The organism is Pseudoxanthomonas daejeonensis (genome assembly GCF_010093205.1).
GTDB classification, from domain to species: domain Bacteria; phylum Pseudomonadota; class Gammaproteobacteria; order Xanthomonadales; family Xanthomonadaceae; genus Pseudoxanthomonas; species Pseudoxanthomonas daejeonensis.
Genome location: NZ_PDWN01000001.1, coordinates 1 through 56,935 on the forward strand (window position 1 = coordinate 1; position 56,935 = coordinate 56,935).

A 56,935-nucleotide genomic window follows, 5' to 3' on the forward strand; every position below is an offset into this window, starting at 1 on the left:
TTGAGGTAGTCGGTAGGCGGGTCGACCGAAGCGGTGTAGGCGTTGAGGAACAGCGCGAACACGTCCTCGCCCTTGAGCTCGGACCCCGAGCGGGCGACCTGCTCGTAGCGCTTGTCCAGCGTCTTGCGGATCTCGGCAGGTTCCTTGCCGGCGATCTTCAGCCGCAGCCAGTCGTTCATGACCGACTTGCGCCACAGCGCATCGAGCGCGCCGCCCGCGACCTGGATCGCATCGACCGGCACATCCTGCGCATCCTCCAGCAGGAAGGGCGCATTTCCTTCACCGAACTGGGCGAGCGCGTGGGCCTGTCGACCACGCCGTGCACCGAGCGCGTGCGCCGGCTCGAACGCGACGGAGTGATCGAGGGCTACTACGCAAAGCTCAATCCGCAGGCGCTCAAGGCCGGCCTGCTGGTGTTCGTGGAGATCAGCCTGGCGTACAAGTCCGGCGATATCTTCGAGGAGTTCCGCCGCGCGGCGTTGAAGCTGCCCAACGTGCTGGAGTGCCACCTGATGTCCGGCGACTTCGACTACCTGATCAAGGCGCGCATCTCGGAAATGGCCTCCTACCGCAAGCTGCTGGGCAGCAGCCTGCTGACCCTGCCGCACGTGCGCGAGTCCAAGAGCTACATCGTGATGGAAGAGGTCAAGGAGACGCTGACGCTGGCGATCCCGGACTGAGGCTCTCGGGAACGGAACGACGTCTTCCCTGCCCGCGGCGTCGGTGTCGCGGCCTGAAGTCCGCTCCTACAGATGCCGACGCACCGCGCCTCCGTAGGAGCGGGCATGACCGCGACACCGAGGACAGCGGAATCACGAAGCAGTCCCCTGTGCTCAAGGCTTCAGGCCGGTCGGAGTCCGGACGGCGTCGTCCCTGCCAATCGCATCGGTGTCGCGGCCTGAAGTCCGCTCCTGCAACGGCCAGCGCCTTCGCGCTTCTGTAGGAGCGGGCATGACCGCGACACCGAGGACAGCGGAATCACGAAGCAGTCCCCTGTGCTCAAGGCTTCAGGCCGGTCGGAGTCCGGACGGCGTCGTCCCTGCCAATCGCATCGGTGTCGCGGCCTGAAGTCCGCTCCTGCAACGGCCAGCGCCTTCGCGCTTCTGTAGGAGCGGGCATGACCGCGACACCGAGGACAGCGGAATCACGAAGCAGTCCCCTGTGCTCAAGGCTTCAGGCCGGTCGGAGTCCGGACGGCGTCGTCCCTGCCAATCGCATCGGTGTCGCGGCCTGAAGTCCGCTCCTACAAATCCGGGTGCGCGCGTGGTCTGCGCACGGGTGAAAAGGAATCGGCGGCCGAGGCCGCCGATTCGCATGGCACCTGCGGGCGACTAACGCGTCACTCGGTCCAGCGCACCGCCGAGGCGGTCTTCGGCAGGATCTGTGCCGACAGCGTGCGGTCCTGCTCGAGCAGGTCGATGGCGTTGGCCAGGATCGCCGCGGCCTCGCGCTGCAGCGGATCCGGACGCTTTTCGGCGGCCTTCTCGCGGGCGGCGTCGCGGACCACGTCGCGCTCGTTGGCGGTCAGGCCGTCGTCGGTTTCCTCGGCCAGCGGATCCAGGTCCAGGCCCTTCTCCTTGCGGATCACCTGACGCTCCTTGCGCTGGGCTTCCTGACGATCGCGCTCGGCGCGTCGCTCGGCCTCGTTGAGCGACAGGTACTTCTTCGCCGCCTCGGCCCGGTAGTGGCTCACGTCCTCGCTCCACCACTGGAACTCGAGGTCGTCGGCGATGCGCGCAGCATGCATCTGCTGCAGCTGCGGCAGCAACGGCGCGAAGTTGCCGTAGCGTGCGTGCGGCACGGCGGCAATGCGCGTCCACGGCAGCGCGTTGTCGTAGGTGCTCTCGCCGAACTCGTTGGCGTCCACGCTCAGCGGATAGGTGATGTCCGGCACCACGCCCTTGTTCTGCGTGCTGCCGCCATCGGCGCGGAAGAACTGGGCGATGGTCAGCTTGACCTGGCCGTAGCGCGGGCCTTCGCCGGCTGCCGGCCAGCGGTCCAGGTCGAGCAGGTTCTGCACCGTGCCCTTGCCGAAGGTGGTCTCGCCGATGATCAGCGCGCGGCCGTAATCCTGCATCGCACCGGCGAAGATCTCCGACGCCGACGCCGAGCCGCGGTTCACCACCACCGCCAGCGGGCCTTCCCAGGCCACGCCGGGCGTGCGATCGCTGTAGACCTGCACGCGGCCGCCGGATTCGCGCTGCTGCACGACCGGACCCTGGTCGATGAACAGCCCGGTCAGCTGCACCGCCTCGTCGAGCGAGCCGCCACCGTTGTTGCGCAGGTCCAGGACCACGCCGTCCACGCCCTTGGCCTTGAACTCGGCCAGCAGGCGGGCGACGTCGCGGGTCGCGGAGGTGTAGTCGCTGCCGTTGCGGCGGCGGCCTTCGAAGTCCTGGTAGAAGGTCGGCAGCTCGATCACGCCGATCAGGCGTTCCGGTGCGCCGGCATGCGCCGGGATCGTGTAGGTCTTGCTCTTGGCCGCCTGTTCGGCCAGCTGCACGCGCTGGCGGGTCAGGGTGACGGTGCGGTGGCCGCCGTCGATGCCGCTTTCGGCCGGGATGTACTCGAGCTTGACCTGCGTACCCTTGGTGCCGCGGATCTTGGCGACCACGTCGTCGATGCGCCAGCCGATCACGTCCTCGATCGCGCCGGTCTTGCCCTGGCCCACGCCGACGATGCGGTCGCCAGCCTTCAGCGTGCCGTCCATCGAGGCCGGGCCACCGGGGATGATCTCGCGGATCACGACCACGTCATCCTGGCGCTGCAGCTGCGCACCGATGCCTTCCAGCGACAGCGACATCTGCTGGTTGAAGTTCTCGGCGCTGCGCGGATTGAGGTAGTCGGTATGCGGGTCGACCGAAGCGGTGTAGGCGTTGAGGAACAGCGCGAACACGTCCTCGCCCTTGAGCTCGGACACCGAGCGGGCGACCTGCTCGTAGCGCTTGTCCAGCGTCTTGCGGATCTCGGCAGGTTCCTTGCCGGCGATCTTCAGCCGCAGCCAGTCGTTCATGACCGACTTGCGCCACAGCGCATCGAGCGCGGCGCTGTCGGCGGCCCACGGGGCCTTCTCGCGGTCGTATTCCCAGCGCTCGTTGCCGGTGAAGTCGAAATCCTTCTTCAACAGCTTGCGCGCGTAGTCCACGCGCTGCTCGACGCGTTCGCGGTAGATGCCGAACATGGCGAACGCCGCGGACGGATCTCCCTCGCGCACGGCGTCTCCCATCGAGGCGCGGTACGGCTCGAAGCGGGCGATGTCGGCGGCGGTGAAAAACTGCCGGTTGCCGTCCAGCGCTTCCAGGTAGCGGCGGAAGATGTCTTCCGACAGGGCCTGGTCGGCCGGCCGCGGACGGTAGGCCAGGCGGCTGTCGGACAGCGCGCCATAGACCATCTTGGAGATGGTGGCCTGGTCGGCGGTGGGCGCGATCGCCAGCCGGTTGCCCGCCGGGTTGCCCACCTGGGTACCGTCCGCGCGCGCCAAGAGGGCGAGCGGCGTGGCCAGCAGCAGGGCGGTGAACAGGGAAAGCGGGACGGAGAATCTGCGGTTCATGTAGGGGCTCATCGCCGGCGAAGCGCCGGTAGGGTCAGGCTGGACCAGGGCTGTGACCGGCGAACAGTGCCGGAAGTTGCACGCGCCGGCACCGGGCCATGCGGGCACGGTTCACCGCAGGCTAGCCGCCCGGGCGTACGGAAAAGTGAATGATCCGCCATCGATGGCGGCGTGGCGCAGCGGACGCCCGTGGCGCTCAGGCCGTGACCCCGGCACCGGCCGCCTGGCGGTCGGCGTGGTAGGACGAACGGACCATCGGGCCGGAGGCGACGTGGCTGAATCCCAGCTCGTAGCCGTACAGCTCCAGTTCCTTGTACTCGTCCGGGGTCCAGTAACGCATCACCGGATGGTGGTGCGCGGTGGGCTGCAGGTACTGGCCGATGGTCACCATGTCCACGTCGTGGGCGCGCAGGTCGCGCAGGGTGGCCCGCACCTGCTCCATGGTCTCGCCCAGGCCGAGCATGATCCCGGACTTGGTCGGCAATGTCGGGTGCTGGGCCTTGAACTTCCGCAGCAGGGTCAGCGACCACTGGTAGTCGGCGCCGGGACGCACGTTGGGATACAGGTCCGGCACCGTCTCGATGTTGTGGTTGAACACGTCCGGCGGGTTCTGCGCGAGGATTTCCAGTGCGCGGTCCATGCGGCCCTTGCCGCGGAAATCGGGAGTCAGGATCTCGATCCGGGTGCCCGGCGCGCGCTCGCGGATCGCGGCGATGCAGTCGACGAAATGCTGGGCGCCGCCGTCGCGCAGGTCATCGCGGTCGACGCTGGTGACGACGACGTACTTCAGGCCCATGTCGGCCACGGTATTGCCCAGGCTTACCGGCTCGCTGGCATCGGGCGGTTTCGGCCGACCGTGGGCGACGTCGCAGAACGAGCAGCGCCGCGTGCAGACCTCGCCCAGGATCATGAAAGTCGCGGTGCCATGGCCGAAGCATTCGTGGATGTTCGGGCAGCTGGCTTCCTCGCACACGGTGACCAGGCGGTTCTCGCGCAGCTTGGCCTTGAGGTTGGCCACCGCGTTGCCGGACGGGATCCGCACCCGGATCCAGGACGGCTTGCGCAGCACCGGCGCATCGGCGAACTGCACCGGCGAACGGCCGATCTTGTCGCCACCGAGCTGCTTGGTGCCGACCTGGAGCGTGCCGCCCTCCTGCGGCGCGGCCGGATCGGACAGGACCTGGAGCGGGATGGCACGGGAGGCTGGGGAAGTCATGGTGCCTATTGTAGGCCGGAGGCGACGAGGCTGCCCGGCGCAGGCGTGCCGGCGATGCAACGCTTGGGGCGATGGATGGAACGGCGGGCGGCGCCGCATTCGGAAAGTGGTGGGCCGACGCGCTAGATGGCACTGGAGCCGGCGGGAGCCAGAGAAAGCGTCGGCTTCGGACGGGGCCGCCGTGCCATGGGGAGGGCCCGCCCCTCGGGACGACATCGTGTCTTTACTCGGGCCGTGGCACGACGTCCTTCGCGAACGTCCGGCCCAGCGCTTCGGTCAGCAACGGCGATGCGCGTCATCGCTTCGGGATGGGGCCCTCCACGACCGCAGCGGGCTGGTGCGATGCCTGCCGAGGGGAAGTAAAGGAGGAGGTCCTGGCCACAGGCCAGGGCCGGGGGACATGGACGTCGGCAGGCATCGTGCCGGCCCGCCGCAGCCCACCGCACCCCCCATGCAAAACACGCGTCCCCGGGATGCGTACGGAAGGACGCCTCGGAATCAGCCCTGCAACAGATCCGGCAGGCCGGCCCGGGACTGCAGGTCCAGGCCGAACTGGCGGGCGACATGCCCCAGCAGCACCGGCTTGACTGCGTCCATGCCCGAGGGGCCACCCAGGTCCCGCAGCGAGGTCACCTGCAAGCCCTGGTAGCCGCAGGGGTTGATCCGGTGGAACGGCTCCAGGTCCATGCCGATGTTGAAGGCCAGGCCATGGAAGCTGCAGCCGCGGCGCACGCGGATGCCGAGCGCGGCGACCTTGGCATCGGCCACGTACACGCCCGGGGCGCCCTCGCGGCGCGTCGCGCCGATGTTCCATTCGTCCAGCGTGTCGATGATCGCCTGCTCGATCCTGCAGACGTAGTCGCGCACGCCGACCTTCAGCCGGCGCAGGTCCAGCAGCGGGTACAGCACGATCTGGCCGGGGCCGTGGTAGGTGACCTGGCCGCCGCGGTCCACGTGCAGCACCGGGATATCGCCGGCCGCCAGCACGTGCTCGGGCTTGCCGGCCTGGCCCAGGGTGAACACCGGGTCGTGTTCGACCAGCCACAGCTCGTCGACGGTCTCCTCGTCGCGCGCATCGGTGAAGCGCTGCATCGCGCGCCATGCCGGCTCGTAGGCCTGGCGGCCGAGGTCGTAAACGAGCGCCGGCAACGGGGCGGCCGCCCGCGACGCCTCCGGGGAGACGGCGCAGGCCGGTGCGACGCCTACAGCGTCCACTTCACTTCCGGATGGTCGCGCAGGGCCTGGTGCGCCGCGTCGTACTGCGCGCGATCCTCGGCGCGGAACGCGATCCGCACGGACACGTACTTGCCGTTGCTGGAATGCTTCCACTGGATGCGCTCTTCCAGCACTTCCACGCCGAAATCGCCCAGCAGCCTGGGAAGTTCGGACTCGAGGCCGGTGCCTGCGTTGCCCATGGCACTGAGCTCGAAGGTGCCGGGGAACTGGAAGCCGTGTTCGGGATTGTCGGATTTGATTTCCATGCCCGCATTATCGGGGCGGGACGGCGGTATCCCAAGTGAAAGGCAGGACGGGTCGCACGGGCGCCGGAGACGGTTGCCCAGGCGTGGAACGGGCCTGGCCGCGCTGGTTCGACACGCGGTCAGCAGGACAGGCCCCGCCCTACGGGGTCGAGCCGGCCCTGCCCCGGTAATAGTCGCGCAGGACGAAGAACGCCTTCTTCGGCACGCCCTTCTCCGACAGCACGCCCTTGCGGTTGTAGCCGTCCTGGATGCCGGCCAGCGGCCGGCGCGGGGAACGGAAGTCGGTGAGGATCCACGGCGAGGTGCCGGCGAAGCCCTCGATTCCGTCGAGCATGCGCAGCGTCCTGCGGTACAGCTCCTCCTGGTATTCCTCGGTCCAGATCGCGCCGGCATCGCCATGCAGGCCGGACTTGGCATCGGCGCCGAATTCGCTGACGAACACCGGCTTGTCGTAGGGAATCTGCCAGCGCACCCGGTCGAGCTTGTCCAGCGAGCCGTCGTACCAGCCGATGTACTGGTTGAAGCTGACCAGGTCGACCAGCTCGGCCAGCGGATCCTCGACCACCGCCACGTCCGGGTCGTCGGTGCGGTAGTGCTTTTCCATCGCCGCGCTGAGCAGGCGACTGTCGTCCAGCGTGCGGGCGCGCGCGGCCAGGCGCGACAGGAAGCGGTTGCGCGCGTCGGACACCGGCGTCTCGTTGGCCAGCGACCATACGATCACCGACGCGCGGTTGCGGTCGCGGCCGATCATCGCCTCCAGCTGGGCCTCGGCGTTGCGGTAGGTCGCCTCGTTGGCCCAGTCGATGGTCCAGTAGACCGGGATCTCCGACCACACCAGCAGGCCCATCTCGTCGGCCAGCCGCGCCATGTGCTCGCTGTGCGGGTAGTGGGCCAGGCGGACGAAGTTGGCGTCCAGCGATTTCGCCCAGTCGAGCAACTGCCGCGCCTGCTTCGCATCGCGCACCCGCCCGCCGCCGTCGGCCGAGTATTCCTCGTGCACCGAGATGCCGCGCAGGAACAGCGGTTCGCCGTTGAGCAGGAGCTGCCTGCCGCGCGTGGAGATCGTGCGCAGGCCGACGCGATCGAGCAGCGTGTCGGCCCCGCTGGCGATCTCCAGCCGGTAGAGCTGCGGATGCTCCGGCGACCACAGCTGCGCATCGGGCACCCGGAAGCGGAACGTGGCCTGGCCGTCGGCGTCGGCACGTACGACCTGGTGCACGCCCAGGTCCGGCAGCGATACGCCGACCTTCTCGCCGCCACGCGCGCCGTCGAGTTGCACGCGTCCCTTTATCTCGCGGTCTTCAAGGGACGCCAACGCGAGGCGGTAGTCGCGCACGAACACCGCCGGCACCACCACCAGCTCGACCGGGCGCGTGATGCCGCCGTAGTTCCACCAGTCGGTATTGAGCGTGGGCACGCCGTCGGCGCGGCGCTTGTTGTCGACCTTCAGCACCAGCGAGTTGCCGCGCGCCTGCAACCGGTCGGTCACTTCGAAACGGAACGGGGTGAAGCCACCCTCGTGCACGCCGAGCTTCCTGCCGTTGAGGTAGACGTCGGCGCGGTAGTTCACCGCACCGAACTCGATGAATACCCGGTCGGTGGCCTTGCGCGCGGGCGCATCGAAGGTCTTGCGGTACCAGACGCTGCCCTCGTAGTAGTAGAGCTTCGGATCCTGGGTATTCCAGTCGCCGGGCACCTGCAGCGTCGCGGCGCGATCGAAGTCGTACTCGACCAGGTCGGTCGGCGAATCGGGCCTGGCATCGCGGAAATACGCGCCCTTGGGCGGATCGGCCTGCTGGTCGAACGGCTGGTAGCGGTAGTTGTAGTAGCCGTTTTCGTAGGGATCGACGATGACCTTCCACTCGCCGTCCAGCGAGTGCTTGGCGCGCGTGTAGACCTGCATCGGCGCTTCGGCGGCCGCGGCTGCGAGGGTGCCGATCGTTGTGCCCAGGAACAGCAGTAGTTGGCACGTGGCGGACAGCAACGCTCTCACGGCATCTTTCCCCGGCGCATCGGCGATGAGTGGCGGCCGGAGCATAACCCACACCCCCATCGCATCCGCCGCGTAGGGTCGGGCAAGCCTGTTCCCTTTAATGGCAGCAGCGGGAGAGCCCCGCTTGGGTACCGATCGTGTCGATGGGCCCGCAAACGCTGCGCGGCCCCGAAGGGCCGCGCAGTTCATGACATGGATGTCGAACCGGACCTCAGTCCGAATCCCACCACATCCAGAACGCATCCCACAGGCGCTTGAAGAAACCGCCCTCTTCCACCGCGGTGGTCGCCACCAGCGGCGCCTGGGCGATGACCTTGCCGTCCAGCGACACCTTCACCGTGCCGATCTCCTGGCCGGCGGCGACCGGCGCGACCAGCGACTTGGGCACTTCCATCGCCGGCTTCAGTTCCGGATAGCGGCCGCGCGGCACGCTGACCAGCAGCGGCTCGGCCACGCCCAGCTGCACCTGGTCGGCCTTGCCCTTCCACACCTTCAGCTGCGCCACCGGCTTGCCGGGCTCGTACAGCTTGTGGGTCTCGAAGAAGCGGAAGCCCCAGTTGAGCAGGGCCAGGCTGTCGTCGGCGCGCTGGCGCTCCGAGCTCGAACCCATCACCACCGCGACCAGGCGCTGGTCGTCGCGCTTGGCCGAGCTCATCAGGCAGTATCCGGCGCCGGAATGGTGGCCGGTCTTGATCCCATCCACGCTCGGGTCGCGCCATAACAGCAGGTTGCGGTTGGGCTGGGTGATGCCGTTGACCGTGAATTCCTTGACGCTGTTGAACGCGTAGGTTTCCGGGTAGTCGCGGATGAAGGCACGGCCCAGCAAGGCCAGGTCGTGCGCGGTGCTGTAGTGCTCCGGCGCGGACAGGCCGTGCGCGTTGACGAAGTGGCTGCTCTTCATGCCGATCTTCGCCGCGTAGCTGTTCATCAGGTGGGCGAAGGCCTCCTGGGTTCCGGCGACGTGCTCGGCCAGCGCGATCGCCGCGTCGTTGCCGGACTGCACCGCCATGCCCTTTTCCATGTCGCGCAGCGGCGCGCGCTGGTTGACCGGGAAGCCGCTGAAACTGCCATCGGTGCGGGCGCCGCCCTCGCGCCAGGCGCGCTCGCTCATCAGCACCTGGTCGTCGGGCTTGACCTTGCCGGCGGCGGTTTCGGCGGCGATCACGTAGGCGGTCATCACCTTGGTGATGCTGGCCGGTTCCACGCGCGCGTCGGCGTTCTCGCCGGCCAGGACCTGGCCGGTGGCGTAGTCCATCAACAGCCAGGCGGTGGACTGGGCCGGCTTGGGCGCGCCGGGGATGGCGACCGCAGACGGCGTGGCCGCGGCGGGGGCAGGCTGGGGCGCAGGCGCCTGGGCCAGGGCCAGGCCGATCGAGAACGTCGTGGCCAGGGCGGCGGCGAACATACCCTTGGAGGGCAGGCCTCGAGCGGGCGCGCCGGCGGCAAAACGGAACTTCATGCGGATGGGGACTCCTGCATTGGCCGGCACGGTGGCCGGCGGGGCTGACAGCGATGGCGTCCGGAAGCGACGCCCGCGTGGAAGAGGGGAATTGTAAGCATGGTGCGCCGCGGGCGCCGGTTCATTCACGGACCAGCTGCGGCGTCCCGAATCCGAGACCGGCGATGCGGCCCGCAAGTTCCGTCGCATCGGTGGCGCCGGGCGCCACGCGCAGGCGCCAGAAGGTGCGGCCGCCGGCGACCACGTCATCCAGCCGTGCGCCGGGAATGCCTGCGGCCAGTAGGCGCTCCAGCGCGCGCCTGGCGTTGTCCAGGCTGGAGAAGCTGGCGACCTGCAGTTCCGGGCCGGTCGCGGCCGGGCTCGCCGCCGCGGCACCTGCCAGGGGCGCCGACCCGGCGGGCGCATACGATCCGGATTGCGATACCGGCAGCATCGCCATCGCCTGGCCTGGGCCGGCGGGCGTCGCAGGCACCACCGGCGCAGTTGCCGCCGCCACATTGGATACCGGTGCGCTCGTAGCCACGCCGGCCGTCGAAGGCAACGCTTGCACGAGCTGGTCCATGCCGGTCGCCGGCGTGGCCGGCGCGGTCGTGGCCACGTTCCGGGACGGTGCCGGATCGGCCCTGCGGGCAGGGGCTGCGGCGCGACGCGGCGCGTCGTCGTCGCCAGGCTGCAAAGCGCGGACCTCCACCCGACCGGTGCCGCGCGCCACGATTCCCAGCTTCACCGCCGCCGCGTAGCTCAGGTCGACCACGCGACCTTCGTGGAAGGGGCCGCGGTCGTTGACCCGCACCACCACCGACTCGCCGTTGTCCAGGTTGGTGACCCGGGCGAAGCTGGGAAGCGGCAAGGTCTTGTGCGCGGCGGTGAACGCGTACATGTCGTACACCTCCTGGTTGGAGGTGCGGCGCCCGTGGAACTTGGCGCCGTAGTACGACGCGGTGCCTTTTTCGACGTAGCCCTTCGGGTGGTCCAGCACGTAGTACTTCTTGCCCAGCACCGAGTACGGCGAACGGTTGCCGACCGCCGAGGGCGGTTCACTGGTCACCTGCGGCTCGGGAATGCAGGCCACGTTGGGTATGTAGGTCGGCGTGGTGTCGCTGACGCCCGGCTTGTACAGGCCGCCGGCGGTGTAATCGCCGCGGGTGGTCGGATCCTCCTGCGCCGCCGCATACGGCGAAGCGCCGGAGCAGCCGGCTGGAACGCCGGACGTGGGCTCCTTGGACACGGCCTTCGCGCCGGCGACCGGCTTTCCATGCGCGGTAGCGGGCTTCTTCGGTGCACTGCTGCAGGCGGCGAGCGCCAGTACCGCCAGGATCAGCATGCCCTGCGGCAGCCCGGCTTTCATGCCGGCGGGATCTCGCGGCCGGCAATCGCCTGCGACAGCTGGTACACGGCCATCGCGTACATCTTGGAGATGTTGTAGCGGGTGATGGCGTAATAGTTCTGGAAGCCGAGCCAGTACTGCGGGCCGGCGCTGCCTTCCAGCGACACCGGGGTGGCGGTCGCGCCGGCCGGCACCGGCTGCTGCGGCGTGTAGCCGCGCGCGGCCAGGTCGGCGAGCGTGTGGCTGGGGATCCAGTCTTCCGGATTGAACGGCTCGCGCCCGGGCGCCAGCGTCGCCGGTACCGCCACCGGGCCACCACGGACCCAGCCGCCCTTCTTCACGAAATAGTTGGCGACCGAAGCGAAGACGTCGTCGAGGCTGCCGAACAGGTCGCGGCGACCGTCGCCGTCGCCGTCCACCGCGAACTCGCGATAGCTCGAAGGCATGAACTGGCCCAAGCCCATCGCCCCGGCGTAGCTGCCCTTGAGCGCGGCGATGTCCAGCTTCTCTTCCCTGCCCAGCGCGAACAGCTGCGCCAGTTCGTCGCGGAAGAACAGCTCGCGCCGCACTTCGCGTTCGAGCTTGGCCGGATCGCCGCTACGGGGGTAGCGGAACGCCAGCGTGTACAGCGCATCGAGCACCGAGTAGCGGCCCGTGTTGCCGCCATAGCTGGTTTCCACGCCGATGATCGCCACGATCAGCTCGGCCGGAACGCCGGTCTGCGCCTGCACCTTGTCGAGCGCCTCGCGGTGTTCGGCCAGGAATGCGCGGCCGCCATCGATGCGCGCCTGGCTGATGAACATCGGCCGGTACTCGTGCCACGGCTTGACCCGTTCGGCGGGGCGCGACATCGCCGTGACCACGCTGTCCAGGAACGTGGCCCCGGCCAGGGTCGCTTCGATTTCCGCCGCTGGAACACCGAAACGCGCGGACGTATCGCGCACGAAGTTGGCGCGCGCGGTCTCGAACGGGACCGGGGTGAGGTCGACCGGCGACGCCTTGGGTTTCTCGGGGGCGGCCTCGGCAGGCGTGGCAGCCTTCGCGACGGGCGTGGAGGCCGGCGGCGAAACGAACGCCTCCTTCGGGATGCAGCCGAGGAGGGTGAGGGCCAACAGGCTGGCGAGTGCGTGTTTCGTCATCGTCGGGAGCCTAGCATGTGCCTGCAAAGGCACGGAACCTTCGCATTTTCGCAATCGCATCCAGCGCATGCGTTCAGCGGATTCCATGCACCGGCCGGTGCGTGCGCACCGCCATCACCAGGCCCAGTCCGGCCAGCAGCGATACCGCCGACGTGCCGCCGTAGCTGAGCAAAGGCATCGGCACGCCCACCACCGGCAGCAGGCCCGAAACCATGCCGCCGTTGACCAGCACGTAGACGAAGAACGCCAGGCCCAGCGCGCCCGCGAGCAGGCGCGAATAGGTGTCGCGCGCTTCGACCGCGATCCACAGGCAGCGCCCGACCACGAACAGGTACAGCGCCAGCACCGCGGCCACGCCGATCCAGCCGAACTCCTCGCTCAGCACCGCGAAGATGAAGTCGGTGGTCTGCTCGGGGATGAAATTCAGGTGCGCCTGGCTGCCCTCGCCCCAGCCCTTGCCGGTGAGGCCGCCCGAACCGATCGCGATCTTGGACTGGATGATGTTCCAGCCGGTGCCCAGCGGATCGCGCTCGGGCTCCATGAACGTGAGGATGCGGTCCTTCTGGTACGGGCGCAGGAGCCAGATCCATGCCACCGGCGCGACTGCCGCCACGCCACCGATGGCCACGCCCACCCACCACCACGGCAGGCCCGCCAGCAACAACGCGAACACGCCGCTGGCGGCGATCAGCATCGCGGTACCGAAATCCGGCTGCAGCAGGATCAGTCCGGTCGGTACCGCGACCAGCAAAGCGGCCACGAGCACGGTGTCGACGCGTGGAGGCAGCGGCCGCTTGTGCAGGTACCAGGCGACCATCATCGGCAGGGTGATCTTCAGCAGTTCCGACGGCTGCAGGTAGAACACGCCCAGGTCGAGCCAGTGCCGGCCATGCTTGCCGGTGCCCACCAGCAATACCGCGATCAGCGGCAGCAGCGACAACGCGTACACCGAGGGCGACCAGGCGCGCAGGCGGATCACCGATACCCGCGACAGGGCCCACATCGCCAGCAGGCCGACCGCGAACCGCGCGCCCTGCGCCTTGATCAGCGCCGGGCCGCTGCTGGCGCCGCCGGCGCTGTACAGCACCGCCAGGCCCATCGCCATCAGCGCCGCCAGCGCGAGCAGCAACGGCCAGTCCAGCGTGCGCGACACGCGCGCGCCCATGTCGAGCAGCCAGCGCAGGAAATCCCTCACCGGTCGTCCTCCGCATCCGGAGGCGGCGGTACCCGTGGTCCGGATGCGGGATCGGCGACCCGGGGCGAGGCCGCGGGCGCTTCCGCCGCGGAAACGCCACTTGCAGCCCTCACCGGGTCCGCGTTGTGCAGGCGCGCCCAGTTGCCCAGGCTGTTGGCGGATGGATTGCGGTCGCTCGCCAACGCCGGGGAGCGCTGCGCGCTGGCGGCGGGTGGCGTCACCACGTCCGCCACGCTCGACGGCGGGGTGGAGGATGCGCCCGCGCTGGCGGTCGCCGCAGGTGCCGGTACGGTGGACGGCGCCGTTGCCGGCGGACAATCCGCCGCTTCCCCGGCACACCCCGGCGCGTCCACGCCGTCGATCGGCTCCATCCCCGCAGGCAGCTTGCCCAGCAGCCAGGCATCGAAGATCGCCCGCGCGATCGGCGCGGCGGTGCTGCCACCGTAGCCGCCGCCTTCCACCGCCACGGCCACGGCGATCTGCGGATCGTCGGCCGGGGCGTAGCCGATGAACAGCGCGCGATGGCGCAGGTGCATCGGCAGGCTGCGCGGATCGACCGCGGCGGTGCCGCGGCGACTGACAACCTGCGCAGTGCCGGTCTTGCCGGCGATCCGGTACGGGATGCCCGTGCCGATCGCGCGCGCCGTGCCGCCGGGGCCATGCACGGTCATGACCATGCCCTCGCCCACCACCTGCAGGTCCGCCGGGCTGTCGCTGATCTGGCCCGGTGCCGGCTGCGGCAGCGGCGCCCAAGGCGCGTCGAAGCGGTCGCGGCGCGCGTCCACCAGGTGCGGCCGGCGCAGGCGGCCGCCGTCGGCCAGCGCGCCGGTGCCGCGCACCATCTGCAGCGGCGTCACCTTCCAGTCGCCCTGGCCGATGCTGATGTTGACCGTGTCGCCCGGATACCAGCGCTCCTTGCGGTTCTTCAGCTTCCACGCCGGGCTGGGCAGGATGCCGGTGTTCTCGCCGGCAAGGTCGATGCCGCTGGGCTGGCCGAAGCCGTAGCGGGACAGGTACTCCTGGACGCGGCCGATGCCCATGTCCAGCGCCAGCTGGTAGTAGTAGGTGTTGACCGAATCGGCGATCGACTTGCGCGCGTCGGTCCAGCCGTGGCCGCCGCGATGCGAGTCGCCCCAGCCGCGGCTGGTGCCGGGCAGGTGGAACATGCCGGTGGACAGGGTCCGGTCCTCCGGCTTGCGGATGCCGCTGTCCAGGCCGGCCAGCGCCAGGAACGGCTTGAGCGTGGAACCCGGGGCCACGCCGCCGAGCACGGCGCGGTTGAACTGCGGGCGCGAGGGGTTGTCCATCAGCGCGCGGTAATCGTCGTGCGAGATGCCGTTGACGAACAGGTTCGGATCGAAGCCCGGGAGGCTGACCAGCGCCAGGATCTCGCCGGTGCGCGGATCCATCGCCACCGCCGTGCCTTCCAGTTCGCCGAACGCGGCCACGGCGGCGCGCTGCAGCTCGGCGTCGATTGACAGGCGCAGGTCGGCGCCCGGCCGCGCCGGCACGCGGCCGACGGTCCGCAGCGCGCGGCCCTGCACGTTGGTCTCGATCTGCTCGTAGCCGACCTGGCCGCGCAGCATCTCCTCGTAGGAGCGCTCGATGCCGGTCTTGCCGATGTGGCTCAACGCCGCACCGCCGTCGCCGAGCTTGGCCAGGTCGTCTTCATCGACCCGGCCGACGTAGCCGATCACGTGCGAAAACAGGTCGCCGTAGGGATAGTGCCGGGTCAGGTAGGGCTGCAGCTCGACGCCCGGGAAGCGCCAGCGGTTGACCGCGAAGGCGGCCATCTCCTCATCGCTCAGGCGCAGCTTCAGGGTGACCGGCAGGAAACCGCGGCCGGACTTGCGCTCCTTTCGGAAGTGCGCGATCTCGTCCTCGCTGAGCGCAATCACCTGCCCCAGTTCGGACAGCAGCGCATCGAGGTCGCCGGCCTTGTCGGGGGTGACGTCGAGGCGGAACGCGGGCAGGTTCTCGGCCAGCAGCCGGCCCTGGCGGTCGTAGATCATGCCGCGCGCCGGCACCACCGGGCGCGGGCGGATCCGGTTGGCTTCCGAGCGCGTGGAATAGTCGGCGTGCTGCAGCACCTGCAGGCGGAAGTACCACGCGCCCAGGCCGACCAGCGCCAGCGCCACGGCAAGGAAGCCGAGCGCGGCGCGGCGGCGGAACTGCTCGGCTTCGGCGTGCGGGTTCTTGAACGGTCGACGGCTGCTCATGCTCGCGCCGGCTCAGTTGCCGCGCCGGCCCAGACGCAGCGCGTCCAGCAGCAGGAACAGCGGCGGCCACAGCACCACGCCCAGCAGCGGCGCCCACCAGTAGTTCCAGGGCAGGGCCGCCTGGCCCAGCGCCAGGTGGATGGCCGCGACCACGATGCGATCGTTGAGCAGCAACGCCCCGATCGCCAGAGCCTGCTGCGAAAGCGGGAAGAAGCGCAGTCGCGCGCGGAAACGCTGCAGGATGAAGGCCATGATCACCAGGCGCAGGGCCTGTTCGCCGAGCAGTCCGCCGTAGGCGATGTCGGCGGCCAGGCCGACCCCGAACGCCAGGCCCAGCCCGGCGCGCGAGGGCGCCTCGATCACCCAGTAGGCCAGGACCAGCGCCAGCCAGTACGGACGCAGCGGCTGCAGCATTTCAGGCAGTGGCAGCAGGCCGAGCAGCAGGGCCACGAACAGGCTCGCCGGCAGGATCCAACCCCCGTCGCGCAGGCGGCTCATCGTCGCGGCTCCGGTGGTGGGGGCCCGGCGGGCACGGCTTCGGCGGACGCCGGAGCGACCCGCGGCGTCCGTGTCGCGCCTGCACCGGTGGGCGATGCGGCCCCGCCTGGCGCCGCCGCGGGCGCGTTGGGCGTGGCGACCACGCCAGCCGCGGAAGACCGCATCGCAGCGGCTCCATCCAGCGCCGTCGGCGCCGCAGCCGGTCCCCCGGCGGCCGGCAGGTCCGGATCGGCCGGGGTCGCGGGCGGCAACGTGCCGACCCGCAGCAGCAGCACGTCGCGGCCCCGGTCCAGCTGTGCCGCCGGCGAGAGCTCGCCGACCAGGAAGGCCTGGCTTTCGTCCGGGCGCAGCGCGGTGATCGTGGCGACCGGGAAACCCGCCGGGAACCGCCCGCCCAGTCCCGACGTCACCAGCACATCGCCGACCTGCACGTCGCGGTTCAACGGCACGTCGCGCAGCTCGAGCCGGTCGCCGCCGCCATAGGCGATCAGGCGGACCCCGTTGCGCGCGATCATCACCGGCACCGCATGGTCGGGGTCGGTCAGCAGCAGCACGGTCGACTGCATCGGAGTGACTCCGACCACCTGCCCGAGCAGGCCGCCGGCATCGATCACCGCCTGGCCGATGCTCACGCCCTGGCGGCTGCCTGCGGCCAGCACGAGCCGCTGCCGCGACGGCTCCAGGTCGATGTTCAGGATCGGCACCAGCTGTACGTCCAGGCCGCCGCGTTCGGCGACGCCGAGCAGGCCGCGCAGCTGCGCATTGTCCAGGGCGGCGTTGCGCAGCCGGGTCAGGCGTGCGTTGGCCAGCAGCAGGTCGTTGCGCAGCTGCCGGTTCTCCTCGAGCAGGGCACCGCGCGAGGCCAGGCCTTCCTTCAGGCCGCCACCGACGCGCCCCGGCAGGCCGGCCAGCGCCCAGACCGGCTGGGCGACCAGGTCGGCCTGCGCGCGCAGCTGGCGCAGCCAGCCGCCACGGTGGTCGAGCACCAGCAACGTGGTGGCCAGGGCGAGGTAGGCCAACAGCCGCAGCGTTCCGGCGGTGTCACCAGGGCGGGCAGCAGCGGCAGGTCCGGAATAGGACGACACGGAAGGCGTTCGGCGGTCGCGGCGGCAATGGGCAAGTATGGCGGCGGACGCGTGCACTGTGACAGGCCGCGCCGCCGCGGCCCGTCCACGCGTGCCCGGATCAGTCCGGCGCGAAGAACTCGTTGCCGTGCATGTCGACCAGCTCCAGCGCGCGGCCACCGCCACGCGCCACGCAGGTCAGCGGATCGTCGGCCACCTGCACGTGCAGGCCGGTCTCCTCGCCGATCAGCTTGTCCAGGTCGCGCAGCAGGGCGCCGCCGCCGGTCAGCACGATGCCGCGCTCGGCCACGTCGGCGCACAGCTCCGGCGGGGTCTGCTCCAGCGCCAGCCGCACCGCGGAAACAATCCCCGACAGCGGCTCGTGCAGCGCTTCAAGCACTTCGTTGGAGTTGATCTTGATCATCTTCGGCACGCCCTCGGCGAGGTTGCGCCCGGAGATCTCCATCTCGTGGACCACCGCCTGCGGGTAGGCACAGCCCAGCTCGACCTTGATCCGCTCGGCGGTGGCCTCGCCGATCAGCATGCCGTGGTTGCGGCGCACGTAGTTGGTGATCGCCTCGTCGAAGCGGTCGCCGCCGATGCGGACCGAAGCCGAATAGACGATGCCGTTCAGCGAGATGACCGCCACCTCGGTGGTGCCGCCGCCGATGTCGATGACCATCGAGCCACGGGCCTCCGACACCGGCATGCCCGCGCCGATCGCGGCGGCCATCGGCTCCTCGATCAGGTACACGTCGCGGGCGCCCGCCTCTTCGGCCGACTCCTTGATCGCGCGGCGCTCGACCTGGGTCGAACCGGCCGGCACGCAGACCAGAACGCGCGGGCTCGGGCGCAGGAAGCGCGACTTGTGCACCTTCTTGATGAAGTGCTTGAGCATCGCCTCGGTGTAGGTGAAGTCGGCGATCACGCCGTCCTTCATCGGGCGGATGGTGGTGATGTTGCCGGGGGTGCGGCCGAGCATCTGCTTGGCTTCCGCGCCGACCGCCGCGACCGAGCGGGTACCGCCGATGGCGCGGTCCTGGCGCACGGCGACCACCGAGGGCTCGTTCAGCACGATGCCCTGGCCACGCACGTAGATCAGGGTGTTGGCCGTGCCCAGATCGATGGACAGGTCATTGGAGAACATGCCACGGAGCTTCTTGAACATCGGGAGGGGCGGTCCTGGGGCTGGCGGAGAGGGCCCGGCACCCGTCGCGCGGGGGATGGCGACGGCGGCGAAATTTTGGGCAGGCGTTCTGGCAAAACGCGGTCGGTTAGCCTAGCAACGGGACCGGGCGCGGGCAAGGAACTCCACGACGGAAAAGGCGGTTTTCGCTACGCTCTTCAGGCGGCGGTCGGGCCCCGTCGCGCGATTCCGGGCTGGCCGTGCCGGGACGCAGCCGGTAACCTTTGCGCCGCGGCGCGTCCGGCCCCGGACGCACCCGCCGCACCCGCCTCGCCCGCCACCGGGCCTCCCGAGCAGCCAGCCGATGTCCACCCTGATCTGTGGTTCCCTTGCCTACGACACCATCATGGTGTTCCCGGACCAGTTCAAGAACCACATCCTGCCGGACAAGGTCCACATCCTGAACGTGTCGTTCCTGGTGCCGCGGATGCGCCGCGAATTCGGCGGCTGCGCCGGCAACATCGCCTACAACCTGCACCTGCTGGGCGGCAACCCCGTCCCGATGGGCACGGTGGGTTCGGACTTCGGGCCGTACCGCGAGCATTTCCAGGCGCTGGGCATCGACCTGTCGCAGGTCAAGGTGATCGAGGAGCTGTTCACCCCGCAGGCGTTCATCACCACCGACCACGACAACAACCAGATCACCGCCTTCCACCCCGGCGCGATGATGCGTTCCTACGAGAACCACGTGCGCGACGTGCCCGGCATCACCCTGGGCCTGGTCGGGCCGGACGGACGCGAGGGCATGCTGCAGAACGCGGTCGAGTTCAAGGAAATGGGCGTGCCGTTCATCTTCGACCCGGGCCAGGCGATGCCGCTGTTCAACGGCCAGGAGCTGCGCGATTTCATCGAGCAGGCCGACTACGTCGTGGTCAATGACTACGAATCCAACCTGCTGCAGGAACGCACCGGCTGGACCGACCGCGAGATCGTCGCGCGCGTCCAGGCCTACATCACCACCCAGGGCCCCAAGGGCGCGCTGGTGCACACGCCCGAGAAGACCTACGACATCCCGCCGGCGCACGAGCGCCGCGTGGTCGACCCGACCGGCTGCGGCGATGCGTTCCGTGCCGGCCTGATCCTGGGCATCGAGAAGGGCTACGACTGGCTGACCATCGGCCGCATGGGCAACCTGATGGGCGCCCTCAAGGTCGAGCACCCCGGCACGCAGAACCAGCGCTTCGATTTCGACGGGTTCAACGACGAGTTCAAGCAGCAGTTCGGCTACGCGCTGTAACCGGGGAACCCGTCCGCGCCATCGCGGGCACGGGCCATGACACCGGCGCGCCGGCCAATGCCGCGACCAGTGGCTGCGACGCCCCGCTCCACCTGGACCCGCCCTACCCGGCGGCTTCGGCATGCTCCGCTTCGGCTCCGGTGTCGTACCCGGCCGACGCACGCTCCAGCCATGCCGGCAGGTCCCTGCGGCGCACGCCTTGGCAACGCGCGCATGCGAGCTGCCCGAGCATCCAGTCTCGCTTCAGCGGGTCATCCCCACCGAACGACAACGCCAGGTCGCGATCCATCCAGCGCCGGATCAGCACGAACAGCACCACGTGCAACGCAATGGCCAGCGTACTGACCACCGCCACGACCACGTAATCGGCGTTCACCACGGGCGCGCCGTGAGCCCTGGCTCAGTCCCAGCCCGGCATCTGGCTGCCGTCCAGGCCGCCGACGTCGAACACCGCGGTGCGGGTGCCGCCGGCCTTGACAGGAAATTCGATCGACACGCGCTGCGCCTTGCGCATCTGCTTCCACAGGCCGCGGTAGTCCTCGATGAACATGGCAATGGCCTCGTCGGTCTTCGGGCGCCAGGCGGACATGGCTTTCGCCGCGCCGTCGTCGAACGCCACCTTGACCTTGCAGCCGCCGTAGCAGTCGAAATCGCCGCCTTCCAGGACCAGGTAGGCGCTGCGCTTCCATTCCGGATGGTCGCGGATGACCAGCTGCACCGTCGCCGGCGCGCTGCCGCCGGTATCGAGCGCCTCGGTGCTGAAGATCGCCGCCGAACGCTGCTCGCCCTTGCCTGCGGCGACGCGTGCATAGTTCCAGAGCGCGGCCATGCGGCGCTGCTCGCGCGCGGCCTCGGCCTTGGCGGTGACGTCGGCCAGGCCGGGCTCGACCGCCGAAGCGACCTCGGTTGCGGGGTACTGCGCAAGCAGCGCGGCGCCATGCACGCGTGCCAGTTCCCAGTTGCCGGCCGTGACCGCAGCGTCGTACTCGCGCTGCAGCTGCGCGGCGGCCTGTTCCTTGGCCTGCGCCTCGGCGGCGGCCTGGGCCTGGCGCTGGGCTTCGCGGTCGGTGCAGGCCGTGCCGACGAGGACGCATGCCCCCAGCAGCACGGCGATCGCCAGGCGGGATGGAATCGGGTTCATGGCCGGGCTCCTTGCGTGCGCGGTGTTCGGATACGGAAGTAAAAACGCGCCGGCAAAGCCGGCGCGTCGGGTGTTACTGCTGCGGCGGCTGTTCGGCCTGCGGCTGCACCGGTACTTCTGCCGGTGCTGGTGCTGGCGGCGCTTCCGGTACGGCGGCGGCACTGGCCTTGGCCAGCACCGCTTCCACCGAGGCGGTGGTGATCGGGTGGTAGCCCGGGCGGGCGCGCTCGAACACTTCGCGGGCGAAGGCCAGGCCGTCGGGCGTTTTCACCAGCTCCTCGTAGATCGGCATGATCAGCTTGCGCCGGCCGACGCGCTCGATGAACTCGCCCGCGGCCGGGCGCGCTTCCAGGTAGCCGCTGCGCAGCGCCAGCGGATACCAGCGCATCGCGATCTCGCCGTTGCCGGTGCCGCTGAACTTGTAGGCGGCATCGAGCTGGGCCAGCTGCTCGGGCTTGAGCGTGGCGCCCATGCCTTCCAGGAAATGCACCCAGGCCTGCGTGCCCCACTCGCTGCTGATCTGCGGGTTGGGCAGCTGCGCGCTGCCGCGCCAGGCGATCCGCGCGGTGTCGACGTTGGAGAACGTGCGCGACTGCGCGGTCGGCGCGAACGCCGGGATGCCGGGCTGGTTGAGCCACGCATCCAGTTCGTCCTCGCGCACCGCGTTGGGGTTCTTCGGCAGCAGGTTCTTCTTCAGGTAGGCGATGAACTGGTCGCTGTCCGCGCTCTGGAAGGCGTGGTCGTCGAACCAGCCGCGCAGGAACGGATCGAATACCTCGCGGCCGAAGCGCTGCTCCAGGAACTGCAGGAACCAGGCGCCCTTGACGTAGGCCACCTCGCTCAGCGCCTCGTCCGGGTCGCGCTCGCCCAGCGGCGGCAGCACCAGCGCCTGGTTGGCCGGGCTCATGCCGACCAGGTCGGCCTTCAGCCCGGCCTGGTCGATCTGGCGCTCCATGTTCGCCATCTCCTCGCCGTACAGCGACTCGGTGATCCGGCCCTGCACGTAGGTGGTGAAGCCCTCGTTGAGCCAGATGTCCTTCCAGCTGGCGTTGGTCACCAGGTTGCCGGACCAGCTGTGCGCCAGCTCATGGGCGATCAGCGAGACCAGCGACTTGTCGCCGACGATCACGGTCGGGGTGATGAAGCTCAGGCGCGGATTCTCCATGCCGCCGAACGGGAACGACGGCGGCAGCACCAGCATGTCGTAGCGCTCCCAGCGGTAGGGGCCGTAGAGCTGCTCGGTGGCGACGATCATCTGCTCGGTGTCGGCGAACTCGGCGGTGGCGCGATCGACCATCGCCGGCTCGGCCCACACGCCGCTGCGCGCCGAGATCGGCTTGAACACCAGGTCGCCGGCGGCGATGGCAAGCAGGTACGAGGGGATCGGTTGCGGCATCTTGAACGTGTACTGGCCGTCGCGCACCGCCGCCGGATCGTTGTCGGCGCTCATCAGCACCATCACGTCGGGCCGGGTGTTGACCGTCGCGCTGTAGGTGAAGCGCACGCTCGGCGTGTCCTGCAGCGGCACCCAGCTGCGCGCGTGGATCGCCTGCGACTGGCTGAACATGAAGGGCAGCTGCTTGCCCTCGGTCATCGACGGCTCCAGCCACTGCAGGCCCGAGGCGGTCGGCGCGGTGTGGTAGGTGACGCGGACCTGCGGGTTGCGCTGCGGCGACTCGATGGTCAGCTTGCTGCCGAACACCGGATCGGCATCGGCCAGGGCGAACTGCAGCGGCGCCCAGGTGCCGTCGGCCTGGCCTTCGACTTTCTGGATGGTCAGCTCGCGGGTGTCGAGCACCAGCTGCGTGGCCTTGGGGTCGGTCCAGTCCAGGGTATAGGTGGCGGTGCCGGCCAGCTGCTTCTGGTCGAAGTCCAGCTTCAGGTCCAGGGCCAGGTCGGTGATCCGGACCCGGTCCGGCTCGGCGAAGGAATTCTCATCGTGGCGGCGCGAGGAGGCCGCGGCTTCCTTGGCGGGGCTGGCAGCGGGCTGGGCATCGGCCGGGCCGGCCTTGTCGCCGGAGCAGCCACTGGCGACCGCGACCATGGCGAGGGAAAACAGGAGGGAAAGGCGCATGCGGGCACGGAGCCTGGATCGGGGGAAGTGCGCAGTTTAACCGCGCCATGCGCTGGCCGGCCGCGGCGGGCCACGAATCGGGCTTGGCCAACACGAAAATGAACAGTCGCAGCACGCCCCGCTGTTGTAGGAGCGGGCATGACCGCGACCCGACGCCGCCAGGCAGGCCTGCGCCCTCGCTACCCCGAAGTCCCGGTCGCGGTCATGCCCGCTCCTGCGAACCCCCGCCGTACCACCGCCGCACGCGGTCTCAGACCTTGTAGCCGGTATGCACGGCCACTATCCCGCCACTCAGGTTGAGGTGGCTGCAACGCGACAGGCCAGCCTCTTCCATCATCGCCTGCAGCTGCGCCTGCGGCGGGTGCTTGCGGATGCTCTCGGCCAGATACTGGTAGCTGTCGGGATCGCCGGCGAACAGGCTGCCCAGCTTGGGCAGCACCTTGAACGAGTGGAAGTCGTACAGCGGCTTGAACCACTCGGCTTTCACCTCGGAGAACTCCAACACCCGCGCCTGGCCGCCCACGCGCAGCACGCGCGCGATCTCACGCAGCGCGGCGTCCTTGTCGGTGACGTTGCGCAGGCCGAAGGCCATGGTCACCAGGTCGAAGCTGGCGTCCGGGAACGGCAGCTTCTCGGCGTTGCACTGCACGTATTCCAGACCGGCGACCAGGCCGCGGTCGGTCAGCCGGTCGCGGCCGACCGAAAGCATGCCGGCGTTGATGTCGCCCAGCACAATGCTGCCGGCGTCGCCCACGCGCGGCTTGAGCAGCGCGGCGATATCGCCGGTGCCGCCCGCCAGGTCCAGCACGCGGTCGCCCGGCTTCACTTGGCAGGTCGCGGTGAAATAGCGCTTCCAGACCCGGTGGACGCCCAGGCTCATCAGGTCGTTCATCAGGTCGTACTTGCCGGCGACCGAGGTGAACACCTCGCCGACCAGCTTCTGCTTGTCGCCGGCGGGAACGTCGCGGAAACCGAAATGGGTGGTGCCGGCTTCGTACGGGGAGGGCTTGTCGTGTGCGTGGCTCATGCCGCGATTATGGCACCGCGGGCCGGGGCCACGATCACGCCGGCGCGGCACCGGCCGTTCGCAGCCGCCACGCAGGCCTCCTTGGTGTGGCCTGGCCGGCCATCGCGGACGACCGCACCCCGCGGGAACATGCGGTCCGCCCGCTCCTGCCCTGACGGCGACACCGGTCCGTCGACAGACAGGAGGCGACGGCTGCCGATGCACGCCGAGCTGGCGTACGCTGGCCAACCCAGTGGATCGCACACCCGATGACCGCCCTGCCCGACTACCGCGCCATGCTCGCCGTCGCCGTCGAAGAAGCCCGCCAGGGCCTGGCCGAGGGCGGCATCCCCATCGGCGCGGCGCTGTTCGCCCGCGACGGCACCCTGCTCGGCCGCGGCCACAACCGCCGCGTGCAGGAAGGGGATCCGTCGGTGCACGGCGAGACCGACGCCTTCCGCAAGGCCGGCCGCCAGCGCTCCTACCGCGACACGATCATGGTCACCACGCTGTCGCCGTGCTGGTACTGCAGCGGGCTGGTGCGCCAGTTCGGCATCGGCACGGTGGTGATGGGCGAATCGGCCAACTTCTGCGGCGGCCACGAGTGGCTGCGCGAGCATGGCGTGGAAATCGTCGACCTGGCCGATCCGGAGTGCATCGCCATGCTGGGCGACTGGATCGCGGCCAACCCGGGCGTGTGGCACGAGGACATCGGCGAGGACTGACACCCCGTTCCGGCCGGGCCCGGCTGGAGGAGCACGCACGACGCCGTCAGTCGTCGGCGCGCGCCTGCAGCCAGTGGACGAAACGGTCCACCGCGGCCGGGACCGGGCCGTTGCCTGGCAACACGATCCAGTACGCCTGCGGCAGCGGGATCTCGTAGGGGCCGAACGGCTGCACCAGCACGCCGCTGTCCAGTTCGCGCCGGGCCAGGCGCCGGCGCGCCAGGGCCACGCCCAGGCCTTGCGCCGCCGCCTCGATCACCAGGTGCGAGGAGGGGAACGACTGCCCCTGTGACACGTCCAGCGCCGCCGGGCCGGGGCCGTCGCGCCAGCGCGACCACGCCGCGTTCGGATCGTGGTCGTGCAACAGGGGCAACTCCAGCAAGCTCTTCAGCGGCCATGGCGTGCGCCGCCGCAGCAGGCCCGGACTGGCGACCGGCACCAGCGCATCGTCCATCCACGGCCGCGCATTCGGCCATGGGCCGGCGCCCATGCGCAACGCGACATCGACCTGGTCGCGCGACAGGTCGACCAGGTCCGAGCGTACCGAGACCGATATCCGCGTCCGCGGATGCGCCAGGCGGAACGCCGGCAGGCGCGGCAGCAACCAGCGGGTGGCGAAGGATTCGGTGGTGGAGACCACCAGTTCGCGCGCATGCGCCGGCCGCCGGTCCCCGTGCAGCACCGACTGCAGGCGCGCGAATGCGGCCTGCGCGGCGTCAGCGATCTCCTGCCCGCGGCGGGTCAGGGCGATGGCATCGCCCGGATGCCGGCGCGGCTGCAGCAGTGGCGCCCCCGCCGCACGTTCGAGTTCGCCAAGCCGGCGGCTGACCGCCGAATGGGCGATGCCCAGGTGGCGCGCGGCGGCACGCACGCCACCGTGGCGGACCACCTCGTGGAATGCGGCTAGGGCCTGGAGCGGGAGCCTGTCCATGGTCTCCAGATTAGACCATGGCGATGCCGGCGCACGACCGTGTCCGCCGCGACACTGGCTGTCCTCCGTTACCGGGTCTCACCCCATGACCGCACTGGCCCTCCTGATCTTCGTTTCCGCGATCACGCCAGGGCCGAACAACCTGGTGCTGCTGCATCGCGGAGCGACCCGCGGATTCCGCGCCGGACTTCCTGCCAGCCTGGGCATCGCCGCCGGTGGCAGCGCGATGCTTGCGATCGCGCTGGTCGTGCTGGGCGCCGGTCCGCTGCCGCAGGCGGCCATGCCCTGGCTGGGAAGCGCCGGCGCGACGATGCTGCTGGTCATGGCCATGGCGCTGTGGGGCGCGCCGGCCGGCGACGCACCGCTGCGCGCGTCCCCGGCCGGCTTCTGGGCGATGGCCGCGTTCCAGCTGGCCAACCCGAAGGCCTGGGCGTTCCTCGCATCGCTGGCCGCGCTTCGTGCCACCAGCGGCGGCCCGTCCGCCGCCGCCACGGTCGCGATCTTCGCCGCGGCCAGTCTCCTGTGTTCGGCGATCTGGCTCGGCGGCGGCCGGCTGATGACCCGCTTGCTCGCCACGCCGCGCCGGTCGCGCCTGTTCAACCGCGCCATGGCGGTGGCGATGGCCGCCATGGCCGCACACCTGCTGATCCGCACCTGGAATCCATGACCATGAAGCTACTCGCACTTTCCGGCAGCACACGCCGCGACTCCTGGAACACCCGGCTGCTGCACGCGGCGGCCGCCGCGGCGCCGGCCGGCGCCGAGGTGGCGCGGGCACCCGACCTGGCGGCATTGCCGCACTTCAGCGAAGACATCGAAGCGGAAGCGTTCGCGCGCGGCCCGGTCGCCACCTTCGTCGCCGCCGTGCATGCCGCCGATGTCCTGCTGGTCGCCACGCCGGAATACAACCAGTCGATTCCCGGCACGCTCAAGAACGCGCTGGACTGGCTGTCGCGCGGCGCCGATGCGGACCGGCTCGCGGGCAAGCCGGTGGCCGTGGCCGGCGCCACCGTCGGCCCGTGGGGAACGCGGCTGGCACAGGCCCACCTGCGCCATGTCCTCGGCGTCATCGGCCTGCGCGTGGTGGGCCCTGGATTGTTCGTCGCCGGGGCGGCCAGCCGCTGGGAGGCGGAGACAGGCCGCTGGGATGACGCGCTGCAGGTGCGGCTGCAGGCATGGTTGCACGAGGTGGCCGCCGCGGCCGGCGCCGTCTGAACGGCCGCCGCGCGACGCGACTCAGAGGATGTAGCGGCTCAGGTCCGGATCCTGCACCAGTTCGCCCAGGTGCGCATCGACGTAGGCGCGGTCGACCGTGACCGACTGGCCGTCGCGGTCGGGGGCCTCGTAGCTGAGCGTGTCGAGCAGGCGTTCGAGCACGGTGTGCAGGCGGCGGGCGCCGATGTTCTCCTGGCGTTCGTTGACCTGCGCGGCGATCTCGGCGAGGCGGTCGACGGCTTCGGGCGCGAAGGCCAGCGTCACGCCCTCGGTCGCCAGCAGTTCCACGTACTGCCGGGTCAGGGCGGCCTTCGGCTCGGTCAGGATGCGCACGAAGTCGTCCTTGCTCAGCGCCGACAGTTCGACCCGGATCGGGAAGCGGCCCTGCAGCTCCGGGATCAGGTCGCTCGGTTTCGCCAGGTGGAACGCGCCGGAGGCGATGAACAGGATGTGGTCGGTCTTCACCGTGCCGTAGCGGGTGGAGACGCTGGAGCCTTCGACCAGCGGCAGCAGGTCGCGCTGCACGCCCTCGCGGCTGACGTCGCCGCCGGTCATGCCGTTGCCGCTGCGCTTGGCGACCTTGTCGATCTCGTCGATGAAGACGATGCCGTGCTGCTCGCAGGCCTCGATCGCCTGGGCGCGGATCTCGTCCTCGTTGACCAGCCGGCCCGCTTCCTCCTCGACGAGCAGCGGGCGCGCGGCCTTGATCGCGATGGTGCGCTTCTGGGTCTTGTCGCCGCCCAGGTTGGCGAACATCTGCCGCAGCTGCTGGCCCATCTCCTCCATGCCCGGCGGGGTCATGATGTCTACGCCGGCATTGGCGGCCAGTTCCAGTTCGATCTCGCGCTCGTCCAGCTCGCCTGCGCGCAGCATCCTGCGGAACTTGGCCCGGGTCGAATCCTCGGGGCCGGACACCTGCACCTCCGCGCGCGCGGCCGGATCGAAGCCCATGGCCGCGGCGCGGCGCGGCAGCAGCGCATCGAGGATGCGCTCCTCGGCCCGCTCCTCGGCCTGCAGCCGCACCTTCACCTTGGCCTGCTCGCGGTACATCTTCACCGCGGTGTCGGCCAGGTCGCGCACGATCTGCTCCACGTCCTTGCCGACATAGCCGACCTCGGTGAAGCGGGTGGCCTCGACCTTGACGAACGGCGCGTTGGCCAGCGTCGCCAGGCGGCGCGCGATCTCGGTCTTGCCCACGCCGGTGGGGCCGATCATGAGGATGTTCTTGGGCATGACCTCGTTGCGCAGCTCGGGCTCCAGCTGCATGCGCCGCCAGCGGTTGCGCAGGGCGATGGCCACGGCGCGCTTGGCCGGGTGCTGGCCGACGATGTGCCGGTCCAGCTCCTGCACGATCTCGCGCGGGGTCATGGTGGCGGAGGTGGCATCGATCTTGTGCGACATGGACTTCTCACGAATAGGTGGAAAGTGCAGCGAGGTGAATGCCCGTCATCGGCATGCCCCGGGAATCGGGGCTTCGCGCGATGCGGCGGGGGTGTTGCGGGTCGAGGGAACGGCGTCCGCGTTGCGCGTGGGCGACAGCGCCGATGCGCCGGCCGCGGTCAGAGTTCTTCGACCACGACATTGCGGTTGGTGTAGATGCAGATGTCGCCGGCGATGTTCAGCGCTTCCACGGCGATGGATTTCGCATCCAGCGCGGTGTGCGCCATCAGCGCGCGCGCGGCCGACAACGCGTAGGAGCCGCCCGAGCCGATCGCGATGATCCCGTCTTCGGGCTCGATCACGTCGCCGGTGCCGCTGATGATCAGCGAGGTGTCCTGGTCGGCCACCGCCAGCAGCGCTTCGAGCTTCCCGTAGCGCCGGTCGGTGCGCCAGTCCTTGGCCAGCTCGACCGCGGCGCGCTGCAGCTGGCCGTGCTTCTCGAGCTTGGCTTCGAACAGTTCGAACAGGGTGAAGGCATCGGCGGCGGCGCCGGCGAAACCGGCCAGCACCTGGCCGTCGCGGCCGAGGCGACGCACCTTGCGCGCGTTGCCCTTCATCACCGTGTGGCCGAGGGTGACCTGGCCATCACCGGCGACGGCGACCTTGCCGTCGCGGCGCACGGAAATGATGGTGGTGGCGTGGAATACGTTGGGGTTCTGGCTGGGGTCCATGCGGCCTCCGGGAGCTGTCCAACGAAGGTGGGGACGCCCGGGCCACGATCAAGCCTCGTCGCGTGCATCCGCGTTCAGGCACGTACCGCGGTGCAGGAGAAGCAGCCGCGCCGGGCGTTGTGCAGCTGCACGTAGGCCACCCGTTCGTGCTGGAACGCGGTGTCCAGCCAGGCCGAGACTTCGCCACCTTCGCGGACCTCCGCGTCGACCATCATGTGCGCCGCATCGTACGCCCGCAGCGAGATCAGCCGGGTCGATACATAGGCGGGCACCAGGCCCGCGGCCAGGGTTGGGCGGCATGCGCCGCGACGGACGAAGATCGGCCCGGACGCGCGGTAGGGCGTGGCCTCCGGCTGGTGGACGTACGGCAACAACAGCAGCTCCTCGCCCACCCGCGCGTCTTCCAGGCTGACGCGGCACGGGTAGCCGCTGTCGGCATCGGCGAAGACGCGCATCGCGCCATGGCCGGCCAGTTCGCGGTCGTCCAGCGCGAACAGGGACTGGAAGGGTCGGGGGTCGATACCGAGCAGGCGGAACGGCGACATGGGGTGGTTCCCGGAGGATGTTCCGGGCGATCCTGCGGAAAGGCCGGCGCATCCGCTCGCCGGATCCGGACATCACATTGCGATGGCTACTGGCCGCCGCCGCCGCGACGCTTGGCGCGCGGATGCGCCGCGTCGTAGACCTTGGCCAGGTGCTGGAAGTCCAGGTGGGTGTAGATCTGCGTGGTGGCGATGTCGGCATGGCCCAGCAGCTCCTGCACGCCGCGCAGGTCGCCGGAGGATTCGAGCACGTGGCTGGCGAAACTGTGCCGCAGCATGTGCGGGTGCACGTTCTTGAACAGCCCCTGGCGCGCGGCCAGCTGGCGGATCCGGATCTGCACCGCGCGCTGGCTGATCGGACCGCCGCCGCGGCCAGGGAAGACGAATGCGTCGCTGCCCGCGCCTGTTTCGGCACGCCATGCATCGAGCGCGCGTCGCGCGTGCGAGCCCACCGGCACGCTGCGCTGCTTGCCGCCCTTGCCAAGCACGGTGACCAGTCCCGAATCGGCCTGCAGGTCGCGCCAGCGCAACCCGCACAGTTCGCTCAGGCGCAGGCCCGAGGAATAGAACAGTTCCAGCAGCGCCCGGTCTCTCAGGCCCAGCGGCACGTCGGTCGGCACTTCGACCAGGCGCACCGCTTCGTCCACGTCCAGCACCTGCGGCAGGCGGCGCGGGGCCTTCGGTGCGCGCAGGCCGGCGGCCGGACTGGCCGGGATCGCGCCGTTGCGCAACAGCCAGGCGAAGTAGCTGCGGCACGCCGACAGCCGTCGCTGCAGGCTCTTGGGCGACAGTCCGCGCCGGTGCTCGGCGGCGACGAATTCGCGCAGGTGCGTGCTGTCCAGTCGTGCGGGGGCATCGATGCCCTGTGCCTGCGACCAGGCCTGCAGCGCCTCCAGGTCGCGCCGGTAGGCATCGAGCGTGTGCACGGACATCGCCCGCTCCACCCGCAGGTGGTCGAGGAAGTTCTCGATGCCGCTCATCGGCAGACGGATCCGTCATGCATGTGCACATGATGCGCGCAAACCGCATCGGCGGCGATGGCCGCCGTGGCGCGCGTGCAACCAGCCCGCGATCAATGGGCGCGCGCTATCGGCCGGGGTAGGCACCGCTTCCGAACGGGCCTTCGGCCATGCCGCGAACGCGGCAGCCGGGCAGGCCCGGCTCTACGGGAAGCGGGTGTCGGGAACCCTCAGTCGCCGAAGCGCTGCAGCGCGACCACCAGCGATTCGCCCATCATCCGCAGGAACAGCGTGCCCATGCCCGGATAGAAGCGGTTGCCATCGTGGCTGCCGACCGCGACCAGGCCCACGCCGGTCAGCGGCAGAAGTGCACTGGACTGCACTTCCTCCTCGCGCACGCCGTACAGCACCGCGTTCTTCTCGGCCTGGAGTCGGCCACATAGCGGCTCGCCGTCACGGAGCGCGTCGCGGAACGGGGCAAGCTCCGGCTCGCCCTCGCCGCGCACCTGCAGCCATTCGGCGTCTTCCATGCCGGCGACGGGTCGGAACGAGACGATCCGCACCAGGTCGCCGCTGAAGTCCTCGGCCAGCGAAGCGGCCATCGCCCGCAATGTGTCGGCGTAGTTTTCCTGTCGCATCAGCGACAGGGTCAGCTGGTGGGTACGCACCGCCAGCCGTTCGTTGACCTGGGCATTGGACGACAGCTCGGCCAGGCGCCGCGACAGTTCGCGGTTCTTGTCGCGCAGCACTTCCAGCTGGTAACTGGCCAGCGAGGCGGTGCGGCCGTCGTCACGCGGTACCACCAGGCTCAGCGCCAGGTCGGGGAACTGCTTGAGGAAGCCCGGATGCCGGCGCAGCCAGGCCGCGACCTCGTGCGCGCCCAGCTTGTCCTGGCCGTGCTTGTCCTGAACCTGGTCGCTCATGCCTGCCATTCCCCTTCGAATACGAATGCCGCCGGTCCGGCCATGATGACCTGCGCGTCGTCGGCCGGCCAGCGTATGCGCAGGTCGCCGCCGGGCAACGAGACCGTCGCTTCGCGCGCCAGGCGCCCGCGGCGCACCAGCGAGGCCACGGCCGCGCACGCACCGCTGCCGCAGGCCAGGGTCTCGCCGACACCGCGCTCGTAGACCCGCAGGCGGACGTGGTCCGGCGCCAGCACCTGGGCGAAACCCACGTTGCACGACTGCGGGAATGCCGGCGAGCGCTGCAGCGCGGCGCCGATGCCGGCCACGGCCGCGGTGGCTACGTCGTCGACTTCGATGACCGCATGCGGATTGCCCATCGACACCGCACCGAAGGCCACGCGCGCGCCATCGAGTTCGAGCACGTATTCCGGCTGCCCGCCATCGAAACCGGCCAGGGGCACGTCGGCCGGCGCGAAGCGCGGCACGCCCATGGCGATGGCGTAGCGATCCTGGCCGAGGTTCTCGACGTCGTGCGTGCCCACGGGGCTGTCCACGGTGAAGCGCGTGCCGGATGCGGTGCCGTCGCGCACCAGCCAGGCGGCGATGCAGCGCGCGCCGTTGCCGCACTGCCCGGAGGGAGTGCCGTCGGCGTTCCAGATGCCATAGGCCGCCACCGCGCCGGGACTGCGCGGCGGTTCCACGGTCAGGATCTGGTCGCAGCCCACGCCCATGTGGCGGTCCGCCAGCCGGGCCGCGAGCGCGGCGTCCGGCGGCGCCATGCCGTTGCGCAGGTCGAGGACGACGAAATCATTGCCAGCGCCGTGCATCTTGCTGAAGCGCACGCGCTCAGCCATCCCCGTCGTCCGACTTTGACGCAGGATCGGCCGGGTCGTCGGCAGGGTCCGTCGCCGGATCACCTGCCGGCGGTGGCGCGGGTAGCGCATCGGCAGGCGCAGGTGCGGGCGCAGCCGGTTCGGTGGGCGCAGTTTCCTCCACCGGTACCGGCTTCTGCGGCAATACCAGCGGACCCTTGTTGCCGCACGCGGCGAGCAGCAATGCAGTGGCGACGGCGAGGACAAGCAGCTTGGCGTTCATGCGTCCGGAGTATAGCGAGGCTCCGGCAACGCGCCGTGTGTGGACCCTGGGCGCGGACCGGGCCCTGGCGGTCGCGATCCTGCGCGAGGCCAATCGCCCCGCCTATGACGGCGGGTCGGTCGCGTCCGGCGGCGGCTCGGGACGCAGCCACAGCCAGGTGCCGACCACCGCCATGCAGCCGATCGGCAGGACCACCATCCAGGCGCGATGCGACGGGACCGCGACCATCACCAGCAGCAGCATCGCCGCGCAGAGCAGCATGGTCCAGGTCGCCGCCCACTTCGCCCGGCGCGGCACCGCGCGATGCTGGCGCCAGGCCCGGATCATCGGACCGAAATGCGCATGCGCCAGCAACCGCTGCTCCAGCCGTTCGGAACCGCGCGTGGCGGCCCATGCCGCAATGAGCACGAATACGGTGGTCGGCAGCCCCGGCACGAAGATGCCGACGATGCCCACGCCCAGGCTCAGGTAGGCCAGCAGCCACCAGGCCCAGCGGAACCGCTTGCGGTCGCGATCACCCATGGGCGCCCATCATAGGTACCTGCGTCAGGGCTTATCGGCCACGCCCAGCTGCCCGAGCACGAAGGCGTAGTACTCGGCCTGCTCGCGGAAGCGCTGGAAGCGGCCGGACTTGCCGCCATGCCCGGCTTCCATGTTGGTGCGGAACACCACCGGCAGCGAACCGGTGTTGACGTCGCGCAGCCTGGCCACCCACTTGGCCGGCTCCCAGTACTGCACCTGCGAATCCCACAGGCCGGTGCCGACGAACAGCGCCGGATAGTCCTGCGCCTTGACGTTGTCGTAGGGCGAATAGGTGAGCATGTAGTCGTAGAACGGCTTCTGCTCCGGGTTGCCCCATTCGTCGTACTCGTTGGTGGTCAGCGGGATGCTGGCGTCGAGCATGGTGGTGACCACGTCCACGAACGGCACCTGCGCCACCATCACCCGGTAATCCTGCGGCGACTGGTTGGCGACCGCCCCCATCAGCAGCCCTCCAGCGCTGCCGCCCGAGGCGGCCACCCGGCCCGGTGCGGCGTAACCCTGCTGCACCAGGCCACGGGTCACGTCGATGAAATCATTGAACGTGTTCTGCTTGTTGAGCAGCTTGCCGTCCTCGTACCACTGCCGGCCCATTTCCTGGCCGCCGCGGATGTGCGCGATCGCATAGACCACGCCGCGGTCGAGCAGGCTCACCACCGGCCCGTTGAAACCCGGATCCATCGAGATGCCGTAGCTGCCGTACGCGTACTGGAACAGCGGCGCGGTGCCATCCTTGACGAAGCCCTTCCTGTAGACCAGCGACACCGGCACCTTCACCCCGTCGCGCGCGGTGATCCACACGCGTTCGGTCACGTACTGCGCCGGGTCGTAGCCGGGGACCGGCTGCTGCTTGAGCAGCCGCCGCTCGCCCGTGGCCACGTTGAGCTCATAGGTCGTCGCCGGCGTGGCCAGCGAGGTGTAGCTGTAGCGCAGCCACGGCGACTCCGGTTCGGCATTGACCGACAGGCCCATCGAATAGGCCGGCTCGTCGGCATCCACGTACTGCTGGCTGCCATCGGGTTTGAGCAGGCGCAGGCGCTCCAGGCCGCCGGAGCGCTCGGCCACCGCGGTGAAGCCATCGAACAGCTCCACGTCCTCGAGGAACACGGCCGGGTCGTGGGCAAGCCAGTCGGTCCACTGCGCGCGCGAGGTCGCATCGCTGGGTGCGGTGACCAGCTTGAAGTTGGTCGCCGCCTTGCCGTCGGCGCCCGGCGCATTGGTCCGGATCACCCAGCGCCCGTCGAGGTGGTCGGCGTCGTACTCGACGTCGCGCTGGCGCGGGGCCAGCACGGTGAACGCGCGCGGATCGGCGGCCGGCGCATAGCGCAACTCCGACGACACCGTGCTTTCCACGCCGATGGTGATGAACCGGTCGTCGCGACTGCGGCCGATGCCCATGTAGAAGCTGTCGTCGTCTTCCTCGTAGACCAGGGCGTCCTGCGCCACCGGCGTGCCGAGCACGTGCTTCTTCACCCGCACGGTCAGCAGCGTCTCCGGATCGTTCTCGACGTAGAACAGCGTGCGGTTGTCGTCGGCCCAGACGATGTTGGGCGATACGCCTTCGATGGTCTCGGCGAACGCCTGGCCGGTCTCCAGGTCGCGGAAGCGGATCGTGTACTGGCGGCGGCCGATGTCGTCGTCCGCCCAGGCCAGGATCCGGTTGTCCTGGCTGACCGCGTAGTCGCCGACGCTGAAATAGCCCTTGTCCGCGGCCAGCGCGTTGACGTCCAGCAGTACCTGCTCGCCGGCGAAGTCGCCGCGCGCGTTGGCCGCCTGGATCGACAGCGCGTCGATGCCGGCACCGTCACGGCGGCGCGCGTGCACCGGATAGTCCTTGCCGGTCTCGAAGCGCGAGTAGTACCACCAGCCGCGCTCGCGGTACGGCACCGAGCTGTCGTCCTGCTTGATGCGGCCGACGATCTCGCCGTAGAGCTTTTCCTGCAACGGCTTGAGCGGCGCCATCACCGTGTCGGTGTACGCGTTCTCCGCTTCCAGGTAGGCCAGCACGGCCGGGTCCTTGCGGTCGTCGTCGCGCAGCCAGAAGTAATCGTCCTCGCGCGTGGCGCCGAACGGTGCCTTGACCGTATGCGGCTTGCGCGCCGCATCGGGCGGGGTCGGGGCGGAAGCGGGCGCGTTGGGCATGGTCATCAGGGCTGCGAGGAGGAACGGGAGGACAGGTCTCATCGATGGGGTTCGGCAAGGTGGAATCCAAGCCGTGCCCGGCCAGGCGGTCCGCTGCGGGACCCTCCCGGCGCCGGCACATGGAGAGCGCAAGGCTGAAACAGCGCCCCCGGCCGGAGCCGGGGGCGGGAACATCACTTCCTGCTGTCCTTGGCCGCGGCTGGCGCGGCGCCGCCCGACAGCCGTTCCCACAGGAAGCTGTACGCCAGTGCCGACATGTGCGCGGCCTGGGCGTTGTTGGCCGCGCCGCCGTGGCCACCTTCGATGTTCTCGTAGTAGGTCACGTCCTTGCCGGCCTCGATCATCTTCGCCGCCATCTTGCGCGCGTGGCCGGGGTGGACGCGGTCATCGCGGGTGGAGGTGAGGAAGATCACCGGCGGATACTGCTTGCCGGCATCGAACAGGTGGTACGGCGAGAAGGTCTTGATGAACTCCCAGTCGGCGGTGTCCGGATTGCCGTACTCGGCCATCCACGACGCGCCGGCAAGCAGCTTGTTGTAGCGCTTCATGTCCAGCAGGGGCACCTGCACCACGACCGCGCCGAACAGCTCCGGGTACTGGGTCAGCATGTTGCCGGTGAGCAGGCCGCCATTGCTGCCGCCCTGCACGCCCAGGTGCGCAGGCGAGGTGATCCGGCGCTTGACCAGGTCCTGGGCCACCGCGGCGAAGTCCTCGTAGGCCTTGTGCCGGTTGGCCTTGAGCGCCGCCTGGTGCCAGCGCGGGCCGTACTCGCCGCCACCGCGGATGTTGGCCACCACGTACACGCCGCCCTTGTCCAGCCACGCGCGACCGAGGCCGCCCGAGTAGCCCGGCGTCATCGAAATCTCGAAACCGCCGTAGCCGTAAAGCAGGGTCGGGTTGGTGCCGTCCAGTTCGAGGTCCTTTGGACGGACCAGGAAGTACGGCACCTGCGTACCGTCCTTCGAGGTGGCGAAATGCTGCTCCACCACGTCGCGGCTGGCATCGAAGAAGGCCGGCATGGCCTTCAGTGCCTGCGGCGGCGTGGCCGGCGCCGATGCGTCGGCGAGCAGCAGCGTGGTCGGGGTGAGGTACCCGGTGGTGGTCACCCACAGCAGGTCGCTCTCGTCGGCGTCCACAGCGCCCACGCTGGTGGTGCCGATCTCGTCGGCGCCGATCCTGAGCGGCTGCGACGTCCAGCCGTCCTCGCCGTGGGTCAGCACGCTGACGCGGTTCTTGACGTCGTCGAGCACGTTGAGCACGACGTGGTTGCGGGTGATCGTCGCGCTGGCCAGCGAGGTGCGCTCGCTGGGCTCGAACAGCACGTCGAACTCGCGCTTGCCGGCGATGAATCCGTCGAAGTCGGCGACGATGAACGAGCCGGCCTTGTAGGTCTTGCCGCCGACGGTCCAGGGCTCGCGCAGTTCCAGTCCCAGCCACTGCCGCTGCACCGACTTCTGCGCCGAATTGGGTACGTCGACCTTGACCAGTTCGCCGCCCTTGCCGAGCAGGTACAGCTCGTCGTTGTAGAACGCCAGCGTACGGGTGACGAAGTCGCGCTGGTAACCCGGCGTGTCGTCGTGGCCGGCGGCGATGTACATGTCGTCGGCCTTGCCTTCGTACACGACCTGCGCCGACGCCAGCGGGGTGCCGCGCTTCCAGCGCTTGACCACGCGCGGGTAGCCCGACTCGGTCATCGTGCCGGCGCCGAAATCGGTGTAGACGTAGACGTTGTCCTGGTCGATCCAGCCCAGCCCGCCCTTGGCCTCCGGGCGGAAGAAGCCGTTTTCGACCCAGGCCTTCTTCGACACGTCGAACTCGCGGGTCACGTCGGCGTCGGCGCCACCGCGCGACAGCGCGACCAGGCAACGCTCATAGGCAGGACGCAGGCAGTCGGCGCCGTGCCAGACCCAGTTCTCGCCTTCGGCCTTGTTCAGGGCGTCCAGGTCGATGATGGTTTCCCACGCCGGGTTCGGCTTGCGGTATTCCTCCAGCGTGGTCCGGCGCCAGATGCCTCGCTCGTGGTTCTTGTCCTTCCAGAAGTTGTAGTACCACCGGCCGATCTTCTGCACGCCGGGGATCTTGGCGTCCGAATCGAGCACTTCGCGGATGCCCGCCTCCATCTGCTTGAACCCGGGCGTCGTTGCCAGTGCGGCATCGGTCTTCGCGTTCTGGGCGCGGACCCAGGCCAGCTGCTTGTCGCCGGTGACATCCTCTAGCCACTGGTGGGGGTCGGTGGCCACGGCAGGCTCCTGGGCATGGGCCGCACCGGCGGCGATGAGGCTTGCGAAGAGGCAAGCCTGGGTAAAACGGGACATCAAGCGGCTCCGGGTCTGGAAATACAGACCCGGGACGCTAGCACAGCACCCGCGGCCCGCCCCCTGCCGATGGTCAGGACGGGCGCCCGCACCCGCACCCCGCCAGCGGGTGCCGCCAAGCCCGATCAGCCCACCAGCGCGTGGTCCGGCGGCGACGCAGGGCGGCGCGAGGCCGCACCCGCGACGATCCTGCGCCGCGCCTGCCGGCGCCCGCGACGCCGCGATGCCGAGCCCGCGGTCCGCAGCCCCTGCGGCAGTCGGAACCGGTGCAGGGCCCACCAGGCCCCCGCCGGCATCGCGACCAGCCACATCGGCCACCAGCCCAGCCATGCGCTGGACCCGCGCAGTGCGGGAAACAGGATCACGGCCAGCAGGCCAGCGACCAGCCAGTGCCGCAGCAACCGGTCCAGGACCGGGTCCGGGCGGGTCGCGGACAGATACAGGGCGAAGACGGCGTGCGTGGGCGACCAGGTCGGCATGGCGGCGGTTCCTCGGGTTGGGATCCGCAGCCTGCGCCGGGGGCATCTCAGGGGCTGCGACCGTCGTCATTGGACCGGTGCTCCGCGCCGATACCCCGGCACCGCTGTCCGCCTGCGCCTGCTCTCGTAGCGCGGGGTTTACCCCGCTACCCCTTGGGCGCGCCGGAAGAGAGCAGCGGGGCAAGTCCCGCGCTACGAAACACGGCGTCGCGGAAGCGGGACGGCTTCGAAGGGCCCGGGCATCGCCCCGTCCGGAGCCGATGCGGATAGGCCTGGCCGTTGCCTGCAGCGCCTGCCGCGGCCGCTAGCGGTCGTACTGCGACAGCGCCAGTGAAAGCAGCGACTTGGCCTGCTCGCGCAGCATCGGTGGCTCGATGATCTCCGCGTCGCCGCCGTAATGGAGCACATCCATCAGCAGCTCGCGCGACACGCTGTAGGGAATCTTCAGTTCGTAGCGGCCATCGGCCAGGAAGCGGCCCTGCTGCTTGGAATGCCAGTGTTCGTCGGCGACCCAGCGCGCGACCTTGGGACTGAACACGATCGTCGCCCAGCCCTTGGGCTCGCCGGAGAAGATGCCGTAGCTGGACGCCAGGTGCTGGTCCAGCACCTCGTTGTCCACGTCCTGGGCGACGTCGTCGAGCAGGCGCGCCTGGACCACGCGGTCCACGGCGAAGCTGCGCAGTGCGTCGCGTTCGTGGTCCCAGGCATCGAGGTACCAGTTGTCGCGGTAATGGGTGATCCGCTGTGGCGAGACCTTGCGGCGGGTGGTCTCGTCGGTGGAGCGGGCGCGGTATTCGAAGGCGATCCGGCGCCGCTCCAGCACCGCCGAGGCGACGGCCCGGAAGCTGTTCTCGTCCAGGCGGCGGCCGCGGTGCGGGATCACGCGCACGCGCTCCACCGGCCACTGGCTGGCGCCCGCCTGCGCGGCGAGCAGGCCCTCGATCCGCTGCTGCAACGGTGCCAGCACGGTCGACAGCACGCCGCCACCGGTGCGGCGCAGCAACTGCTGCGAGGCGAGCAACGCGTAGAGCTCTTCGGAACTGAGCCACAGGCCGGGCAGTTCGAAGCGGTCGCTCTCCGCGGCGACGTAACGGAAACCCGCTTCGCCGTCGCCTTCGATCGGCGCCATCAGCGCATCGCGCAGGAACGCCAGGTCGCGATAGACGGTGGCGCGCGAGCAGCCCAGTTCTTCCTGCAGCCGCGGCACCGTGACCGGATAGCGCGCGGCCTTGAGGATGCGATGCAGCGCGTTGATGCGTTCGTAGCGGTCCATGGCGCCGATTATGGCGCGTCTGGCGCGACTCCGGCGGCCGGGCGACCGGCGTTGCCGAACTGCCGACCGGCGCCCCGGACCGCGGCGCGCCGCGATGGCAGAATCGGCCAGGCGGGGAAGTACTGCACATCAGGTGGCCAGGCCACCGATCCGGGGAGAAACCATGGAATCCAGCCTTCACGAGCGCGCGCCCCATGATCCGGGGGCACGGGCGACGACGACACTGCAGGCGCGCCTGCGCCCCTGGCTGGGCGCGCTGTGCGATGCCGGCTGCGGGCTGGTGCTCTGGGTGGCCCTGAGCAGCGCGCTGCTGCTCGGCGCCAGCGGCACCCTGCGCAAGCTGGTCGACCTGCAGGTCTGGGGCCTGGGCCTGGGCGTGCTGCTGGCCGCCGCCGGCTTCGGCCTGCTCTGGCCGCGCCCGACGGCGCCGGGGCGCTGGTGGATCAGGACGGTCACCGCGCTGGCGCTGGTCGCTGCCAGCGGCGTCGCGCTGGCCGGGCTGCATCTGCAACCGCAACCGGACCCGGCGTTCCTCGCGCTGTGCGCCCTGCTCGCCTGCATCGGCGCGCTGGCCACGGTCGCCGGCCTGTCGATGCTGGAGGGCGGCCAGGCCGGGCTGCTGCTGCCGACCCGCCTGGCGCTGTCCCTGCTGAGCGGGGCGACGCTGCTGTTCGCACTGATCGCACTGCGCTGGCCGGGGCCGATCATGGCCGCCGGTCCGGTGCCTTCACTGCTGTTGCTGGTGCTGGTGGCCGTCGCGATGGTGGTGGCCAGCTGGATGGCGCAGGGAGGCCTGCGCGCATGGACACGGCACCGCGGCCGCTGGCTGGTGCTGGGCCTGCTGGCGATCCTGCCGTTGCTGGCCGCCGCCCTGCTCTACCTGCAGCCCGGCTGGGCCCGCGTGCTGTGGCCGCTGGTCGCGCTGTCAGTGCTGGCCGGTGCGGTGATCGAACGCCTGCAGGTGCGATGAGCGCGGCGGCGTCGGAAGCGCAACGGTCCGCATCCTGCTGCAACGGGGACTGCCCCCGGCAGGAGCGTGCTACCGCGACACCGAAGCCGATGGGGCACGTGCTGGGGCCCGCATTCCCGACGCCCCTGTCGCGGTCACCCGCTCCTGCAGAGTCCGGATCCCCCCCGCAATCAGCCGAGGAAACGCCCCGCGCCCTGCGCCAGCAGGTCAGCGGCGACGGCCTTGCCCAGGGCCTGCGGTTGCGCGGCGACGCCTTCGGCCTGCGCCTGCACGCCGCTGCCGTCGGCGGCCGATCCGACCCAGGCGCGCAGCTGCAGGCGATCGCCGTCGAGTTCAGCGTAAGCGGCCACCGGCACATGGCAGCTTCCGTGCAGGGCGCGATTGAGCGCCCGCTCCGCTTCGATGCGGATCCGCGTGGGTCCGTGTTCGAGCGCCGCCACCAGCGAAGCGACACGTGCGTCGCCATCGCGCGTCTCCACCGCCACCACCGCCTGCGCCGGGGCCGGCAACCAGTCCGGCGGCGCGAGCCGGGCACGGATGCGCGCATCCAGTCCCAGGCGCTGCAGGCCGGCGCAGGCCAGGACGATGGCGTCGTATTCGCCCGCGTCCAGCTTGGCCAGGCGCGTGTTGACGTTGCCGCGCAGGTCGCGCAGGAGCAGGTCCGGCCTGCGTGCGCGCAGTTGCGCCTGGCGTCGCAGCGAGGAGGTGCCGACCACCGCGCCCTGCGGCAATGCCTCGATGCCGTCGAAGGTATTGCTGACGAAGGCGTCCGCCGGATCGGCGCGCTCGAGCACGGCCGGCAGCTCGAAGCCCGGCTCCAGTTCCATCGGCACGTCCTTGAGCGAATGCACCGCGCAGTCCGCTTCGTCGCGCTGCATGGCCAGTTCGAGTTCTTTCAGGAACAGGCCCTTGCCACCGATCGCCGCCAGCGAACGGTCCAGCTGCTCGTCGCCACGGGTGCTCATCGGCACCAGCACGACCTCCAGGCCCGGGTGGGCGGCACGCAGGCGGGCGGCGACGTGTTCGCTCTGCCACAGGGCGAGCGGGCTCTTGCGGGTGGCGATGCGCAGGGGGGTATCCATGCGCGCATTATCGGGGATCGGGGCCGGATCGCGGAAACGCCGGGTTTTCCGCGAAAGCGGACGTGGCCGCGCTCGGGCGTCGGGAATACGGAGGCCCGCCGGTGCCGATGCCGCCCGGTCGCGGGGAAGCCCGCTTCCTACAGGTGCCGCAAGGTCTGCCGCAGGAACGGCACGCAGCGGCGGCTGACTTCCAGCGGCATGCCGCCGCTGCGCAGGACCGCATGCACGTGGCCATCGGTGCCGCGGCGCAGTTCGACCAGTTCCTGGCGGGCAACCAGGCAGTTGCGGTGGATGCGGACGAAGCGGTCGGCGAACTCGTCCTCGAGCGACTTCAACGATTCCTCGATCAGGTCCTCGCCGCGCGCGTGGTGCACGACCACGTACTTCTCCTCGGCCTGCAGGTAGCGCACCTCGTCGATCGGCACCAGGCGCAGGCTGCCGCGCAGGCGCGCGCACAGGTGGGTGCGGCGCGCGTCGTCGGCGGACGGGCGCCCGGCAAGGAAGGTGCGCACGCGCTCCAGCGCAGCGGCCAGCCGCTCCGGCCGCACCGGCTTGACCAGGTAATCGATCGCCGAGGCCTCGAATGCCGACAGCGCATGCGCGTCGTAGGCGGTGCAGAACACCACCGCCGTCGGCGGGCGGTGCGCGGCGAGCTGCCGCGCGGTCTCCAGCCCGTCGATGCCGGGCATCGCGATATCCAGCAGCACCACGTGCGGCCGGTGCTCGGCGCACGCATCGAGCACCTGCTGGCCATCGCCGGCCTCGGCCACCACCTCCACGCCCGATTCGTCGGCGAGCAGCATCCGCAGGCGCTCGCGCGCCATCGGTTCGTCGTCGGCGATTACCAGCTTCAGACTCATGCCAGCATCAGGCTCATGCGTTCAGGGGCAGCGTGATCTCGCAGGCATAGTAGCCGTCGCTCCAGCCGGACGTCACCCGCGCCTGCGGCCCGAAGCGCCAGGCCAGGCGGTGGGCGATGCTGCGCTGGGCGTGGCCGGCGCCCACGTGCAGCGAGGCCAGCGCGCCGGACGACGGATCCTGGGGCGATGGCGCCGGGTTGCGCACGCTCAGGTGCAACGCCTGGCCCTCCACCCGCAGCGCGATCGAGACCACGCCGCCTTCCGGCAGGCGCGAGATGCCGTGCAGCACCGCATTCTCGACCAGCGGTTGCAGGGTCAGGCGCGGCAGGACCAGGTCCCAGGGCAGCGGTTCGCCCTTGTCCCATTCCACGCGCAGGCGGTCGCCCAGGCGCAGCTGCTCGATCGACAGGTACTGCGTGGCGAGCTCGCACTCGGCAGCCAGGGTCGAATCGCCCTCGCCGGCCCCCAGCGCAGCGCGGAACAGGTCCGACAGGTCCAGCACCGCGCGCTCGGCGACCACCGGATCGCGGCGCAGCAGGCCGGCGATCAGGTTCATGCTGTTGAACAGGAAATGCGGGCGGATCCTCGCCTGCAATGCATCGGCCTCGGCGCGCGCATTGGCCTCGACCTGCGCGGCCCAGCGGTCGCTGACGTAGAAGTGGCGCAGGGCCAGGGCGACGATCAACGAGGCGACCGCGGCGCTGCCGGTGGTGAAGCGCCAGAAGCCCACGCCCAGCGGCTCGGCGCCCAGCGTGCTGTACAGCGCGTGGATCACGCCGGCGCCGGCGAACGCCACCGTCGCCGCAAGCGCCACCGCGGCCAGCGCGCCGACCCGTTGCGGCAAGCGCGAGATCGGCGCACGCAGCTTGCACAGCAGCACCGCCATCGCCAGCGACAGCCACAGCGCCAGGCCGCTGGCCGACAGGAAGCGGGCGAGGGTCCAGGTCCGCGCATCGTCCGGCGCCAGCACCAGCACGACGACGACCAGTTCGGCCAGGCCGAGCATCGCCGCCAGCCGCCGCAGGCGGCACAGGTCCGGCAGCCAGGGCGCTTCGCGGCGCGGATCGCGCATCGGTCAGGCCACCAGCCGCCGGTCCAGCCAGTCGCCCAGGTCGGCGATCTCCTGCGCACAGACCTGGTGCGCCATCGGATAGCGGTGCCACTGCACGTCGAAGCCGACCCGCTCCAGCATCTGCGCGCTGGCCTGGCCGTACTGCACGGGAATCACCGGGTCGCTGTCGCCATGGGCGAAGAACACCGGCTGCGCGACCGCATTGGCGTGGCGCTGCGCAGCCATCGCCACGCCGCCCGGCAGGTAGGTCGACAGCGCCACCAGTCCGGCGAGCGGCTCGTGCCGGCGCAGGCCCGCGGCCAGGGTGATCGCCCCACCCTGCGAGAAGCCGGCCAGCAGCACGCGCGACGGCGGAATACCGCGCTCGCCCTCGCGTGCGACCAGCGCTTCGACCTGCGCCACCGATTCTTCGATGCCGGCGGCCTCGGCGCGCGTGGCGAAGTCCATGCCGACGATGTCGTACCAGGCACGCATGCGCATGCCGCCGTTGATCGTCACCGGGCGCTCGGGTGCGTGCGGGAAGACGAAACGCAATGCCGGCCAGTGCCTGCGCACCAGCTCTGGCACGATCGGAGCGAAGTCGTTGCCGTCCGCGCCCAGGCCATGCAGCCACAGCACGGTCCATTCCGGCGCAGCGCCGGTTTCCTGCTCAACGCACTCCAGCAGCGACATTGCCGACCATCCTTCCCCGTGGGACAGCCGGCATTATGCCTGCGGGGGCGTGGCCATCGCGCGCAGCTCGGTGGCCCGGCGCAGCACCGGTGGCGGCTCCAGTTCCTCGGGGATGCACAGGATGCGGTGGCGGCGCAGCCAGCGACCCGGTGTGCGCGCGGAGGTGATCCACACGGTCGGGATCGCCAGGATCATGCCCACCACCACCGGCGCCATCCACAGCGCCAGGCCCGGCGACACGGCCCAGGCCAGCGCCCCCATGAACAGGCCGAACAGGCTCAGGCCGGCATAGCTGCGCACCAGGCTGGACAGCGGCACGCTGCCGTCGTCGCGGCGTTGCGCCTCCCAGCCCGAGTCGCGCCCGGCCAGCACCTCGGCCACGCCGCGCGATTGCCGGTACATCACGATCGGCGCCATCAGCGCAGCCAGCAGGCTCTCGATGAGCACGCCGATGAAAGCCCGCCCGGCACCGCCCGCGCCGCGACGCGCATCGGCGTCGGTCAGCATCGCCACGAAGCCGAACACCTTGGGCGCGAACAGCACGCCCATGGTCGCGGCGAACAGCCAGGCCACGCGCTCGGCGTCGCGCGCGGCCCAATAGCGCAGCGGCGAGAACCCCGGCAGCTGGAAGCCGTCCCAGACCAGGTCGGAGTTGTAGAGCGGGATGGCCAGGCCCACCAGCATCAGCATCGCCCACATCGGCGCGGTGAAGTAATGGCCGATGCCGACCATCATGTGCATGCGGCTGATCCAGTGCAGGCCGGCGCTGCCGACGACCTTGCCGTGCTGCAGGTTGCCCTGGCACCAGCGGCGGTCGCGCACCAGCAGGTCGGTGAGCGAGGGCGGTCCTTCCTCGTAGCTGCCGTCCAGCTGCGGCACCAGGTGGATGGCCCAGCCGCCGCGGCGCATCAGCGCGGCCTCGACGAAATCGTGGCTCAGCACATGGCCGCCGAACGGCTGCCGCCCCGGCAGCTCCGGCAGGCCGGCGTGTTCGGCGAAGGCGCGGGTGCGCAGCATCGCGTTGTGGCCCCAGTAGTTGCCCTCGCTGCCATGCCACCAGGTGACGCCACGCGCGATCACCGGCCCGTACACGTGGCCGCCGAACTGCTGCATCCGCGCGAACAGGGTCTGGCCGTTGACCACGCGCGGCAGCGTCTGCAGCACGCCCACGCCCGGATGGTGCTCCAGCGCCGAGGCCAGCCGCACCAGGGTGGAACCGCTCATCACGCTGTCCGCGTCGAGGATCAGCATCTGCGGATAGGCGCCGCCGAAGCGCTGCACCCACTCGGCGATGTTGCCGGCCTTGCGCCCGGTGTTGTCGGTACGGCGGCGATAGAACAGGTGGCCGTGGGCGCCGGTGCGCTCCAGCAAAGCGGCGAATTCCTCGAGCTCGGCCTTGGCAACCTCCTCGCGGCGGCTGTCGCTGAGCACGAAGAAATCGAAGGCGTGCAGCTGGCCGGTGGCGGCCACCGATTCGTACACCGCCTGCAGTCCCGCCATGATCCGCGCCGGATCCTCGTGGTAGGTCGGCATCAGCAGGGCGGTGCGCACGCCGGGCACGGGCAACGGGCTGTCGGGATCGATGCCCAGCACGTTGGCGCGCCCGGCCAGCAGCAGCACGAAGCCACAGCCGGCGCTGACGCTGGACAGTGCGATCCACGCGAACAGGGCCACGAACAGCACCAGCAGCACCCCGTCCAGCACGCTGAGCCCGCCTACGCGCAGCACCTGCAGCATGCCCATCGCCGCCACTGCGGTGAGTACGGCGGTGCTGCCGATCACCAGCAGGCGTCGCCAGCCCATCCCGCGGGGCGAGGTGGCCGGACGCGTGGCGGACAGCCGACCCTGGCGCAGGCTCTGGCCGGGCATCGGCATCGGCGACTCGGCCGAGGGAAGCCACACGGTCCCGGCTGCGTTGGATGCAACTCCTGTCGGCGCGCTCATCGCCGCGCTCTTCGGATGAGGTCGGTGGTCCTGCCAGCGGAACGAATGGATGCTGCGACCACGCGGTTTCTCCGGAGAGCGCGACGACCGTGCCCCCCAAGGCAATGGCGCGTCGCAGACCCTCTATTGTGCGGCGCATCACCGGCCTTCCCGCAAGGGGCGCCGCGGCCCGGTTCAGGCCGGTTTATCCGGTAACCGCTTCCACGCACCGGGCTCGCACGCCCGGCCGGTTCAATCCGCCTCCTGCGGCGGCACGACGACCCCGTCCGGATCGACCGCCAGGCGTCCGGCCAGCAGCACTGCCTGGGTGCGGTTGTTGACCCCGAGCTTGCGCAGCACCGCGGTCACGTGCGCCTTGATCGTCGCCTCCGACACGCCCAGGTCCCAGGCGATCTGCTTGTTGAGCCGTCCTTCGCCGAGCATCTGCAGCACGCGGAACTGCTGCGGGGTCAGTTCGCGCAGGCGCTGCGCCACGGCCTGTTCGTCGCGGTCCATCGCCGGCGCGGCGGCCGCGGCGGCCGGCGCCCAGCGCTCGCCGTCGAGCACCAGGCCGACCGCCTCGCCGATGGTGTCCGAATCGGCCGACTTGGGGATGAAGCCGAGCGCGCCGTGGTCCAGCGCGCGGCGCATGACGCTCGGTTCCTCGCGGGCCGAGACCACCACCACCGGCAACTGCGGATGCAGCGCGCGCAAATGCACCAGCGCGCTGAACCCGTGCGCGCCGGGCATGTTGAGGTCCATCAGCAGCAGGTCCGCGTCCGGGTGCGCTTCGACCAGCCCATACAGCGCGTCGACGCTGTCGGCTTCGTGCAGGGTCGCTGCCGGCAGGATCCGCTGCACCGCGCCGCGCAGGGCTTCGCGGAACAGCGGATGGTCGTCGGCGATCAGGATCGTGGACATTCGGTGTTGCGTTCCAGCGGAGGGGTCATTTCACCTTGCGTTCGTTGACCAGCGACTCGACGACCGACGGATCGGCCAGGGTCGAGGTGTCGCCAAGCTGGTCCGGCGCATTCTCTGCGATCTTGCGCAGGATCCGGCGCATGATCTTGCCCGATCGGGTCTTCGGCAGGCCCGGCGCCCATTGCAGGTGGTCGGGCGTGGCGATCGGGCCGATCTCCTTGCGCACCCAGGCCACCAGTTCCTTCTGCAGCTCGTCGCTCTGCGCCTCGCCGACCTTGAGGGTCACGTAGGCGTAGATGCCCTGGCCCTTGATGTCGTGCGGGAAGCCGACCACCGCCGCTTCGGCCACCTTCGGATGCGAGACCAGCGCGCTCTCCACCTCGGCGGTGCCGATGCGATGGCCGGAGACATTGATGACGTCGTCCACGCGGCCGGTGATCCAGTAGTAGCCGTCGCCGTCGCGGCGGCAACCGTCGCCGGTGAAGTAGGTGCCCGGGTAGGTGCGGAAATAGGTGTCGATGAAGCGCTGGTGGTCGCCGTAGACCGTGCGCATCTGTCCTGGCCAGGAATCGAGCAGGACCAGGTTGCCTTCGGCAGCGCCCTCCAGGTGATCGCCATTGGCGTCGACCAGCGCCGGCTGCACGCCGAAGAACGGCAGCGAGGCCGAGCCGGGCTTGAGGTCGGTGGCGCCGGGCAGCGGCGAGATCAGGATGCCGCCGGTCTCGGTCTGCCACCAGGTATCGACCACCGGGCAACGGGCATCGCCGACCACGTCGTAGTACCAGCGCCATGCCTCGGGATTGATCGGCTCGCCGACACTGCCGAGCAGGCGCAGCGAGGCGCGCGAGGCCTTCTTCACCGGCGCCTCGCCCTCGCGCATCAGCGCGCGGATCGCGGTCGGGGCGGTGTAGAAGATGGTGACCTGGTGCTTGTCGATCACTTCCCAGAAGCGCGACACGCTCGGGTAGTTGGGCACGCCCTCGAACACCACCGAGGTGGCGCCGTTGGCCAGCGGCCCGTAGACGATGTAGCTGTGGCCGGTGACCCAGCCCACGTCGGCGGTGCACCAGTAGATGTCGTCCTCGCGCAGGTCGAACACCGACTCGTGGGTATAGGCCGCGAACAACAGGTAGCCGGCGGTGGTGTGCAGCACGCCCTTGGGCTTGCCGGTCGAGCCGGACGTGTAAAGGATGAAGAGCGGGTCCTCGGCGTTCATCCGCTCCGGTTCGCACTGCGCCGGCTGGCCTTCGACCACATCGTGGAACCAGCGGTCGCGCGGGGCCTGCATGTCCACCGCGCCGCCGGTGTGGCGCACCACCAGCACGGTCTCGACGGTATTGGTGCCGGGCAGCTTCAGCGCGGCGTCGACATTGGCCTTGAGCGGGATCTTCTTGGCCCCGCGCAGGCCTTCGTCGGCGGTGATCACCAGTTTGCTGCCGCAGTCGGCCACGCGGTCGGCGATCGAGTTCGGGGCGAAACCGCCGAACACCACCGAGTGGATCGCGCCGATGCGGGCGCAGGCCAGCATCGCCACCACCGCGTCGGGGATCATCGGCAGGTAGATGGTCACCCGGTCGCCCTTGGTCACGCCCAGGTTGCGCAGCGCATTGCCGAGGCGGCACACGCGCTCGTACAGCTCGCGATAGGTGACTTTCTGCGCTGGCGCATCCGGGCTGTCGGGCTCGAACAGCAGCGCGGTCTTGTCGCCGCGCTGCGCCAGCTGCCGGTCCAGGCAGTTGACCGACGCATTGAGCTCGCCATCGGCGAACCAGCGGATGTGGAAGTCATCCAGTGCGTAGCTGACGTCCTTGATCACGGTCGGCTCGCGGAACCAGTCCAGGCGGGTGGCGGCCTTGCGCCAGAAACCCTCCGGATCCTGCACCGATTCGCGATACAGGCGTTCGTAGTCGTCCTTGCCGATGCGCGCGTGCGCGGCGAACTCGGGCTTGACGGGATACAGGTCGGACATGGCGTCTCCCTCCGAAAGATGCCGGGTGACCGGCCGCGCGGGGCGTGGCGATCACGACTGATGGATCGACAGTCTGACGCATCCACCGTGACGCATTGCAGCAGCATGGCTAAGACCTTGGTCGAAGGCGGGCCACCGCGGAGCGGTCGCAACGGCATGCACGCCCCGCAACTGCGGGCCCGGGTCGACGTCGCCGGGCCGGATTCGACTAATGGCGAATAGGCGCTCCCCGCGGCCATGCGCAGTCTGCGGTCACCGGCCGCGCGCCCAGCGTGGCCGCTCGTCGCTTCGCTGCAGGCGCCACCCAACGAGGGAGAGAGGGGCAAATGAACAAGCATCCATCCAGATTGCTGCGACGGCCATTGGCCGTGGCACTGCTGGTCGCTCTGGTGGCGCCGGGCGCCGCGTTCGCGCAGACCGCGCGCGAGAAGGCGCTGGAGGCCCGCGTGGCCGAGCTCGAACGCCAGGTCCAGCTGCTCGTCTCCGGACAGCAGACCCAGCAGACCCAGATCAGCGAGACGCAGACCCAGATCACCGAGGTCAAGACCGCCACCGCGGCGACGGCGGCCGCACCGGCCGATGGCAAGCCTAAGATCCAGACCGCGCCGATCCTGCCCGCCGGAAACCCGGGCAGCGTCTTCACCTACGGCGGCTTCATCAAGCTCGATGCGATGGTCACCGACACCAGCGACGGCCGCATCGCGGACGGGTCCTCCGGCCGCATGTTCTACGTGCCCAGCACCATCCCGGTGGGCGGGCCGGCCGCCGATGGCGGCGACCCGTACACCGATTTCCACGCCCAGTTCTCGCGCTTCTGGCTGAGCGCCGACCACGTCACCGAGGGCGGCGACAAGCTCAAGGGCTTCGTGGAAATGGATTTCTTCGGCGGCGGCAGCAACGCGCTGGCCGGCAACGAGATCGCCACCAATACCTACGCCGTCACCCTGCGCCAGGCTTACGTGAGCTGGAACAAGTGGCTGGCCGGCCAGACCTGGTCCAACTTCCAGGACACCGCCGCCCTGCCCGATGCGGTCGACTTCGTCGGCGTCACCGACGGCACCGTGTTCGTGCGCCAGGCGCAGGTGCGCTACACCAGTGGTCCCTGGTCGGTCGCGCTGGAGAACCCGAACACCACGATGCAGGCCTACGCGCCGAATGCGGCCGCGGCCGGCGCGCGCACCACCACCGGCGACAACAACGTCCCGGACCTGACCGCGCGCTACAACATGAAGGGCGACTGGGGCCACTTCTCCGTCGCCGGCCTGCTGCGCCAGTTCAAGTCCGGCGACAACACCGACAGCGGCGGCGCGGTCAGCGTCTCGGGCAAGTTCAACCTCGGCGACAGCGACGACATCCGCTACATGGGCAACTACGGCAGCGGCATCGGACGCTACATGGCCTTCGGCCTGGGCAGCGACGTGATGCAGGACGCCAGTGGCGACATCGAGGCGATGAACGGCTGGGGCGGCTTCGTGGCCTGGCGCCATGTCTTCAACCCGAAGCTGCGCGGCAACCTGATGTATTCGGCCGCCGCCTTCGACAACGACGTCGCCCTGGTCGGCTGGGGCGTGACCGAGCGTTCGCAGTCCTACCACGCCAACCTGATCTATTCGCCGCTGCCCAAGCTGGACATCGGCGCGGAGATCGGCTGGGGCCAACGTTCGCTCGAGGATGATCGCGAAGGCGACCTCAAGCGCGTCCAGACACACGTCAAATACAGCTTCTGAGGGAGGGGATCCACATGAGCGCAACCACGCACCATCATTCGCCGCAGGGCGAAATCGGCAAGGGCCACAAGAAGGTCATTTTCGCCTCGAGCCTGGGCACGGTCTTCGAGTGGTACGACTTCTACCTGTACGGTTCGCTGGCGGCGATCATCGCCAAGCAGTTCTTCAGCGGGGTCAACGAGACCACCGGCTTCATCTTCGCCCTGCTCGCGTTCGCCGCCGGTTTCGCGGTGCGTCCGTTCGGCGCGGCGTTCTTCGGCAGCCTCGGCGACCGCATCGGCCGCAAGTACACGTTCCTGGTCACCATCGTGCTGATGGGCACGTCGACCTTCCTGGTCGGCATCCTGCCCTCCTACGCCACCATCGGCATCGCCGCACCGATCATCCTGATCGCGCTACGCCTCGCGCAGGGCCTGGCACTGGGCGGCGAGTACGGCGGCGCGGCCACCTACGTGGCCGAGCACGCGCCGGACGGCAAACGCGGCCTGTACACCAGCTTCATCCAGACCACCGCCACGCTCGGCCTGTTCCTGTCGCTGCTGGTGATCCTGGCCTGCCGCCTGACCCTGGGCACCGAGGCGTTCGAGGCCTGGGGCTGGCGCATCCCGTTCCTGGTGTCGATCGTGCTGCTCGGCATCTCGGTGTGGATCCGCCTGCAACTGTCCGAATCGCCGCTGTTCCAGCAGATGAAGTCGGAAGGCAAGGGCTCCAAGCAGCCGTTCCGTGATTCGATCAAGGGCGGCAACCTGAGGCTGATGCTGCTGGTCCTGCTCGGCGCCACCGCCGGCCAGGCCGTGGTCTGGTACGGCGGCCAGTTCTACTCGCTGTTCTTCCTGACCCAGGCGCTCAAGGTCGACGGCACCACCGCCAACCTGCTGATCGCCGCCGCGCTGGTGCTGGGCACGCCGTTCTTCATCGTGTTCGGCTGGCTGTCCGACAAGATCGGCCGCAAGAAGATCATCCTCGTCGGCTGCGCGCTGGCGGCGTTGACCTACTTCCCGATCTTCAAGGGCCTTACCCACTTCGCCAACCCGGCGATCGAGGAAGCCCGCCAGAGCGCGCCGGCCACGGTCCACGCCGACCCGAACACCTGTTCGTTCCAGTTCGACCCGATCGGCAAGAAGGTGTTCACCAACTCGTGCGATGTCGCTGCGGCCGCGCTGGCCAAGGCCGGCGTCCCGTACGAGATCGTGCCGGTCCCGGCCGGCTCCGTGGCCCGGATCAGCATCGGCGGTACCGACGTCGAGGCCTACGATGCGGCGGGCCTGTCCAAGGACGAGGTCAAGAGCAAGGCCGACGCGTTCACCAAGCTGCTGAAGAGCACGCTCGGCGCGGCCGGCTACCCGGAGAAGGCCGACCCGGCGCGCATCAACATCCCGGCGACGCTGTTCCTGCTGTGGGTGCTGGTGATCTACGTGACCATGGTCTACGGCCCGATCGCCGCCTACCTGGTCGAGCTGTTCCCGACCCGGATCCGCTACACCTCGATGTCGCTGCCGTACCACATCGGCAACGGCTGGTTCGGCGGCTTCCTGCCGACCATCTCCTTCGCCCTGGTGGCAACCACCGGCAACATGTACTTCGGCCTGTGGTACCCGATCGCGATCGCGGTGATGACCGTGGTGATCGGCGGCCTGTTCCTGCACGAGACCAAGGACGTCGACATCTCGAAGTAACCCTCCCCCCGCCGGCGGCAACGCCGGCACCCCCGGCGCCGGCCCTCCCAGGGCCGGCGCTTTCTTTTTCGGGGCGTGGCAGCGGCCGCGCCGACCGATCCGGCATCAGGCCGTGTCGTTACGACCCGGCCTAGACGGCCAACGGGCCTCGCGCAATGCCAGGCCCAGCAGCAGGCCGCCGAAGGCGGCGTAGACGCTGGCGGTGGTCTGGTGAGCGAACATCGACTGGGTGAGGCCACTGAGTACGAACACCAGCACCAGCATCGCCCCGGCCGAGGCCGAGCCGCGCAGGCGGCCTGCCTTCACTCCGCGGCGTAAGCGCAGGAACAGCCACAACGGGACGCCGTACAGCATCGCCAGCGCCACTACGCCGGGAATGCCCATGGTCGCGGCCCACTCGGCGAGGTCGTTGTGTGCATGGCCGAGGTGGCAGCGCTCGACGTGGCGCTCGGTGTCGTGCTGGCAGGCCGGCAGCCGCTGCATCGCCCGGTCGAACTCGCCGAAGCCCACGCCCGTCCACGGCGCAGCGAAGAATGCCTCGCCAGCGACCTGCAGCCGTTCCAGGCGCGCGCCCGCGGAGGAGTTGTGGTCGCCGCGGTCCATCCGCTCCAGGTCCTGGCGCAACTCGGTCAACCGCATCTGCTGGGTCAGTGCCGGAACCGAAGCGACCAGGACGATACCGGCGGCCACCACCGCCCCCAGCAGGATGCTGCGGCTGCGAGGGCTGCGCCACCCGCTGCCCAGCACCAGCACCAGCAACAGCAACAACATTCCCGGCCAGGCCCCGCGCGTGCCGCTGAGCAGGATCGCCAGCACGCCCAGCGCCAGCCCGAACCCGGACCAGTGCCAGCTGCGCGGCGGCCGGCAGAACACCGCCAGCACCATCAGCACCAGGACCACGTCGGCGAAGACGATTTCGTTGAGCCAGCCGCCCGCGCGGACAGCCCCCGCCAGCACCTGGGTCAGGGCGAGCGCCGCGGCGGCCATCAATCCCACCAGCGAACCGCGCCACAGCAGGTCCCGCGGCGGCTGCAGCGCCCACGCCCAGGCCATGACCCAGGGCAGCACCAGCAGGCGATCGCGTTCGTCGATGCCCTGGGTGGTGTCCAGCATCAGGGCCGAAGCCATCGCCACCAGTACCGGGACGATGCCCGCCAACGCCACCAGCACCCACGGCCAGCCGATCTCCCGCGTCGCCCGGGCCACCCGCAGCGGGACCAGCAGGGTCGAAGCCAGCAGCAGCAGGCCGAATGGCAACAAGCCCTTGGGTATGGCCAGGGTCAGCGCCGGAAGGCACCAGACCCCCAGTGCGGCACAGGCCCGAGCCCAGCGCAGCCTCCGACCCTCTTGATTGTCCAACCGTTCGTTCATCGCGATCCCGCGCCAGGTACGACGCCTCTTCCCCTGCTTTCCCGGAACACTCACTAAGCCGGCGAACCCTGCCTAGTCCGTCTCGCGTCCCTGCACGGCATCGGCCCGCGCCCGCTCTTCTTGCGTGGCCGTGCATTCTCCCGCTACCGCACCCGGCGGCACCAGCCACCAGCGGCGGCGGTTGGAGATACCGGCCAGTTCGATCCGTTGCCGGTCGATGCAGCCTTCCAGTGCATCTTGCTGGACCAGCAGCCAGCGACCGGGCGCCTGCGCCTGCCAGGCCGCGCCGCGATCGAGCTGGACCTCCCAGGACTGTTTGAAGCCGAAGTCCACCACCGGGCGGTCCGCCATGAGCATGTTCTGCTCCTTCCAGGCGACCAGGCCCAACTCGGCGTCCGGGCCGATCCGGCGACCCGCGTCGGCCATCACTCCGCGCGCGGAACTCGCGTCGTTCAGGGCCTGGTAACCGACCAGGCTGAAGGCCACCCACAGGCCCGCCAGCGTGGCGAAGAGCGCCACCACCGCGCGCCGACGGAAAGCCAGCACACAGGCCAGGCCCCAGGCACCGGTCGCCAGCAGCATCCAGCCGACGGCGCGGATCGCGTCAGGATCCAGCCCGCGCTGCTCCTCCATCCTCACCACCAGCGAACCACTGCCGCGCAGCAGGGCGAAGCCGCCGCCCAGGAGCAGGACCACCAGCGCCAGCGACAGTGCAAGCAACAGGACCCGCGCCCAGCCCCGGCGCAGCAGCCCCGGCAGCAACGGCGCCAGCGCCAGGCACATCATCGGCAGCGCCGGCATGATGTAGACGTCGCGCTTGCCGGCGGGAATCGAAAAGAAGGCCAGGACCAGTACCCACCACGCCAGCGGCAGCAGGTAGCGCGCGTCGCGGCGTTTCAGCCGCCGCCACCAGGCCGGCAGCGCCCACGGCAACGCCAGCACCGGCGGGATCCACATCGTCAGCATCACCCCGAGGTGGTACCAGGCCGGCTGGTGGTGGTCCCAGGATTGCGAATAGCGCCGGGCGGTCTGCCGGAACAGGATGTCGTCCAGGTAGGCGCGGTATTCGGGCAGGTTCTTGGACAGGGCCACCGCGACCACCGGCACCAGCCAGATCGACACCGCCGCCAGGAACGCCAACGGCCCGAGCCAGAAGCGCGGATCGCGCACGTGCACCCTGACCCGCGGCCAGCCACGCCACGAAGCGATCGCCGCGGGCAGGATCATCAGCAGCGCGATCGCGCCCACGCCCTTGGTGATCGTGCCAAGTCCGGCGGCGAACCAGCCCAGCGCCCACCAGCGCCAGTCCGGGCCGCGCAGCAGGTGCCGCAGCAGGCCGTAGTTGGCCAGGGTGATGAAGAAGGTCACCAGCGGATCGATCTGCGCCTTCTTGGACTGCCAGGTGAACTGGAACGCGAACAGCAAAGCCCACGCCGCATACAGGCCCACCTTGCGCGTCCACAGCCGCCGGCCCAGGTCCTGCACGCACCACAGCGTGCCCAGCGCGGCCAGCAGGGACGGCAGCAGGAAGGCCACGCGCCAGTTGCCGAATACGCTGTAGAACGCCGCCTGCAGCCACATCAGCATCGGCGGCTTGTCGGAATAGAGCTCGATCCCGCGGTGCGGGAACAGCCAGTTGCCGCTCTCCACCATCTGCTTGGCGACCAGGGCGAAACGCGGCTCGTCGGCCGGCCACGGGTCGCGCAGGCCCAGCCCGGCACCGAGCACGAGCAGTGCGGTGATCCAGAACAGCCAGTTGTCGCGTGTGCGCGTGTCCGCGCTCAGGGATGGGATCGGCATGGCGGCCGATGATAACGGGCGCTCAGTCGGACTTCTGTAGGCGCGCGTAGAAGAAGCCGTCCATCCCGTCCTCGCCCGGCAGGCGCTGGCGACCGACGCCGGCGGGGTGGCCGAACGCCGCGGGCAACGGACTCGCCACCGCATCGGCGGTACGGGCCAGGAACGCGTCGACCTGGGTCGCGTTTTCCTCAGGCAGGATCGAACAGGTCGCGTACAGGAGCACGCCGCCCGGGCGCAGCAGCGGCCAGGCCGCGTCGAGCAGGCGGGCCTGGACCTGGATCAGTGCGGCGAGATCCTCCTCGCGCCGGTGCAGCAGGATGTCGGGCTGGCGCCGGACCACGCCGGTAGCCGAGCACGGCGCATCGAGCAGGATCGCATCGAAGGTGAAACCGTCCCACCACAGCGCCGGCATGGTCGCGTCGGCCACCCGCACCTGGACGCGGCCGGTCGTACCGGGTTCGTACAGGCCGGAGCGTCGCAGGTTTTCCTCGATCCTCGGTACGCGGCGCGGATCCACCTCCAGCGCCAGCAGTTCCAGCGCCGGGTCGCGCTCGAGCAGGTGCGCGGCCTTGCCGCCGGGCGCTGCACAGGCGTCCAGCACCCGCGCACCGGGCTCGGCGCCCAGTGCGTCGGCGGCCTGCTGCGCCGAGCCATCCTGCACCGCGACCAGGCCTTCGTCGAAACCGGGCAGCGCGGCCACCGGCACCGGCACTTCCAGGCACAACGCGTCGGCCAGGCGCGGATCGGTGGTGCTGGCAATGCCGGCCGCCTCGAGCCGGGCGCGGTATTCGTCGCGTGCGATCCGACTGCGGTTCACCCGCAGCCATAACGGTGCGGGCTGAGCGCTGGCAGCAAACACCTCGGGGGCCTGCGCAGGCCAAGCCGCCTCGATCCGCCCACGCAGCCAGTCTGGCCAGGCCGCGGCCGGATCGGCGGGCGCGAAGCCCTCACGCTGGGCGCGGCGCAGCAGGGCGTTGACCAGCCCGGCCTGGTGCGGACGGCCCAGCGCGCGCGCAGCTTCCACGGTGGCGGCCAACGCTGCATGCGCCGGCAGTTGCAGCGCATCGAGCTGGGCGCAACCGGCCAGCAGCAGGGCCATCAGCGGGCCGTCACCTGCCCCTGGCGGCTTCTGCAACCAGCCGCGCAAGGCCGGCGCGTAGCGATAGCGTCCCCGCAGCGCGGTGAAGGCGATCGCCTCCAGCAACGCGCGATCGCGCGGGTCGGACAGGCGCGGCAGCGTCGCCGCCAGCTCCGACTTCAGCGAACGACCGCGATGCACGACCGCATCGAGCACCTGCGCCGACAGCACGCGCACCTGCACGCCCGGGGCGCCGGCGCCTGCCAGGTGGGTCCGCTCCGGGCGCGGCGCCGGAGGCCGGCGATGGTCGGGAGGCCGAGGCGTCACCGGTCAGCCGTCCGGACCAGGTCGCGACGTGCGTTGAGCCAGTCGGCCGCGGTGATCGCCCGGCCGCCATCGCGCTGGACCACGCGCAGGCGCAGAACGCCCTGCCCGCAGGCGACATCGATGCCTTCGCGGCCGGCCGCCAACAGGGTGCCCGGCGCCGCGGCGTGGCCTGCATCCAGCGCGACCGCGCCGTGGATGCGCAGCCGCTCGCCGGCCACCATCGCTTCGGCCACCGGCCACGGATCGAAGGCGCGCACCGTCCGTGCAAGCACGCTGGCCGCTGCCGTCCAGTCCAGCCGCGCCTCGGCCTTGTCCAGCTTGTGCGCGTAGGTCGCGCCTTCCTCCGGCTGTGGCCGCGGTACCGGACGGATGCCGGCACGCAGCAGGCCCAGCCCGTCGGCGAGGACCTGCGCGCCCATCTCGGCGAGCCGGTCATGCAGCTGCCCGCCGGTTTCATCGGCGCCGATCGG

General features: G+C 70.1%; 49 protein-coding genes and 1 pseudogene (1 of these 50 cut by a window edge). 8 read left to right on the forward strand and 42 right to left on the reverse strand.

Annotated features, from left to right (window positions below; all coding sequences use genetic code 11):
* A pseudogene (locus CSC65_RS00005) lies at positions 1-254 on the reverse strand (carboxy terminal-processing peptidase); the annotation flags it as partial.
* Here CSC65_RS00005 and CSC65_RS00010 point away from each other — a divergent pair.
* Positions 201-680 (forward strand): winged helix-turn-helix transcriptional regulator, encoded by a 480-nt coding sequence (locus tag CSC65_RS00010; protein WP_162408220.1) that lies wholly within the window; start codon positions 201-203, stop codon positions 678-680. The pseudogene CSC65_RS00005 and the gene CSC65_RS00010 sit on opposite strands and share 54 nt — an antisense overlap.
* Positions 681-1,339: 659 nt before the next feature.
* Here the strand turns inward: CSC65_RS00010 and CSC65_RS00015 are convergent.
* From CSC65_RS00015 to CSC65_RS00075, 13 genes are all read right to left on the reverse strand, one after another.
* Complete coding sequence (locus CSC65_RS00015) at positions 1,340-3,550, reverse strand: carboxy terminal-processing peptidase (protein WP_162407922.1); 2,211 nt, start codon at positions 3,548-3,550, stop codon at positions 1,340-1,342.
* A gap of 196 nt (positions 3,551-3,746) precedes the next feature.
* Positions 3,747-4,766, reverse strand: a complete 1,020-nt coding sequence (gene lipA, locus CSC65_RS00020; protein WP_162407923.1) for a lipoyl synthase — start codon at positions 4,764-4,766, stop codon at positions 3,747-3,749.
* A gap of 498 nt (positions 4,767-5,264) precedes the next feature.
* Positions 5,265-5,981 carry a lipoyl(octanoyl) transferase LipB gene (lipB, locus tag CSC65_RS00025; protein ID WP_162407924.1) on the reverse strand — a complete coding sequence of 239 codons (717 nt, stop codon included), beginning with the start codon at positions 5,979-5,981 and terminating at the stop codon, positions 5,265-5,267.
* Positions 5,969-6,247, reverse strand: coding sequence for a DUF493 family protein (locus CSC65_RS00030; protein WP_162407925.1), 279 nt, complete (start codon positions 6,245-6,247; stop codon positions 5,969-5,971). Before CSC65_RS00030 ends, lipB begins: the two co-directional genes overlap by 13 nt.
* Before the next feature lie 139 nt (positions 6,248-6,386).
* The gene (locus CSC65_RS00035) at positions 6,387-8,240 is read right to left on the reverse strand and encodes a glycoside hydrolase family 2 protein (protein ID WP_162407926.1); all 1,854 of its coding nucleotides are present in this window, start codon (positions 8,238-8,240) and stop codon (positions 6,387-6,389) included.
* A gap of 211 nt (positions 8,241-8,451) precedes the next feature.
* Positions 8,452-9,699 (reverse strand): D-alanyl-D-alanine carboxypeptidase family protein, encoded by a 1,248-nt coding sequence (locus tag CSC65_RS00040; RefSeq protein WP_425501280.1) that lies wholly within the window; start codon positions 9,697-9,699, stop codon positions 8,452-8,454.
* 121 nt (positions 9,700-9,820) lie between these two features.
* Positions 9,821-11,047: a septal ring lytic transglycosylase RlpA family protein gene (locus CSC65_RS00045; protein ID WP_162407927.1), complete on the reverse strand. Its 1,227-nt coding sequence runs from the start codon at positions 11,045-11,047 to the stop codon at positions 9,821-9,823.
* On the reverse strand, positions 11,044-12,165 hold the full coding sequence (gene mltB / locus CSC65_RS00050) for a lytic murein transglycosylase B (RefSeq protein ID WP_162407928.1): 1,122 nt from the start codon (positions 12,163-12,165) through the stop codon (positions 11,044-11,046). The genes CSC65_RS00045 and mltB overlap by 4 nt, the downstream gene beginning before the upstream one ends.
* A gap of 73 nt (positions 12,166-12,238) precedes the next feature.
* Positions 12,239-13,360, reverse strand: coding sequence for a rod shape-determining protein RodA (gene rodA, locus CSC65_RS00055; protein WP_162407929.1), 1,122 nt, complete (start codon positions 13,358-13,360; stop codon positions 12,239-12,241).
* The gene (gene mrdA / locus CSC65_RS00060; RefSeq protein ID WP_162407930.1) at positions 13,357-15,579 is read right to left on the reverse strand and encodes a penicillin-binding protein 2; all 2,223 of its coding nucleotides are present in this window, start codon (positions 15,577-15,579) and stop codon (positions 13,357-13,359) included. Before mrdA ends, rodA begins: the two co-directional genes overlap by 4 nt.
* Positions 15,580-15,591: 12 nt before the next feature.
* Entirely contained in the window at positions 15,592-16,077 is a 486-nt protein-coding gene (gene mreD / locus CSC65_RS00065) for a rod shape-determining protein MreD (protein ID WP_162407931.1), read from the reverse strand.
* A complete protein-coding gene (gene mreC, locus CSC65_RS00070) occupies positions 16,074-17,162 on the reverse strand; it encodes a rod shape-determining protein MreC (RefSeq protein ID WP_162407932.1) in 1,089 nt (362 codons plus the stop codon). The genes mreD and mreC overlap by 4 nt, the downstream gene beginning before the upstream one ends.
* Before the next feature lie 100 nt (positions 17,163-17,262).
* Positions 17,263-18,309, reverse strand: a complete 1,047-nt coding sequence (locus CSC65_RS00075; protein ID WP_162407933.1) for a rod shape-determining protein — start codon at positions 18,307-18,309, stop codon at positions 17,263-17,265.
* 322 nt (positions 18,310-18,631) lie between these two features.
* Here CSC65_RS00075 and CSC65_RS00080 point away from each other — a divergent pair, with 322 nt between their 5' ends.
* Complete coding sequence (locus tag CSC65_RS00080) at positions 18,632-19,564, forward strand: carbohydrate kinase family protein (RefSeq protein ID WP_162407934.1); 933 nt, start codon at positions 18,632-18,634, stop codon at positions 19,562-19,564.
* Positions 19,565-19,667: 103 nt separating this feature from the next.
* On the opposite strand, the gene CSC65_RS00085 is transcribed toward CSC65_RS00080, so the two are convergent.
* From CSC65_RS00085 to ubiE, 4 genes are all read right to left on the reverse strand, one after another.
* The gene (locus CSC65_RS00085) at positions 19,668-19,940 is read right to left on the reverse strand and encodes a hypothetical protein (protein ID WP_238390212.1); all 273 of its coding nucleotides are present in this window, start codon (positions 19,938-19,940) and stop codon (positions 19,668-19,670) included.
* A gap of 24 nt (positions 19,941-19,964) precedes the next feature.
* Positions 19,965-20,705: a hypothetical protein gene (locus CSC65_RS00090; RefSeq protein ID WP_162407935.1), complete on the reverse strand. Its 741-nt coding sequence runs from the start codon at positions 20,703-20,705 to the stop codon at positions 19,965-19,967.
* A 73-nt stretch (positions 20,706-20,778) separates the two neighbouring features.
* The gene (locus CSC65_RS00095; RefSeq protein WP_162407936.1) at positions 20,779-22,779 is read right to left on the reverse strand and encodes a M1 family metallopeptidase; all 2,001 of its coding nucleotides are present in this window, start codon (positions 22,777-22,779) and stop codon (positions 20,779-20,781) included.
* A 250-nt stretch (positions 22,780-23,029) separates the two neighbouring features.
* Positions 23,030-23,806, reverse strand: a complete 777-nt coding sequence (gene ubiE / locus CSC65_RS00100) for a bifunctional demethylmenaquinone methyltransferase/2-methoxy-6-polyprenyl-1,4-benzoquinol methylase UbiE (protein WP_162407937.1) — start codon at positions 23,804-23,806, stop codon at positions 23,030-23,032.
* Between the two features lie 248 nt (positions 23,807-24,054).
* Here ubiE and CSC65_RS00105 point away from each other — a divergent pair, with 248 nt between their 5' ends.
* Positions 24,055-24,510, forward strand: coding sequence for a nucleoside deaminase (locus CSC65_RS00105; protein ID WP_162407938.1), 456 nt, complete (start codon positions 24,055-24,057; stop codon positions 24,508-24,510).
* A gap of 46 nt (positions 24,511-24,556) precedes the next feature.
* Here the strand turns inward: CSC65_RS00105 and CSC65_RS00110 are convergent, their stop codons facing one another.
* Positions 24,557-25,441, reverse strand: coding sequence for a LysR substrate-binding domain-containing protein (locus tag CSC65_RS00110; protein WP_162407939.1), 885 nt, complete (start codon positions 25,439-25,441; stop codon positions 24,557-24,559).
* Positions 25,442-25,526: 85 nt separating this feature from the next.
* On the opposite strand from CSC65_RS00110, the gene CSC65_RS00115 reads away from it, so the two are divergent.
* The gene (locus CSC65_RS00115) at positions 25,527-26,108 is read left to right on the forward strand and encodes a LysE family translocator (RefSeq protein WP_162407940.1); all 582 of its coding nucleotides are present in this window, start codon (positions 25,527-25,529) and stop codon (positions 26,106-26,108) included.
* Between the two features lie 2 nt (positions 26,109-26,110).
* Positions 26,111-26,656 (forward strand): NADPH-dependent FMN reductase, encoded by a 546-nt coding sequence (locus CSC65_RS00120; RefSeq protein ID WP_238390213.1) that lies wholly within the window; start codon positions 26,111-26,113, stop codon positions 26,654-26,656.
* Between the two features lie 21 nt (positions 26,657-26,677).
* On the opposite strand, the gene hslU is transcribed toward CSC65_RS00120, so the two are convergent.
* From hslU to CSC65_RS00180, 12 genes are all read right to left on the reverse strand, one after another.
* Positions 26,678-28,057: an ATP-dependent protease ATPase subunit HslU gene (gene hslU / locus CSC65_RS00125; protein ID WP_484573188.1), complete on the reverse strand. Its 1,380-nt coding sequence runs from the start codon at positions 28,055-28,057 to the stop codon at positions 26,678-26,680.
* Positions 28,058-28,215: 158 nt separating this feature from the next.
* A complete protein-coding gene (hslV, locus tag CSC65_RS00130) occupies positions 28,216-28,767 on the reverse strand; it encodes an ATP-dependent protease subunit HslV (RefSeq protein WP_162407942.1) in 552 nt (183 codons plus the stop codon).
* A gap of 74 nt (positions 28,768-28,841) precedes the next feature.
* Positions 28,842-29,312 (reverse strand): DUF1203 domain-containing protein, encoded by a 471-nt coding sequence (locus CSC65_RS00135; protein WP_162407943.1) that lies wholly within the window; start codon positions 29,310-29,312, stop codon positions 28,842-28,844.
* Between the two features lie 86 nt (positions 29,313-29,398).
* Entirely contained in the window at positions 29,399-30,289 is an 891-nt protein-coding gene (gene xerC, locus CSC65_RS00140; RefSeq protein ID WP_162407944.1) for a tyrosine recombinase XerC, read from the reverse strand.
* Positions 30,290-30,498: 209 nt separating this feature from the next.
* Positions 30,499-31,191, reverse strand: coding sequence for a DUF484 family protein (locus CSC65_RS00145; protein ID WP_162407945.1), 693 nt, complete (start codon positions 31,189-31,191; stop codon positions 30,499-30,501).
* On the reverse strand, positions 31,188-32,027 hold the full coding sequence (gene dapF, locus CSC65_RS00150; protein ID WP_162407946.1) for a diaminopimelate epimerase: 840 nt from the start codon (positions 32,025-32,027) through the stop codon (positions 31,188-31,190). Before dapF ends, CSC65_RS00145 begins: the two co-directional genes overlap by 4 nt.
* Positions 32,020-32,268: an LPS translocon maturation chaperone LptM gene (gene lptM, locus CSC65_RS00155; protein WP_162407947.1), complete on the reverse strand. Its 249-nt coding sequence runs from the start codon at positions 32,266-32,268 to the stop codon at positions 32,020-32,022. Before lptM ends, dapF begins: the two co-directional genes overlap by 8 nt.
* A gap of 102 nt (positions 32,269-32,370) precedes the next feature.
* On the reverse strand, positions 32,371-32,790 hold the full coding sequence (locus tag CSC65_RS00160) for a YbaN family protein (protein ID WP_162407948.1): 420 nt from the start codon (positions 32,788-32,790) through the stop codon (positions 32,371-32,373).
* A gap of 24 nt (positions 32,791-32,814) precedes the next feature.
* Positions 32,815-34,992 (reverse strand): S9 family peptidase, encoded by a 2,178-nt coding sequence (locus tag CSC65_RS00165; protein WP_162407949.1) that lies wholly within the window; start codon positions 34,990-34,992, stop codon positions 32,815-32,817.
* 131 nt (positions 34,993-35,123) lie between these two features.
* Positions 35,124-37,265 (reverse strand): prolyl oligopeptidase family serine peptidase, encoded by a 2,142-nt coding sequence (locus tag CSC65_RS00170; RefSeq protein ID WP_162407950.1) that lies wholly within the window; start codon positions 37,263-37,265, stop codon positions 35,124-35,126.
* A 125-nt stretch (positions 37,266-37,390) separates the two neighbouring features.
* Positions 37,391-37,744 (reverse strand): hypothetical protein, encoded by a 354-nt coding sequence (locus tag CSC65_RS00175; protein ID WP_162407951.1) that lies wholly within the window; start codon positions 37,742-37,744, stop codon positions 37,391-37,393.
* Positions 37,745-38,048: 304 nt separating this feature from the next.
* Entirely contained in the window at positions 38,049-39,017 is a 969-nt protein-coding gene (locus tag CSC65_RS00180) for a helix-turn-helix transcriptional regulator (RefSeq protein ID WP_162407952.1), read from the reverse strand.
* Between the two features lie 163 nt (positions 39,018-39,180).
* Here CSC65_RS00180 and CSC65_RS00185 point away from each other — a divergent pair, with 163 nt between their 5' ends.
* Entirely contained in the window at positions 39,181-39,987 is an 807-nt protein-coding gene (locus CSC65_RS00185) for a hypothetical protein (protein WP_162407953.1), read from the forward strand.
* Positions 39,988-40,157: 170 nt separating this feature from the next.
* Here CSC65_RS00185 and hemC read toward each other — a convergent pair whose 3' ends face one another.
* The 7 genes from hemC to acs form a co-directional block, all read right to left on the reverse strand.
* Positions 40,158-41,069, reverse strand: a complete 912-nt coding sequence (hemC, locus tag CSC65_RS00190) for a hydroxymethylbilane synthase (protein WP_162407954.1) — start codon at positions 41,067-41,069, stop codon at positions 40,158-40,160.
* 137 nt (positions 41,070-41,206) lie between these two features.
* The gene (locus tag CSC65_RS00195) at positions 41,207-41,929 is read right to left on the reverse strand and encodes a LytR/AlgR family response regulator transcription factor (protein WP_202922797.1); all 723 of its coding nucleotides are present in this window, start codon (positions 41,927-41,929) and stop codon (positions 41,207-41,209) included.
* Positions 41,930-41,942: 13 nt separating this feature from the next.
* The gene (locus tag CSC65_RS00200) at positions 41,943-43,001 is read right to left on the reverse strand and encodes a sensor histidine kinase (RefSeq protein WP_162407955.1); all 1,059 of its coding nucleotides are present in this window, start codon (positions 42,999-43,001) and stop codon (positions 41,943-41,945) included.
* Positions 43,002-43,004: 3 nt separating this feature from the next.
* Positions 43,005-43,673: an alpha/beta hydrolase gene (locus CSC65_RS00205; protein ID WP_162407956.1), complete on the reverse strand. Its 669-nt coding sequence runs from the start codon at positions 43,671-43,673 to the stop codon at positions 43,005-43,007.
* 33 nt (positions 43,674-43,706) lie between these two features.
* Positions 43,707-45,617, reverse strand: coding sequence for a glucans biosynthesis glucosyltransferase MdoH (mdoH, locus tag CSC65_RS00210; protein ID WP_162407957.1), 1,911 nt, complete (start codon positions 45,615-45,617; stop codon positions 43,707-43,709).
* Between the two features lie 231 nt (positions 45,618-45,848).
* Positions 45,849-46,517, reverse strand: coding sequence for a response regulator transcription factor (locus CSC65_RS00215; protein WP_162407958.1), 669 nt, complete (start codon positions 46,515-46,517; stop codon positions 45,849-45,851).
* 25 nt (positions 46,518-46,542) lie between these two features.
* Positions 46,543-48,486 (reverse strand): acetate--CoA ligase, encoded by a 1,944-nt coding sequence (gene acs, locus CSC65_RS00220; RefSeq protein ID WP_162407959.1) that lies wholly within the window; start codon positions 48,484-48,486, stop codon positions 46,543-46,545.
* Positions 48,487-48,812: 326 nt separating this feature from the next.
* On the opposite strand from acs, the gene CSC65_RS00225 reads away from it, so the two are divergent.
* Positions 48,813-50,213: a DcaP family trimeric outer membrane transporter gene (locus CSC65_RS00225; RefSeq protein ID WP_162407960.1), complete on the forward strand. Its 1,401-nt coding sequence runs from the start codon at positions 48,813-48,815 to the stop codon at positions 50,211-50,213.
* A 14-nt stretch (positions 50,214-50,227) separates the two neighbouring features.
* Positions 50,228-51,889, forward strand: coding sequence for an MFS transporter (locus CSC65_RS00230; RefSeq protein WP_162407961.1), 1,662 nt, complete (start codon positions 50,228-50,230; stop codon positions 51,887-51,889).
* Between the two features lie 105 nt (positions 51,890-51,994).
* On the opposite strand, the gene CSC65_RS00235 is transcribed toward CSC65_RS00230, so the two are convergent.
* From CSC65_RS00235 to fmt, 4 genes are all read right to left on the reverse strand, one after another.
* On the reverse strand, positions 51,995-53,260 hold the full coding sequence (locus CSC65_RS00235; RefSeq protein WP_162407962.1) for an O-antigen ligase family protein: 1,266 nt from the start codon (positions 53,258-53,260) through the stop codon (positions 51,995-51,997).
* 72 nt (positions 53,261-53,332) lie between these two features.
* Positions 53,333-55,060: an ArnT family glycosyltransferase gene (locus CSC65_RS00240; RefSeq protein WP_162407963.1), complete on the reverse strand. Its 1,728-nt coding sequence runs from the start codon at positions 55,058-55,060 to the stop codon at positions 53,333-53,335.
* 22 nt (positions 55,061-55,082) lie between these two features.
* Positions 55,083-56,381, reverse strand: coding sequence for a 16S rRNA (cytosine(967)-C(5))-methyltransferase RsmB (rsmB, locus tag CSC65_RS00245; protein ID WP_425501288.1), 1,299 nt, complete (start codon positions 56,379-56,381; stop codon positions 55,083-55,085).
* Positions 56,382-56,461: 80 nt separating this feature from the next.
* On the reverse strand, positions 56,462-56,935 hold the 3' portion of the coding sequence (gene fmt, locus CSC65_RS00250; protein WP_162407964.1) for a methionyl-tRNA formyltransferase. Its footprint extends 456 nt past the window's final position; 474 of the gene's 930 nt are visible here — the last part of the coding sequence; its start codon lies off the right edge, out of view — the gene reads right to left on this strand; it ends in the stop codon at positions 56,462-56,464.

What these genes read in the sequence shown, in the direction of transcription:
- CSC65_RS00205 (WP_162407956.1), bottom strand. Translation starts at nt 43,673, where the DNA reads ATGTCGCTGCTGGAGTGCGTTGAGCAGGAAACCGGCGCTGCGCCGGAA.
- mltB (WP_162407928.1), bottom strand. Translation starts at nt 12,165, where the DNA reads ATGACGAAACACGCACTCGCCAGCCTGTTGGCCCTCACCCTCCTCGGC.
- CSC65_RS00115 (WP_162407940.1), top strand. Translation starts at nt 25,527, where the DNA reads ATGACCGCACTGGCCCTCCTGATCTTCGTTTCCGCGATCACGCCAGGG.
- CSC65_RS00110 (WP_162407939.1), bottom strand. Translation starts at nt 25,441, where the DNA reads ATGGACAGGCTCCCGCTCCAGGCCCTAGCCGCATTCCACGAGGTGGTC.
- CSC65_RS00015 (WP_162407922.1), bottom strand. Translation starts at nt 3,550, where the DNA reads ATGAACCGCAGATTCTCCGTCCCGCTTTCCCTGTTCACCGCCCTGCTG.
- CSC65_RS00195 (WP_202922797.1), bottom strand. Translation starts at nt 41,929, where the DNA reads ATGAGTCTGAAGCTGGTAATCGCCGACGACGAACCGATGGCGCGCGAG.
- CSC65_RS00135 (WP_162407943.1), bottom strand. Translation starts at nt 29,312, where the DNA reads ATGTCGCCGTTCCGCCTGCTCGGTATCGACCCCCGACCCTTCCAGTCC.
- CSC65_RS00145 (WP_162407945.1), bottom strand. Translation starts at nt 31,191, where the DNA reads ATGAGCGACCAGGTTCAGGACAAGCACGGCCAGGACAAGCTGGGCGCG.
- mrdA (WP_162407930.1), bottom strand. Translation starts at nt 15,579, where the DNA reads ATGAGCAGCCGTCGACCGTTCAAGAACCCGCACGCCGAAGCCGAGCAG.
- CSC65_RS00180 (WP_162407952.1), bottom strand. Translation starts at nt 39,017, where the DNA reads ATGGACCGCTACGAACGCATCAACGCGCTGCATCGCATCCTCAAGGCC.
- CSC65_RS00075 (WP_162407933.1), bottom strand. Translation starts at nt 18,309, where the DNA reads ATGTTCAAGAAGCTCCGTGGCATGTTCTCCAATGACCTGTCCATCGAT.
- dapF (WP_162407946.1), bottom strand. Translation starts at nt 32,027, where the DNA reads ATGGCTGAGCGCGTGCGCTTCAGCAAGATGCACGGCGCTGGCAATGAT.
- CSC65_RS00230 (WP_162407961.1), top strand. Translation starts at nt 50,228, where the DNA reads ATGAGCGCAACCACGCACCATCATTCGCCGCAGGGCGAAATCGGCAAG.
- CSC65_RS00170 (WP_162407950.1), bottom strand. Translation starts at nt 37,265, where the DNA reads ATGTCCCGTTTTACCCAGGCTTGCCTCTTCGCAAGCCTCATCGCCGCC.
- hslU (WP_484573188.1), bottom strand. Translation starts at nt 28,057, where the DNA reads ATGTCGCACAAGATCGATGCCACCTCCGCCACCATGACCCCGCGCGAG.
- CSC65_RS00175 (WP_162407951.1), bottom strand. Translation starts at nt 37,744, where the DNA reads ATGCCGACCTGGTCGCCCACGCACGCCGTCTTCGCCCTGTATCTGTCC.
- ubiE (WP_162407937.1), bottom strand. Translation starts at nt 23,806, where the DNA reads ATGAGCCACGCACACGACAAGCCCTCCCCGTACGAAGCCGGCACCACC.
- mdoH (WP_162407957.1), bottom strand. Translation starts at nt 45,617, where the DNA reads ATGAGCGCGCCGACAGGAGTTGCATCCAACGCAGCCGGGACCGTGTGG.
- CSC65_RS00160 (WP_162407948.1), bottom strand. Translation starts at nt 32,790, where the DNA reads ATGGGTGATCGCGACCGCAAGCGGTTCCGCTGGGCCTGGTGGCTGCTG.
- CSC65_RS00030 (WP_162407925.1), bottom strand. Translation starts at nt 6,247, where the DNA reads ATGGAAATCAAATCCGACAATCCCGAACACGGCTTCCAGTTCCCCGGC.
- CSC65_RS00080 (WP_162407934.1), top strand. Translation starts at nt 18,632, where the DNA reads ATGTCCACCCTGATCTGTGGTTCCCTTGCCTACGACACCATCATGGTG.
- CSC65_RS00165 (WP_162407949.1), bottom strand. Translation starts at nt 34,992, where the DNA reads ATGAGACCTGTCCTCCCGTTCCTCCTCGCAGCCCTGATGACCATGCCC.
- lipA (WP_162407923.1), bottom strand. Translation starts at nt 4,766, where the DNA reads ATGACTTCCCCAGCCTCCCGTGCCATCCCGCTCCAGGTCCTGTCCGAT.
- CSC65_RS00105 (WP_162407938.1), top strand. Translation starts at nt 24,055, where the DNA reads ATGACCGCCCTGCCCGACTACCGCGCCATGCTCGCCGTCGCCGTCGAA.
- CSC65_RS00045 (WP_162407927.1), bottom strand. Translation starts at nt 11,047, where the DNA reads ATGAAAGCCGGGCTGCCGCAGGGCATGCTGATCCTGGCGGTACTGGCG.
- xerC (WP_162407944.1), bottom strand. Translation starts at nt 30,289, where the DNA reads ATGAGCGGCATCGAGAACTTCCTCGACCACCTGCGGGTGGAGCGGGCG.
- mreD (WP_162407931.1), bottom strand. Translation starts at nt 16,077, where the DNA reads ATGAGCCGCCTGCGCGACGGGGGTTGGATCCTGCCGGCGAGCCTGTTC.
- CSC65_RS00040 (WP_425501280.1), bottom strand. Translation starts at nt 9,699, where the DNA reads ATGAAGTTCCGTTTTGCCGCCGGCGCGCCCGCTCGAGGCCTGCCCTCC.
- CSC65_RS00215 (WP_162407958.1), bottom strand. Translation starts at nt 46,517, where the DNA reads ATGTCCACGATCCTGATCGCCGACGACCATCCGCTGTTCCGCGAAGCC.
- CSC65_RS00235 (WP_162407962.1), bottom strand. Translation starts at nt 53,260, where the DNA reads ATGAACGAACGGTTGGACAATCAAGAGGGTCGGAGGCTGCGCTGGGCT.
- CSC65_RS00240 (WP_162407963.1), bottom strand. Translation starts at nt 55,060, where the DNA reads ATGCCGATCCCATCCCTGAGCGCGGACACGCGCACACGCGACAACTGG.
- CSC65_RS00090 (WP_162407935.1), bottom strand. Translation starts at nt 20,705, where the DNA reads ATGAACCCGATTCCATCCCGCCTGGCGATCGCCGTGCTGCTGGGGGCA.
- acs (WP_162407959.1), bottom strand. Translation starts at nt 48,486, where the DNA reads ATGTCCGACCTGTATCCCGTCAAGCCCGAGTTCGCCGCGCACGCGCGC.
- CSC65_RS00225 (WP_162407960.1), top strand. Translation starts at nt 48,813, where the DNA reads ATGAACAAGCATCCATCCAGATTGCTGCGACGGCCATTGGCCGTGGCA.
- CSC65_RS00185 (WP_162407953.1), top strand. Translation starts at nt 39,181, where the DNA reads ATGGAATCCAGCCTTCACGAGCGCGCGCCCCATGATCCGGGGGCACGG.
- CSC65_RS00200 (WP_162407955.1), bottom strand. Translation starts at nt 43,001, where the DNA reads ATGCGCGATCCGCGCCGCGAAGCGCCCTGGCTGCCGGACCTGTGCCGC.
- lptM (WP_162407947.1), bottom strand. Translation starts at nt 32,268, where the DNA reads ATGAACGCCAAGCTGCTTGTCCTCGCCGTCGCCACTGCATTGCTGCTC.
- CSC65_RS00095 (WP_162407936.1), bottom strand. Translation starts at nt 22,779, where the DNA reads ATGCGCCTTTCCCTCCTGTTTTCCCTCGCCATGGTCGCGGTCGCCAGT.
- CSC65_RS00120 (WP_238390213.1), top strand. Translation starts at nt 26,111, where the DNA reads ATGAAGCTACTCGCACTTTCCGGCAGCACACGCCGCGACTCCTGGAAC.
- hslV (WP_162407942.1), bottom strand. Translation starts at nt 28,767, where the DNA reads ATGGACCCCAGCCAGAACCCCAACGTATTCCACGCCACCACCATCATT.
- hemC (WP_162407954.1), bottom strand. Translation starts at nt 41,069, where the DNA reads ATGGATACCCCCCTGCGCATCGCCACCCGCAAGAGCCCGCTCGCCCTG.